At 39.7% G+C, this 57671-nt stretch carries 59 protein-coding genes and 3 pseudogenes (1 of these 62 only partly in view); 18 read left to right on the forward strand and 44 right to left on the reverse strand.

Annotated elements, in window-relative coordinates; genetic code table 11:
• Together betA and betB are read right to left on the reverse strand one after the other, a co-directional pair.
• On the reverse strand, positions 1 to 900 hold the 5' portion of the coding sequence (betA, locus tag B9Y89_RS17215) for a choline dehydrogenase (protein WP_085524413.1). The gene continues 786 nt to the left of window position 1, outside the view; the window shows 900 of its 1686 coding nt (coding positions 1-900); the start codon lies at positions 898 to 900; the stop codon falls past the left edge of the window.
• Between the two features lie 25 nt (positions 901 to 925).
• Entirely contained in the window at positions 926 to 2383 is a 1458-nt protein-coding gene (betB, locus tag B9Y89_RS17220; protein ID WP_085524792.1) for a betaine-aldehyde dehydrogenase, read from the reverse strand.
• A 296-nt stretch (positions 2384 to 2679) separates the two neighbouring features.
• Here betB and cudC point away from each other — a divergent pair, with 296 nt between their 5' ends.
• Both cudC and B9Y89_RS17230 read left to right on the forward strand, forming a co-directional pair.
• Positions 2680 to 3243: a choline uptake/conversion transcriptional regulator CudC gene (gene cudC / locus B9Y89_RS17225; protein WP_085524414.1), complete on the forward strand. Its 564-nt coding sequence runs from the start codon at positions 2680 to 2682 to the stop codon at positions 3241 to 3243.
• Positions 3244 to 3295: 52 nt separating this feature from the next.
• On the forward strand, positions 3296 to 4225 hold the full coding sequence (locus tag B9Y89_RS17230; RefSeq protein WP_085524415.1) for a glycine betaine ABC transporter substrate-binding protein: 930 nt from the start codon (positions 3296 to 3298) through the stop codon (positions 4223 to 4225).
• A gap of 125 nt (positions 4226 to 4350) precedes the next feature.
• Here B9Y89_RS17230 and B9Y89_RS17235 read toward each other — a convergent pair whose 3' ends face one another.
• Entirely contained in the window at positions 4351 to 4500 is a 150-nt protein-coding gene (locus B9Y89_RS17235; protein WP_441351496.1) for a phosphatase PAP2 family protein, read from the reverse strand.
• A gap of 97 nt (positions 4501 to 4597) precedes the next feature.
• Entirely contained in the window at positions 4598 to 5446 is an 849-nt protein-coding gene (locus tag B9Y89_RS17240) for a DUF421 domain-containing protein (protein WP_085524417.1), read from the reverse strand.
• Between the two features lie 92 nt (positions 5447 to 5538).
• On the opposite strand from B9Y89_RS17240, the gene B9Y89_RS17245 reads away from it, so the two are divergent.
• The 3 genes from B9Y89_RS17245 to B9Y89_RS17255 all read left to right on the forward strand — a co-directional run bounded on the left by B9Y89_RS17245 (position 5539) and on the right by B9Y89_RS17255 (position 7146).
• Complete coding sequence (locus tag B9Y89_RS17245) at positions 5539 to 5877, forward strand: DUF4363 family protein (protein ID WP_085524418.1); 339 nt, start codon at positions 5539 to 5541, stop codon at positions 5875 to 5877.
• Positions 5878 to 6095: 218 nt separating this feature from the next.
• Positions 6096 to 6689 carry a cupin domain-containing protein gene (locus tag B9Y89_RS17250; protein WP_085524419.1) on the forward strand — a complete coding sequence of 198 codons (594 nt, stop codon included), beginning with the start codon at positions 6096 to 6098 and terminating at the stop codon, positions 6687 to 6689.
• Positions 6673 to 7146: a ferritin gene (locus B9Y89_RS17255; RefSeq protein ID WP_085524420.1), complete on the forward strand. Its 474-nt coding sequence runs from the start codon at positions 6673 to 6675 to the stop codon at positions 7144 to 7146. Before B9Y89_RS17250 ends, B9Y89_RS17255 begins: the two co-directional genes overlap by 17 nt.
• A 336-nt stretch (positions 7147 to 7482) precedes the next feature.
• Here B9Y89_RS17255 and B9Y89_RS17260 read toward each other — a convergent pair whose 3' ends face one another.
• The 8 genes from B9Y89_RS17260 to B9Y89_RS17295 all read right to left on the reverse strand — a co-directional run bounded on the left by B9Y89_RS17260 (position 7483) and on the right by B9Y89_RS17295 (position 14930).
• Positions 7483 to 8133 carry an SIMPL domain-containing protein gene (locus B9Y89_RS17260; protein WP_085524421.1) on the reverse strand — a complete coding sequence of 217 codons (651 nt, stop codon included), beginning with the start codon at positions 8131 to 8133 and terminating at the stop codon, positions 7483 to 7485.
• A gap of 250 nt (positions 8134 to 8383) precedes the next feature.
• Entirely contained in the window at positions 8384 to 9043 is a 660-nt protein-coding gene (phoU, locus tag B9Y89_RS17265) for a phosphate signaling complex protein PhoU (RefSeq protein WP_085524422.1), read from the reverse strand.
• Between the two features lie 33 nt (positions 9044 to 9076).
• On the reverse strand, positions 9077 to 9853 hold the full coding sequence (pstB, locus tag B9Y89_RS17270; RefSeq protein WP_254901283.1) for a phosphate ABC transporter ATP-binding protein PstB: 777 nt from the start codon (positions 9851 to 9853) through the stop codon (positions 9077 to 9079).
• A gap of 17 nt (positions 9854 to 9870) precedes the next feature.
• A complete protein-coding gene (gene pstB / locus B9Y89_RS17275; protein ID WP_085524424.1) occupies positions 9871 to 10680 on the reverse strand; it encodes a phosphate ABC transporter ATP-binding protein PstB in 810 nt (269 codons plus the stop codon).
• A gap of 63 nt (positions 10681 to 10743) precedes the next feature.
• Positions 10744 to 11628 carry a phosphate ABC transporter permease PstA gene (gene pstA, locus B9Y89_RS17280; protein WP_085524425.1) on the reverse strand — a complete coding sequence of 295 codons (885 nt, stop codon included), beginning with the start codon at positions 11626 to 11628 and terminating at the stop codon, positions 10744 to 10746.
• Positions 11629 to 12576 (reverse strand): phosphate ABC transporter permease subunit PstC, encoded by a 948-nt coding sequence (gene pstC / locus B9Y89_RS17285; protein ID WP_085524793.1) that lies wholly within the window; start codon positions 12574 to 12576, stop codon positions 11629 to 11631.
• A 118-nt stretch (positions 12577 to 12694) separates the two neighbouring features.
• Complete coding sequence (locus B9Y89_RS17290; protein WP_085524426.1) at positions 12695 to 13621, reverse strand: phosphate ABC transporter substrate-binding protein; 927 nt, start codon at positions 13619 to 13621, stop codon at positions 12695 to 12697.
• Between the two features lie 574 nt (positions 13622 to 14195).
• Entirely contained in the window at positions 14196 to 14930 is a 735-nt protein-coding gene (locus B9Y89_RS17295) for a GntR family transcriptional regulator (RefSeq protein ID WP_085524427.1), read from the reverse strand.
• A gap of 291 nt (positions 14931 to 15221) precedes the next feature.
• Between B9Y89_RS17295 and B9Y89_RS17300 the strand changes: the two genes are divergently transcribed.
• From B9Y89_RS17300 to B9Y89_RS17320, 5 genes are all read left to right on the forward strand, one after another.
• Positions 15222 to 16205 (forward strand): SIS domain-containing protein, encoded by a 984-nt coding sequence (locus B9Y89_RS17300; RefSeq protein ID WP_085524428.1) that lies wholly within the window; start codon positions 15222 to 15224, stop codon positions 16203 to 16205.
• A gap of 105 nt (positions 16206 to 16310) precedes the next feature.
• Positions 16311 to 17627, forward strand: coding sequence for an ABC transporter substrate-binding protein (locus tag B9Y89_RS17305; protein WP_085524429.1), 1317 nt, complete (start codon positions 16311 to 16313; stop codon positions 17625 to 17627).
• 190 nt (positions 17628 to 17817) lie between these two features.
• Positions 17818 to 18699, forward strand: coding sequence for a carbohydrate ABC transporter permease (locus B9Y89_RS17310; protein WP_085524430.1), 882 nt, complete (start codon positions 17818 to 17820; stop codon positions 18697 to 18699).
• Positions 18700 to 18702: 3 nt separating this feature from the next.
• Positions 18703 to 19608 (forward strand): carbohydrate ABC transporter permease, encoded by a 906-nt coding sequence (locus B9Y89_RS17315; protein ID WP_085524431.1) that lies wholly within the window; start codon positions 18703 to 18705, stop codon positions 19606 to 19608.
• Positions 19609 to 19626: 18 nt separating this feature from the next.
• Positions 19627 to 20466 carry a PfkB family carbohydrate kinase gene (locus B9Y89_RS17320; protein WP_085524432.1) on the forward strand — a complete coding sequence of 280 codons (840 nt, stop codon included), beginning with the start codon at positions 19627 to 19629 and terminating at the stop codon, positions 20464 to 20466.
• A gap of 274 nt (positions 20467 to 20740) precedes the next feature.
• Here the strand turns inward: B9Y89_RS17320 and B9Y89_RS17325 are convergent, their stop codons facing one another.
• The 9 genes from B9Y89_RS17325 to B9Y89_RS17365 form a co-directional block, all read right to left on the reverse strand.
• A complete protein-coding gene (locus B9Y89_RS17325; protein ID WP_085524433.1) occupies positions 20741 to 21451 on the reverse strand; it encodes a copper homeostasis protein CutC in 711 nt (236 codons plus the stop codon).
• A gap of 32 nt (positions 21452 to 21483) precedes the next feature.
• Positions 21484 to 23166, reverse strand: coding sequence for an alpha-L-fucosidase (locus B9Y89_RS17330; protein ID WP_176222274.1), 1683 nt, complete (start codon positions 23164 to 23166; stop codon positions 21484 to 21486).
• Positions 23167 to 23266: 100 nt separating this feature from the next.
• On the reverse strand, positions 23267 to 24733 hold the full coding sequence (locus tag B9Y89_RS17335) for a M81 family metallopeptidase (protein WP_085524435.1): 1467 nt from the start codon (positions 24731 to 24733) through the stop codon (positions 23267 to 23269).
• A 72-nt stretch (positions 24734 to 24805) separates the two neighbouring features.
• Positions 24806 to 25774 (reverse strand): ABC transporter ATP-binding protein, encoded by a 969-nt coding sequence (locus B9Y89_RS17340; RefSeq protein WP_254901284.1) that lies wholly within the window; start codon positions 25772 to 25774, stop codon positions 24806 to 24808.
• Positions 25764 to 26777: an ABC transporter ATP-binding protein gene (locus tag B9Y89_RS17345; RefSeq protein ID WP_303393587.1), complete on the reverse strand. Its 1014-nt coding sequence runs from the start codon at positions 26775 to 26777 to the stop codon at positions 25764 to 25766. The genes B9Y89_RS17340 and B9Y89_RS17345 overlap by 11 nt, the downstream gene beginning before the upstream one ends.
• Positions 26778 to 26788: 11 nt before the next feature.
• Complete coding sequence (locus tag B9Y89_RS17350; RefSeq protein ID WP_085524438.1) at positions 26789 to 27682, reverse strand: ABC transporter permease; 894 nt, start codon at positions 27680 to 27682, stop codon at positions 26789 to 26791.
• 49 nt (positions 27683 to 27731) lie between these two features.
• Positions 27732 to 28652, reverse strand: a complete 921-nt coding sequence (locus B9Y89_RS17355) for an ABC transporter permease subunit (RefSeq protein WP_085524439.1) — start codon at positions 28650 to 28652, stop codon at positions 27732 to 27734.
• 146 nt (positions 28653 to 28798) lie between these two features.
• A complete protein-coding gene (locus B9Y89_RS17360; protein WP_085524440.1) occupies positions 28799 to 30373 on the reverse strand; it encodes an ABC transporter substrate-binding protein in 1575 nt (524 codons plus the stop codon).
• Positions 30374 to 30497: 124 nt separating this feature from the next.
• Entirely contained in the window at positions 30498 to 31670 is a 1173-nt protein-coding gene (locus B9Y89_RS17365; protein WP_085524441.1) for an ROK family transcriptional regulator, read from the reverse strand.
• A 434-nt stretch (positions 31671 to 32104) separates the two neighbouring features.
• Here B9Y89_RS17365 and B9Y89_RS17370 point away from each other — a divergent pair, with 434 nt between their 5' ends.
• Positions 32105 to 32560 (forward strand): hypothetical protein, encoded by a 456-nt coding sequence (locus B9Y89_RS17370; protein WP_085524442.1) that lies wholly within the window; start codon positions 32105 to 32107, stop codon positions 32558 to 32560.
• Between the two features lie 300 nt (positions 32561 to 32860).
• Here B9Y89_RS17370 and B9Y89_RS19160 read toward each other — a convergent pair whose 3' ends face one another.
• The 18 genes and pseudogenes from B9Y89_RS19160 to B9Y89_RS17450 form a co-directional block, all read right to left on the reverse strand.
• Complete coding sequence (locus B9Y89_RS19160) at positions 32861 to 33037, reverse strand: hypothetical protein (protein WP_176222275.1); 177 nt, start codon at positions 33035 to 33037, stop codon at positions 32861 to 32863.
• A 150-nt stretch (positions 33038 to 33187) separates the two neighbouring features.
• Entirely contained in the window at positions 33188 to 33664 is a 477-nt protein-coding gene (locus tag B9Y89_RS17380) for a BCCT family transporter (RefSeq protein WP_085524444.1), read from the reverse strand.
• The gene (locus tag B9Y89_RS19165; RefSeq protein ID WP_176222159.1) at positions 33595 to 33774 is read right to left on the reverse strand and encodes a hypothetical protein; all 180 of its coding nucleotides are present in this window, start codon (positions 33772 to 33774) and stop codon (positions 33595 to 33597) included. Before B9Y89_RS19165 ends, B9Y89_RS17380 begins: the two co-directional genes overlap by 70 nt.
• A 595-nt stretch (positions 33775 to 34369) precedes the next feature.
• Positions 34370 to 35695 carry a GntP family permease gene (locus B9Y89_RS17385; protein ID WP_085524445.1) on the reverse strand — a complete coding sequence of 442 codons (1326 nt, stop codon included), beginning with the start codon at positions 35693 to 35695 and terminating at the stop codon, positions 34370 to 34372.
• 89 nt (positions 35696 to 35784) lie between these two features.
• Positions 35785 to 36498, reverse strand: a complete 714-nt coding sequence (locus tag B9Y89_RS17390) for a GntR family transcriptional regulator (RefSeq protein ID WP_085524446.1) — start codon at positions 36496 to 36498, stop codon at positions 35785 to 35787.
• Between the two features lie 10 nt (positions 36499 to 36508).
• Positions 36509 to 37525, reverse strand: a complete 1017-nt coding sequence (locus B9Y89_RS17395; protein ID WP_085524447.1) for a sugar kinase — start codon at positions 37523 to 37525, stop codon at positions 36509 to 36511.
• Positions 37518 to 38273 (reverse strand): 2-dehydro-3-deoxy-phosphogluconate aldolase, encoded by a 756-nt coding sequence (gene dagF / locus B9Y89_RS17400; protein WP_085524448.1) that lies wholly within the window; start codon positions 38271 to 38273, stop codon positions 37518 to 37520. The genes B9Y89_RS17395 and dagF overlap by 8 nt, the downstream gene beginning before the upstream one ends.
• Position 38274: 1 nt before the next feature.
• Complete coding sequence (locus B9Y89_RS17405; RefSeq protein ID WP_085524449.1) at positions 38275 to 39378, reverse strand: DgaE family pyridoxal phosphate-dependent ammonia lyase; 1104 nt, start codon at positions 39376 to 39378, stop codon at positions 38275 to 38277.
• On the reverse strand, positions 39356 to 40456 hold the full coding sequence (locus B9Y89_RS17410; RefSeq protein WP_085524450.1) for an amidohydrolase/deacetylase family metallohydrolase: 1101 nt from the start codon (positions 40454 to 40456) through the stop codon (positions 39356 to 39358). The genes B9Y89_RS17405 and B9Y89_RS17410 overlap by 23 nt, the downstream gene beginning before the upstream one ends.
• 196 nt (positions 40457 to 40652) lie before the next feature.
• Positions 40653 to 40831 (reverse strand): annotated as a pseudogene (locus tag B9Y89_RS19450) (hypothetical protein); the annotation flags it as partial.
• Positions 40832 to 40934: 103 nt separating this feature from the next.
• Positions 40935 to 41564 (reverse strand): hypothetical protein, encoded by a 630-nt coding sequence (locus tag B9Y89_RS17415; RefSeq protein WP_254901285.1) that lies wholly within the window; start codon positions 41562 to 41564, stop codon positions 40935 to 40937.
• Between the two features lie 45 nt (positions 41565 to 41609).
• Positions 41610 to 42344: a gamma-glutamyl-gamma-aminobutyrate hydrolase family protein gene (locus B9Y89_RS17420; RefSeq protein ID WP_085524452.1), complete on the reverse strand. Its 735-nt coding sequence runs from the start codon at positions 42342 to 42344 to the stop codon at positions 41610 to 41612.
• Positions 42345 to 42890: 546 nt separating this feature from the next.
• Positions 42891 to 43217, reverse strand: a complete 327-nt coding sequence (locus B9Y89_RS17425; RefSeq protein WP_085524794.1) for an ArsR/SmtB family transcription factor — start codon at positions 43215 to 43217, stop codon at positions 42891 to 42893.
• A gap of 1 nt (position 43218) precedes the next feature.
• Positions 43219 to 43650 (reverse strand): SRPBCC domain-containing protein, encoded by a 432-nt coding sequence (locus B9Y89_RS17430; protein ID WP_085524453.1) that lies wholly within the window; start codon positions 43648 to 43650, stop codon positions 43219 to 43221.
• 567 nt (positions 43651 to 44217) lie between these two features.
• On the reverse strand, positions 44218 to 44724 hold the full coding sequence (locus B9Y89_RS17435) for a DinB family protein (RefSeq protein ID WP_085524454.1): 507 nt from the start codon (positions 44722 to 44724) through the stop codon (positions 44218 to 44220).
• A gap of 372 nt (positions 44725 to 45096) precedes the next feature.
• Positions 45097 to 45912 carry an NAD(P)-dependent oxidoreductase gene (locus B9Y89_RS17440; protein WP_085524455.1) on the reverse strand — a complete coding sequence of 272 codons (816 nt, stop codon included), beginning with the start codon at positions 45910 to 45912 and terminating at the stop codon, positions 45097 to 45099.
• Positions 45913 to 45982: 70 nt separating this feature from the next.
• The gene (locus tag B9Y89_RS17445) at positions 45983 to 46366 is read right to left on the reverse strand and encodes a MerR family transcriptional regulator (protein ID WP_254901286.1); all 384 of its coding nucleotides are present in this window, start codon (positions 46364 to 46366) and stop codon (positions 45983 to 45985) included.
• Positions 46367 to 46493: 127 nt separating this feature from the next.
• Positions 46494 to 46857 (reverse strand): annotated as a pseudogene (locus tag B9Y89_RS17450) (VOC family protein).
• Between B9Y89_RS17450 and B9Y89_RS19495 the strand changes: the two are divergent.
• Together B9Y89_RS19495 and B9Y89_RS19635 are read left to right on the forward strand one after the other, a co-directional pair.
• Positions 46840 to 47100, forward strand: a complete 261-nt coding sequence (locus tag B9Y89_RS19495; RefSeq protein WP_303393584.1) for a helix-turn-helix domain-containing protein — start codon at positions 46840 to 46842, stop codon at positions 47098 to 47100. The pseudogene B9Y89_RS17450 and the gene B9Y89_RS19495 sit on opposite strands and share 18 nt — an antisense overlap.
• 208 nt (positions 47101 to 47308) lie before the next feature.
• Positions 47309 to 47704 (forward strand): UPF0715 family protein, encoded by a 396-nt coding sequence (locus B9Y89_RS19635; RefSeq protein ID WP_085524458.1) that lies wholly within the window; start codon positions 47309 to 47311, stop codon positions 47702 to 47704.
• A 28-nt stretch (positions 47705 to 47732) separates the two neighbouring features.
• Here the strand turns inward: B9Y89_RS19635 and B9Y89_RS17465 are convergent, their stop codons facing one another.
• A complete protein-coding gene (locus tag B9Y89_RS17465) occupies positions 47733 to 49166 on the reverse strand; it encodes a DUF3238 domain-containing protein (protein ID WP_085524459.1) in 1434 nt (477 codons plus the stop codon).
• A 410-nt stretch (positions 49167 to 49576) separates the two neighbouring features.
• On the opposite strand from B9Y89_RS17465, the gene B9Y89_RS17470 reads away from it, so the two are divergent.
• The 3 genes from B9Y89_RS17470 to nhaC all read left to right on the forward strand — a co-directional run bounded on the left by B9Y89_RS17470 (position 49577) and on the right by nhaC (position 52941).
• Entirely contained in the window at positions 49577 to 50086 is a 510-nt protein-coding gene (locus B9Y89_RS17470; RefSeq protein WP_441351509.1) for an AAA-type ATPase lid domain-containing protein, read from the forward strand.
• Positions 50087 to 50301: 215 nt separating this feature from the next.
• The gene (gene iadA, locus B9Y89_RS17475; RefSeq protein WP_085524461.1) at positions 50302 to 51453 is read left to right on the forward strand and encodes a beta-aspartyl-peptidase; all 1152 of its coding nucleotides are present in this window, start codon (positions 50302 to 50304) and stop codon (positions 51451 to 51453) included.
• Between the two features lie 42 nt (positions 51454 to 51495).
• Positions 51496 to 52941, forward strand: a complete 1446-nt coding sequence (gene nhaC, locus B9Y89_RS17480) for a Na+/H+ antiporter NhaC (RefSeq protein WP_085524462.1) — start codon at positions 51496 to 51498, stop codon at positions 52939 to 52941.
• Between the two features lie 49 nt (positions 52942 to 52990).
• Here the strand turns inward: nhaC and B9Y89_RS17485 are convergent, their stop codons facing one another.
• From B9Y89_RS17485 to B9Y89_RS17495, 3 genes are read right to left on the reverse strand one after another with little or no spacing between them, the layout of a single operon-like run.
• Positions 52991 to 53494: a competence protein ComK gene (locus tag B9Y89_RS17485; protein WP_085524463.1), complete on the reverse strand. Its 504-nt coding sequence runs from the start codon at positions 53492 to 53494 to the stop codon at positions 52991 to 52993.
• A gap of 36 nt (positions 53495 to 53530) precedes the next feature.
• Complete coding sequence (locus tag B9Y89_RS17490) at positions 53531 to 54400, reverse strand: ATP-binding protein (RefSeq protein ID WP_085524464.1); 870 nt, start codon at positions 54398 to 54400, stop codon at positions 53531 to 53533.
• Complete coding sequence (locus B9Y89_RS17495) at positions 54333 to 55190, reverse strand: DnaD domain protein (RefSeq protein WP_085524465.1); 858 nt, start codon at positions 55188 to 55190, stop codon at positions 54333 to 54335. The genes B9Y89_RS17490 and B9Y89_RS17495 overlap by 68 nt, the downstream gene beginning before the upstream one ends.
• Before the next feature lie 585 nt (positions 55191 to 55775).
• Between B9Y89_RS17495 and B9Y89_RS17500 the strand changes: the two genes are divergently transcribed.
• Together B9Y89_RS17500 and B9Y89_RS17505 are read left to right on the forward strand one after the other, a co-directional pair.
• On the forward strand, positions 55776 to 56117 hold the full coding sequence (locus tag B9Y89_RS17500; RefSeq protein WP_085524466.1) for a helix-turn-helix domain-containing protein: 342 nt from the start codon (positions 55776 to 55778) through the stop codon (positions 56115 to 56117).
• 236 nt (positions 56118 to 56353) lie between these two features.
• The gene (locus B9Y89_RS17505; RefSeq protein ID WP_085524467.1) at positions 56354 to 56854 is read left to right on the forward strand and encodes a hypothetical protein; all 501 of its coding nucleotides are present in this window, start codon (positions 56354 to 56356) and stop codon (positions 56852 to 56854) included.
• A 349-nt stretch (positions 56855 to 57203) separates the two neighbouring features.
• Here the strand turns inward: B9Y89_RS17505 and B9Y89_RS19170 are convergent.
• Positions 57204 to 57400: pseudogene (locus B9Y89_RS19170) on the reverse strand (hypothetical protein); the annotation flags it as partial.
• Between the last annotated feature and the right edge of the window lie 271 nt (positions 57401 to 57671).

The following is a 57671-nucleotide window of genomic DNA, read 5'->3' on the forward strand; positions in this document are numbered from 1 at the left end:
TTCAAGATGATCCTCAAGATTTTCCCCTACACCCGGTAGGTCAACTACTGGTTGAATACCAAGCGAACGTAAGTGATCAGCGTCTCCCACACCGGACAGCTGAAGGAGCTGTGGTGTGTTAAATGCACCACCGGAAAGGATCACCTCTCCCGCATTAACCTTATAAGTCTTTCCATTCTTTTTGTATGTCACCCCATTTGCCCGGGTACCATCAAAATCGATACTGGTAACAAAAGCACGCGTCTTCACTGTAAGGTTTTTGCGTCGCATCGCCGGACGTAAATAGGCACGTGAAGCTGACACACGTCTGCCGTTATGCACATGACTATCGAATGGCCCGAATCCTTCCTGACGAAAACCATTGACATCGGGGGTTTTAGAGTAACCAGCCTCAACACCTGCATCGAAAAAGGCTTGAAATAAAGGGTTCGTGGCAGGTCCGCGCTTTAATTTAAGTGGACCGTTGTGGCCGCGGTACTCATCAGATGGATCGGCTCCAAAGGCCGTTTCCAGTCGTTTAAAATATGGCAGACAATGGGCATAGTCCCAAGTTTCCATACCCGGGGCAGATCCCCACCGTTCATAGTCCATCGGATTGCCACGCTGATAAATCATGCCGTTGATGGAACTCGATCCCCCAAGGACTTTTCCCCGGGCATGCGCGACACGCCGTCCATTCATATAAGGCTCAGAGTCAGTCGAGTAGATCCAGTCATAGAAGCGATTGCCTGACGGGAACATCAAAGCTGCTGGCATTTGAATAAATAGATCCCATGGATAATCGCTACGCCCTGCTTCCAAGACCAATACACTGCACGATTCATCTTTACTTAGACGGTTGCCCAGTACCGAACCCGCACTACCGCCACCAACGATGACATAGTCGTATGTTTGATTCATCTGTAAAACCTCCTTAATGAAAAGATTATTTGAACCACTGAACAGGTTCTGGTTGTTTATTGCGGTAAATGTGTTTGACCTCTGTGTATTCATCCATGCCTTCGCGGCCAAGCTCGCGACCAATACCAGATTGCTTATAACCGCCCCATGGCGCTTGTGCGAAATAAGGATGGAAATCATTGATCCAAACGGTACCTAGTCTGAGCCGTGAGGCAACAAATTCAGCTTTATCCAAATCCTGAGTCCATACGGCACCGGCTAATCCGTAAATCGTATCGTTCGCGAATTGTACGGCTTCTTCTTTGGACGTGAACGTTTCTACGGTTAATACCGGGCCAAAGACCTCTTCCTGAACGATGCGCATGTCACTTGTACAATTAGTAAAAATCGTTGGTAAATAAAAGAAACCATTTTGTAGTTCGGCCGCTTCAGGACGCTGGCCACCCACTGCGAGTGTTGCTCCCTCTTCTTTACCAATCTCGACGTACTTTTCAACTTTGGCACGGTGTTCAGCGGAAATCAGTGGACCGCTTTGTGTATCTTTATCAAAGCCGTTGCCCAACTTAATTCTTTTTGCCCGTTCAACTAGGGCTTCCACAAACTGATCATGAATACTTTCTTCAACTAATAGTCTTGCACCCGCTGAGCAAACTTGCCCGGCATGAAAAAATACTGCATTCAAAGCTTGATCAACTGCTGTTTCAAAATCAGCATCAGCAAAAACCACATTCGGATTCTTACCGCCAAGCTCAAGCGCAATTTTTTTCACATTATGGCTAGCGGATTGCATGATCGACTTTCCAGTTTCGATACCGCCCGTAAATGAAATGAGATCAACGTCGGTATTCGTAGATAATTCAGCACCAGCGGATTTCCCAGGGCCAAGCACTAAATTGGCGACGCCTTTTGGCACACCAGCTTCTTCGATAAGTTCAAAGACTTTAACCGTTGTTAGCGGTGTAATTTCACTCGGCTTCATAATAATTGTGTTACCAGCGGCTAAGGCCGGTGCAATTTTCCATGCGGCCTGTAGTAGTGGATAGTTCCATGGCGTAATTTGCCCACAGACACCGACAGGCTCACGGACGACTTTACTTTCAGAGTTCGGAATCGGAGACTCAATCACTTCACCGCCATCTTTATCAGCTAAACCGCCGAAATAAAGAAAAACATTGGCGATGTCACTCATATCGGCACGGCTTTCTTCGACCGTTTTACCCGTATCCCATGTCTCTAGTTCAGCAAGTTCTTCAAGATCCCGGCGAATCAATGTACCTATTTGATAGACAAGTTCACCGCGTTCATTAGCGGGCAACGTTCTCCAATCACCTTCGTCAAATGCGGTTCTTGCCGCTTGAATCGCTGCTTGGGCGTCCTTCTCGTTACCTTCCGCAGCCGTTGCAACGACTTCTTGATTGTAAGGATTAATGATCTCCCGCGTCTCTCCGGACAGGGCTTGAACCCATTCGCCATTTATATACATTCTTTTTAAAGTCAAACCACCACTCCTTTATGTCATTTGTTTAATCAGTTTAATCAATTAAATTTATTAAATATTTATTTAACGTTTTTAACAATATAAATCTACCATTCCCCTATTAATCTGTCAAACCTCTAAAAAAATTTGAAATGATCATCAGTCGTTGATACGACAACGTTGAGTTTATCATCAAAATAAATTTAACTTTTGACATATTAGAATCATTCGTTAACATAAGGACTGTATCAAAAATATTTAACATATTAAATTTTTTTAATACCAACGAAGGGGGGACGAATATGGACAAAACTTATACTAGTGATGCTGACCAAGCTATTTCTGAAGCAAAGTCACTGGTCATTGACGCCCTTGCCGAAACGATGGACTTATACGGGGTCACACGAAGCGTTGGTACGCTATACGGAACCATGTATCTTGAAAATGACATGACGTTAGATGAGATGCGTGAAGATCTCGGTATGAGTAAACCAAGCATGAGCACAGGGGTTAAACGACTTCAGGAATTCAACATCGTCAAAAAAACTTTTCAAAAAGGAACAAGAAAAAACACCTATATTGCTGAGAAAGATTTCTTCCGTTTCTTTGAAAACTTTTTCACTAAGAAATGGGAACGTGAAGCCCAACTTAACTTAGAGGCTATTTCACATGCTCAAGTACGACTACAGGACGTGATTGATTCGAAAGAGACGCCTGATCCATTCAAACAAGAGGCACAGGATATGCTTGAGCAGTTCGAGGATTCGAAACCCTATTATTATTGGTTAAAAAAACTCGTTCACTCGATTGAAACCGGCGAGTTATTTAAGTATATTCCCTTTGATGACCATAAGCCTGATGATTAACGTTCAGCTGAGCGTTGATATATTCTAAAATTCACTAGGAGGAATTGTAAGTATGACAAGAAAAATGTCCATTTCCAGTCTTACTATGATTATTATACTTTCGATGGTTTTGTCGGCATGCGGCAGCAATGGAAGTTCCGCTAGCAACGGGAATGACAGCGGTAAAAGCGATGTCAACCTTGGGCAAAAAGAAGTGACGCTTGCTTATGTTTCGTGGGAGTCCGCCGTGGCTAGTAACAACGTTATGAAACAGGTTCTTGAAAATGTAGGCTATAACGTGACAATAAAACAGGTGAGCACCGGAACCATGTATGCCGGGGTTGCGGATGGATCAGTGGATGCAACGATCTCTTCATGGTTGCCAACCACCGATAAAAGTTACTGGAACCGGTACAAAGATCAATTGAACGACATCGGCACCAGCCTGAAAAAAGCACCACAAGGACTCTACGTTCCCGACTATATGGATATCGATTCAGTTAAAGATTTAGCCAACAACAAAAACAATGTTGGTCAAAAGACTGGATGGACCGTCACTGGCATTGATGCTGGAGCCGGGGAAATGCAGATTATAAAAGACAAAATGTTCCCGGCATATGGGTTAAACGATAAATGGGATTTAAAAGCCAGTTCTAGTCCAGCCATGCTTGCCACAGTAAAAAAGGCCATTGATGACCATAAGCCAATCGTCGCTGTTCTATGGCAGCCACATTGGGCCGTTAGTCAATGGGATATGAAGCTATTGAAAGATTCAAAGGATGTGTTCAAAAAGCCGGATGATATTCATACGCTTGCCCGTAAAGGTTTCAAGGCAGACGCTCCAGCAGCTTATCAAATTCTCAATCAATTCCACTGGGAAAAGAAAGATATGGAAAAAGTTATGACCATGATCCACAATGACATGGAACCCAAAGCAGCCGCCAAAAAATGGATTAAGAACAACCAAGATCTTGTCTCTGAATGGACCAAAGATCTTAAATAAACGACAACCATTCAAATTTAAAAACCCGGTTCAATATGTCTATACAGACATGTCTTGAATCGGGTTTTCTTAACTTGATTTTGGCTTCATTTTTACCACCCTTTTTTGATAAACCAGTCAACGTCCTATTCTATGTCTCTCACATCACTAGGATAATGAACACCAAGATATATTCGACTCACTCCGATAAGCAGAACAAGAATAACCATCGATACAGCAGCTATCCACTTTCGCACATGTGATTGGATGAATAAAAAAAGAAAACATCCTAACATTCCGTAAAAAATTATTGCATTCGTCGAGTGACCGCACGGGAAACTATAGCCTGTTTCTTCAATTAATCGTCTAATCTCCGGTCGCCAAACTACACAGTCATTTTATATAGGGGATCATGTTCAGAATTGTATTCTGAAGGGATACAGCCTGTTCTCTAGCTCCAGAATTATTTGTCTGTTTTGAATAGCTTTCAAGGTCTGCATAGACCTTTTCAAGAGCATCAACTAATAAAGACCCTTTATGAATCACAGGAGTCGTAGTTTTCTCATCATATAGGTCAACATAGACATTTCCTTTTGAATCAATTTGTGCCAGAAAAACATCTCCAAAGTCCAGAGCTCCATACTTTTTTATCTCTCCTAAGAGCCATTCTTTTGAATAACCTAACGCCAATAATCCCTTCTCCAAAAGAGTCCCATCCATAATGACAATGGTTGGACCATGTTCCCTATCTACCGTCATACCTAATGTCGTTGGCGTCACAGACTGTTGTTCTGTTTTCTTCATAACACTTAGTTGACCGTTCGTTTCTAAAACAGCCATTTCAATATCCGACAATTTAAATATATTTTTCTCTCTCAGTAAAAGCATAAGCTCATCTATCGCCATTTGGTTCTTCTTCAGATTCCTTTCTTTCACTTCCCCGTTTTCGATCACAATAGAAGGCTTCCCGTCCGTTAGCCGTAGAAATGTTTTGGATTTTAGACCTGCAAAAGCTAATATTATAGGAAAAAGTCCCCATATTATCAGTGCCATCAGTCCGTTTGAAATTTTTATGTTTTGATCAACAGACATACTGGCAGCAATAGATCCAATTGTAATTCCTACGCAGTAATCAAAAAAAGTGACTTGGGATAATTGTTTCTTGCCCATAACCCTGGCCATGAACAACAGCAGAATAAAAGCACCAATAGAACGAATTAAGGTGAGTAGAAATTCTGGCACTCAAAACTCCTCCAATTAGCAAATGAACTATGATATGTATGCTTTATTATTGGACAACCTAAAACTATCCATTCAATAAGGAGGTATTAAATATGTTGAAAAGAGTGATCTTTCTATCCTTTTTATTAATAACCGTTACAGGGTGTACAAATCGGATAGGAGGAGATATATTTTTCAATCAAATCGATGAGCTACAATATTCTTTAAATCATTCGGAGTGGGAGCAATTCACAAATGAGGCGAATGAATTAAAGCGTTTATATGAAGAGGATAAATGGGTCCTACAATTACTGGGGGATGAGGGAGAGTATGAAGCATTACATGAAAACATTAACCAACTCATCGCTGCTACCAAAGAAAAGGATAGAACACAAACGCGTGTTTCTTTAGCTTCCATCAGAACGTTATTACAAAATATATATACCATGTGAGTGGGATCATCTATCTTTGCTCTGTTATGACATCATTGTAGAAAGAGAAAAGTTATTAAAGGGAACACTTTTCCTTGACAACAAAATAATTAATTCAGGACAATGCTCACCCCCCCATTTGTGTTACAAATATTAGGTCCATTAGATTAATTTCAAACACACATTACCTTTACAAGTGCATAGGCTAATTTATATATTTAGTGAAAGGATGGAGAAACATGTACTATAATCCTTATATATATCCATGGCAATATCAATATCCTTACTATGCAAATGTACCAATGAATCATTATGGAAGACAGCCGATTTACGGGGGCTCTCCTAATGAAGGAGGATATGCAAACGGATTTAATGGTTCTCGATCTTCCAATGGTAATGGTCATATTTCTTTAACAGACTATGGACCAAATCCATTTGTGGTAAATATTAATGAAGCATCAAAGCAAAACGATACGTTTCGTACCGCGTTGTGGACAGGAGAGCATTTACAAGTTACTTTAATGAGTATCGCCGTTAGGGAAGATATTGGCTTGGAGATTCATCCTAATGTTGATCAATTCATACGTATTGAACAAGGTCAGGGAATTGTTCAAATGGGTAAAAATAAAGATAATTTAAACTTTAAAAGCAATGTCTATGATGATTCTGCAATCATCATACCTGCAGGAACGTGGCATAATGTAACCAATACAGGTAATACTCCGTTAAAACTATACTCGATCTACGCTCCACCTAATCATCCATTCGGTACTGTACATGTTACCAAACAAGATGCAATGACTGAAGAAGAAGGTCATGACAACGAAAATTGAGCATATTTCTACAAATTTATATTTAGCTATGTCAGCTTATATGGATCGTAAAAATTATACAGGCATGGCAAAGTGGCTCAGGCTTCAATCAGAAGAGGAGCGCACACATATGTTAACCTTAATTGATTATTTATCTGGGAAAGATGGGGTTGTAAAACTTAGTGAGGTTCCAGCACAATCTACCAATTTTGGAACACCTCTTGAAACTTTTCAATCAGTTTTGAAGCATGAGCAGTATGTGACAAATTCGTATCGTCAAGCTTATGATTATATTAAACAAGTAGATCCACAAACAACGGTCATTATTCAGGATTTTCTAAGAGAACAAATTGATGAGGAAGCACAATCATTAACCATAGTGGAACGTCTTAAATTAGCGGGGGATAATCCTTCAGCATTATTACTTCTTGATCAAGAACTTGGTCAAAGACAGAACAGTGTAGCTCCTGCTGGTTAATATCTACAATAATGTTATTCCTTCAGATAAAAACTCTGATTCATCGTCACTTTTTGTGAAATGCCAGGTCAGATGATTTTGTTTTTAGTTGTGAATCAATTTCATCATTTAAAACTAAAACAGAAAATCCAAACATTTTTAAGTGTGCCTAGCCTGTTGATTTCCACTCTAGGCGGACGCTTTCCGCGGGCATGGCTTGAGCCTCCTCATGCTTCGCATTGCGGGGTCTCAAGACTCATGCTATTCCCGCAGGAGTCGCCGCCTGCCGTTCCAATCAACGATGTTAACGCGCTGAATGGACAAACATTAATACATTAGACCGTTCGAGTGTTCGAATCAATAACGAAATTGTGCCTCTACTTTAGCCCGAATAATAATCTGCCCAGGTTCAATAGGGGTTGACATACTATCTTCCATCGCAGCAAATGTTTGAAAGGTTTGCGGTGTTTCGATCGTCTCTTCTATGATTTTAAGTGGAATAGAATCAAAATTAACATTTAAAGTTTCAGCAATCGTCTGTGCCTTTGCAAAAGCATTCTTTAAAGCATTATTCAGCGCTCGCTGATAGTATTGTTGTTGATTTTCAATCGTGAATTGGATATTGGACACTCGATTCACACCGTTTTTAACAGCAAGATCAATCATCCGTCCGGCTTGATCGATGTTTTTCATTTTAAGGGTGATTATATTTGTCACCTGGTACCCTCTGAACACTTGTTTCCCATCTACATAATCATAACTAGGATTGATGTTATAAGCAGATGTTTTTATATTTTCTCTTGAAATGCCCTCCTGTACAAGAGCTTCGATAACTTGATTCATTATATGCGTATTTTCCTGTTGAGCTTGATTGAGTCGTTCGCTCTTGGTAACAACCTCTAACTGTATACTGACAGTGTCCGGTTCAACCGAGAAGCTTGCATCACCATTAACAGTCATAATGCGGGAAGCATCCTGTCTATATAGTTCTCCATAAGGATAATACACAATTATCCCACCTTTCAGATTGCCTTTTTTCTAATATATGCGCATAAATATCATAATAGTAATGTTTTTGATTCTTAATGTTCCTGTGGAGTGCTAAACACGCCGTTCATTTTCCCACCTTTTTTGGTAATAGCTAAGTCACCCTGTACAGGGTGACTTTTATAGGTTCGCTCTATAAATTACAATAATATTGCGAAATTAAATATAGTACAACCATTCCAAATCATTGAACGACAAACCTGCTATTAATTTAATCATTTAATTCATAACGTTTCCCCTTGACAAGAAAAATGATGCTTTCCGCAATATTCGTTACATGATCGGCAATCCGTTCGATATAGCGGCAAACAAACGCCAGCTGTGTGATTTGCGCCATATTTTCCGGCTGTTTTGAAGCCAATTCAAGTAGTTCCTGAATTAACTCTCCATAAAGTTTGTCAACCTTGTCATCCGTTTCCGCTAACGTTCTTGCCAGAGCAACGTCTTCCTCATCATACGCCTTTAAACCGTCCGCCAACATCTTTAAGGCGATTTCCGCCATCTTTGGGATATCCTCCAGCGGTTTAATCAATGAAGAATTTCCGATGCGAATCGTTGATTTGGCAATGTTAACGGCAAAATCACCTACCCTTTCGATATCCGTGGAAATTTTGACAGCCGCCATAATTCGTCTTAGATCAGAGGCAACAGGCTGTTGTTTAGCGATCATTAAAATCACCTGGTCATTGATGTCTTCTTCCAGTTCATTGATCTTATAATCGTCGTCAATGATTTGTAATGACGTTTCAATATCCTGACCTTTTAATGCTTCAACAGCTTGTTGTGCCGCCGATTCACTTAGACGCCCTAACGAAAGAAGGCTGGTTTTTAATTCATCAAGTTCCGCCTTGAAATTCCCTCGAACGACCATCTTGATCACTCCCGTTTTAGAATTGACTCCCTTCTATCCAAAGCGACCGGAAATATAGTCTTCCGTCCGTTTGTCTGAAGGATTTGAAAACAGCTTATTGGTTTCCGATTGTTCAATGACCTCCCCGTTCAGAAAAAATGCGGTTTGATCGGAGATTCGCGCGGCTTGCTGCATATTATGAGTGACAATGACGATACTGATATCTTTCTTCAATTCTTGAATGAGTTCCTCTATTTTTAAGGTTGAAATGGGATCTAAGGCCGAGGTCGGCTCATCCATTAATATGACATCCGGATCAACCGCTAAACAACGGGCAATACAAAGGCGTTGCTGCTGTCCACCTGACAGGCCGTAAGCATTGGTGTTGAGACGTTCCTTAACCTCATCCCATATAGCTGCACCCTTTAGACTTTTTTCAACGATTTCCTTCAGTTTCTTCTTATTTTTTATTCCTTTAAGCCTTGGCCCGTAGGCCACATTATCAAAAATCGATTTTGGAAACGGATTTGGCTTTTGGAACACCATACCGACGCGGTTTCGCAATGCTTCCACATGATATTTAGAATCGAAAATATTGCTGTCTCGATATAAAATTTCTCCGGCGACTTTAACATTCGGGGTCATTTCTACCATACGGTTCAACGTTTTAATAAATGTTGACTTCCCACATCCGGATGGTCCGATAATCGCTGTCACTTGATTTTCCTGAATATCAAACTGAATGTTTTGTAATGCGTGATGATCACCATACCATAGATTAAGATCTTGAATGTTGTAAACAGCGGTATTGATTTTTTCAACAGTTTGCATGGTTAATCTCTCCATTGTTAGCCAAATTGACCTGAAATATAGGCCTCGGTTCTTTCTTCCGATGGATTTGTAAAAATCTTAGATGTGTCGTCATACTCGATTAATTCACCTTGATAGAAAAATGCTGTTTGATCAGCAATCCTCGATGCCTGCTGCATGTTGTGTGTGACGATCACAATTGTATAATGTTCTTTTAACCTTAAAATCAGATCTTCAATTTTGGCATTAGAGATCGGATCTAATGCCGATGCCGGTTCGTCCAATAAAAGTACCTTCGGCTGTAATGCAAGCGTTCTTGCGACACAGAGTCGCTGTTGCTGACCGCCGGAAAGCGACAATGCTGATTTGTCAAGGCGATCTTTGACTTCCTCCCATAATGCCGCATCCTTTAAACTTTGTTCAACCGTCTCATCTAACACTTTTTTCTTCCGGATACCATAAAACTTTAAAGCATGGGCGATATTGTCGTAAATCGATTTCGGAAACGGGTTAGCTTTCTGAAAGACCATGCCGATTTCTTTGCGAAGCGCAACAACATCAATATCATGATCAAGTACATTCACGTCTTCGTATAAAATATCACCTTCACATCGGGCCACTGGTATAAGATCATTCATACGGTTGATCGTTCGTAAAAACGTCGACTTTCCACAACCAGACGGTCCAATTAATGCGGTAATGGCTTTTTCCTTGATTCGCATCGAAACGTCCTTAACGGCATGATTATCCCCGTAATAGATATTTAAATTTTGAACGGTTAAGCTGAGTTTGCTTTCTTCACTTTCTATATTGTCCAGGGCAGCTGCGCTTTCTTGTACATGTAGCATAGGGCGATTCTCCTTCAGATTTGTTATACGGCGGGTTTCGCTTGCCAACTCGACAACAGTGCTTTACTTACCTGACATTCGTTTATGAATACGGCTTCCCATCAAACGAGCAAATAGATTAAATACTAATATTGCAATCACCAAAACAGCGGAAGAACCATTCGCTACAGCATGTACGTCCGGGATAATACCGACTGAATTAACAGACCAAATATGAACCGATAACGTCTCCGCTGAGCGAAATAGATTCAATGGGGAATCCGGTGAGGCGGGATTCCAATTGGTAAAATCGAGATTTGGTGTCGATAATCCAGCGGTAAACAACAATGCCGCTGATTCACCAAAAACCCGGCCTGCTGATAAAATCACACCTGTTAAAATCCCCGGAAAGGCTGCCGGGAGTAAAACCGTTTTAATAGTATGCCAATGTGTAACACCGAGAGCCAAACTCGCCTCTTTTTGTTCAGCAGGAACGGAACGAAGGGCATCTTCGCTAACCCTTACGATAACGGGAAGATTAAAAACGGTTAGGGCTAAAGCCCCCGATAAAATCGAATACTGCCAGCCAAAATAGTTAACAAAAACAAGTAAGCCGAACATCCCGACGACAATGGACGGTAAAGACGCTAAAACTTCCACACAGGAACGTATAAAAGCCGTGATTTTATTGGGTTTGGCGTATTCGGCAAGGTAAATCCCGCCTGCTACACCAAGAGGCACAGTTAGTAACATTGTAATGAATAAAAGATAAAATGAATTCCAAAGCTGATTTTTAATACCGCCGCCTGCCTGAAACGAACTAGAATTAGATGTCAGGAAATCAATGGTGATATAGCTAAGTCCGTTATACAATATATAACCAAGTAAAGCGACCAGGGTACCGACCATTATAACCGCACAAAAGACAATTAAAGATGTCGCCACGCGATCCACAGTTCTGCTGTTCATTTATACTTGCCTCCTCCGTGACAAAAAGCGAATAATCATGATGAATACATAAGACATGACTAGTAAAACCAGACCGAGCGTCCAAAGCGCATGATTAAGTGTACTCCCGTACGTCGTGTGGCCCATGCTAAGTGTGATAATTGTTGTTAAAGTCGCTGCCGGTTCAACCAGGGAATCCGGTAATGTCTTAGTGTTACCGATGACCATTTGTACAGCTAACGCTTCTCCGAATGCCCTTGCCATGCCCAAAACAACAGCCGTCAATAGTGAAGGTAAAACAGCAGGAATCACTACTTTATAAATGGTCTGCCATCTTGTTGCTCCAAGTGCGTAAGAAGCATTTTTCAAATCCTCAGGAACAGACTTAAGCGTATCTACCGAAATACTAGTGACCGTCGGCAAGACCATGATTCCAACGACGATGGTTCCTGCAAGCAGGCCAAAACCTGTCCCTCCGAAATACGAACGAATGACCGGGACGATGACCAACAAACCGACAAGCCCATAGACGACAGAGGGAATGCCGACAAGAATTTCAATAACTGGCTGTAAGATTTTCTGTCCCCACTTTTTTGTAATTTCCGTCATAAAGAGGGCACTGCCTATTCCTAGTGGCGCCGCAACAATCGCGGATAGAAAAGTCACCGCGAACGAGCCGAAAATAAATGGAAATGCTCCGTACGTAGGAGCGTTCCCTTTCGGATACCATTCCATGCCGGTCATAAAATCAACCACATTTAAACCATCTATTACAAAAGATTGAAGGCCCTTTATCGTTAGAAACAATGTAATAGCAACGGTCGCCGCCAAAATAAAAAAAGCACTGGAGAAAATAATAATCTTTCCTCTAAATTCCCCATTTTTATTCGATTTATTTTTCGATAACAATCTCTCGCTAGCAGGTGTGACATTGACTGACTGTTGCCCGCTTTCCTTATGGCTATTCATGGCCATATTCGACTCCTTTTCGACATGTTCAAACCGATATTTTCAAACATGGTAAACGAGGTAAATACATGCTAGGTATTCACCCCTATTTTTACCATATACTGTTGCTAGCGTGACTCTATTTTTTTGTCGTTTCACCTTTAGCGTTCCGCTTTACTTGCATTTTCGTAGCTGAGATGTAGCCTTGAGCTGGTACAAGTTTGCCCTGCACGGTCTCACTCATCATATAGTCAAGAAAGGCTTGCTCATTTTTATTAGGCTCACCTTTTGTATACATGTGCTCATAAGCCCATACTGGGAATTTACCGGATTGAACGTTTTCAGCCGTTGCTTCTACGCCGTCAATGCTCAATTTGACAATCGAATCTTCTTCAGAAAAATACGAGAATGACTCATATCCAATTCCCCCAGGGGTTTCGGCAACAATCCGTTTAACAGTATTAGAAGAATCTTGAGTAATCCCTTTAGCAGGGGTTTGTCCATTTAAGGCAAATTTCACGAAAGTGGCACGAGTACCTGAACCATCAGGACGATTGACAAGCGTAATATCAACATCGTTTCCGCCTACTTGTGACCAATTCGTGACCTCGCCTGTGAACACTTTAATAAGCTCCTCTTGCGAAAGGTTATTGACACCGGCTTTTGGATTGACTGCGGCGGTCATCCCGACAACAGCAACTTTATGATCGGTCAGCTTGGTCGGATCGATACCGGATTTCGCTTCTGCAAAGATGTCAGAATTGCCGATATCGAAGTTTCCCGAAGCCACTTCACTAAGACCGGTACCGCTTCCGCCGCCTTGAACCTGAATTTTGATGCTAGGCTTTTCTTGCATAAATTGTTTTGCGGCAGCTGCAGCCAACGGTTGAAGTGCACTTGAACCACCCACAATAAGCTTGCCTGATAATTTTTCATTTGATCCTTTTGTGTTTCCTGCTTCGCTTGTCCCATCAGTATTTCCGGATTTTCCACCATTTCCGCACGCGGAAGCAAATACTATCACCGCTGCCAACACCATAAAAAGCATCCCATTTCTTATTTTCACAATAATCCCCCTCACAAATGTAATATCTCCTTACTAGTTCTATAGTAATAGATGTTTGTTAATGGTGTATAAATTAAGTGTTAAGATATCGTAAAGATGTATCGTCCCTAAACAAAACGGGGAGATTGTTTCTAATTGATCCATTAGTCTAAAATACAAACAAATGCGGCAACAGATGTTGTCGTGTTATGCTTTCTTCACTTAATTTAGTTTTCGGTAATGAATGCCTTAACGGGAGTTGGAACAGATTGAGGGGCTTCACCCCACTGACTCCTATTAAAATAGCTGGTAGTTCCCCGTTTAAAGGGTATTACCAGCTTTTTCGATTTCGTCGTTTTGATATTTTAAGCACTTAGTTTCGCTGCTTTGTTTGGCGATATTGTTTCATACCTTTTTACCGCCCAACATGTCTTGAACCGGATTTTCTATATGATCCTTTGTGTATCTAATATCATCTTCATCTATCAAGTATTAAGCTTTCGTTCAAATTCACCCATTCGTTGTTTTTAAGAAAGGATATTGATTCTATCATACAAAAACACTCCAGATTATAGGATGGTTGTCTCTCATTAAATTAAAATGAGGGGTCATCATTTACTGTAAATGTCGCCCTCTTTCCTACCACATAAAATACTGATGTATGGACCGGTTTCTTCTCTGAATCATAGGCAACTTTATCAAATTTATATAAGGGCTCCCCAGCTTCGCAATTTAAAAGCATGGCCTCTTCGTTTGTAGCTAACACGATATTAAGCAACTTTTTACTAGTAGAAGGATACACATTGTAAATATTTTTAAGTATTTCATAGGTTGATCTTGAGTCCTTAATGTATTGGATTAAATTTGGAAACCGATTCATGGGATAGTGAGCAATATCAAGCACAAACGCCTCAGATTCAATGTATAGTAACCGGACAAGCTTTAATAATTCTACATTGATAGGAGTATTTAATTTTTTTGATAATTCAGATGTCGCCTCAACCAATTCCTTCGATATCACTTTGGAATGAGGATTACTTCCCTTGGAAGAAACAAATTCTGAAAAACCGTCAACAGACAATAGTTCACGAGTGATGGAATGTGATTTAATGAACGTCCCCTTTCCTTGTTGACGATACAAAATATCCTCTTTCACTAGATCGCTTACTGCTCGTCTTGCAGTGATTCTGCTTACTCCATAAATCTTGCATAAATCGGTTTCTGTAGGAATCTTGTCTCCATATTTATAAACGCCTTTTGAAATTTCCCCTTTTAAAATGCCTTTAAGTTGTTCATATAAAGGCCGAACGCTGTCAGTGTTGAGTTCCATTTTCACACCTACTTCCCCGTTTTATTATTGCTATATAATAATATAATACAAATTTTCTAACACAGCCAATTTTAGTGTATGTCAAGAAAATGGACAATGTCTCGCTTCTATACAATCCCCCCTTAATTCCATGCAATCAGAACCCAGGGAAACAAAATTTTCTGAAAAGGGTTGACATTCGTTGACCGAGATTCTAATATAATGTTATATAACATTATATAATTGACTGAAAAAGGAGGCGAGTGAGACACCGATTGTTTCATGAATTCTAAATCTTTAGGAGGCTAAACGGTGACAACACAATTAACTGCGAACGAACAAATTCAAGAGGTATTAGGTGCTCTAAAATCAAAAACAATTAAAAATGTATTTTTCGTCGCTTGCGGCGGCTCATCCGCTCTTATGTATCCCAGTAAATATCTAATGGATCATGAAGCTCAAAGCATTGAGTCAGATCTTTATTCTTCGAATGAATTTATTCACAGAAATCCTGCAAAACTTGGGAAAGACTCATTGGTCATTCTTTGTTCACATGAAGGAAAAACGCCGGAAACTGTTGAATCAGTGCAGTTTGCCAAAAGTAAAGGTGCAACTACTATTGCCTTGACTTACAACCCTAACTCACCCTTAACAACAGACGCTGATTTTGTTCTGCGCTATGCAGATCGTGGTGATAATGATGCCTTTAATACCAATTATGGCGTTATGTATCAATTAGTAACAGGGCTTCTCTACAATCAAGAGGAAAATAATATCTATCAAGATATGCTGAATAGCTTAGGTCATCTACAGTCTGTATATGATCGGACCCGTGAGCAGGTTAAGCAAAATGCCGAGCAATTTGGGAAAGATTATAAAGATGAAGAGGTCATCTATACCATGGGAAGCGGCGCAAACTATGGAATCGCCTACTCCTTTGCTATTTGTATCCTAATGGAGATGCAGTGGATTCACTCTCACGCTATTCATGCAGGAGAATATTTTCACGGACCATTTGAAATTTTAGATAAAGATGTCCCATTTATTATTTTACTTGGTTTAGATGAGACACGCCCGTTAGAAGAAAGGGCACTCAAGTTCTCTAAACGCTTTGGAGAAAAACTTGTTGTGTTAGATGCTAAAGATTTTGATTTAAATGGGGTTGATGAATCCGTAAAGAAATATATTGCTCCACTTATTTTGAATTATGTGCTTAGACTTTATGCAGAAAAATTAGCGGATGAAAGAGAACATCCGCTATCCAAAAGAAGATACATGTGGAAACTTGAGTACTAAGTCCATTTATTGGAATTAAGGAGCTGCTACTCCTTAATTCCTTTCTTTATAACTCTTATTCTAAGGTAAATTGGAATAACTTTAAAGATTAAGGAGGCATTTCAATTGAAGAAAAGTTTATTTATAGTGACAATTTCCATTGCAATCGCTTTCACTCTTTCCGGTTGCTCGGGATTCACGGGTTCTTCCGGTTCTTCCAACAATTCGGAAGACAGCGGTCAAATCACTCTGAAATTTATGCATCGATGGCCTAAAGAACCTGAAAAATCATTTTTTGAAGATGTTGTAAAAGAATTTGAGAAGAAGAATCCCAAAATTAATATTGAGACTCAAGCCGTATTAAACAATGCCTACAAGCAAAAAATTAAAGTTCTTCTAGGATCAAACGATCAGCCTGATATTTTCTTCGCTTGGAGTGGAGAGTATGCTCACAATATCGTTCGTAGCAATAAAGCATTGGATTTAACCTCTTATTATAAAAAAGACCAAAACTGGTCTGGCCAATTAGTGCAATCTGCAGTGGAACCCTATAACTTTAATAAGAAGATGTATGGTGTTCCTTGGGACTTAGATGCAAAATTGTTCTTTTATAATAAGGATATTTTTAATCAATTAAATTTGAATCCTCCTAAAACCTTTGATCAATTACTAAAGGTTTCTAAGGAGTTAAAAAGCAACGGTTATATCCCCATTGCTGAGGGGGATAAAGACAAGTGGCCTGCTGGACACTATATTGGCACATTAAATCGCCGGGTCGTTCCCGATAATGTCATAGAAGAGGATCGAATTCGCAGTCAAGGTACCTTCGAAAATCCACTATATGTTGAGGCTTTAAGGAAATTAAATAAGATTAATAAGGTTGCCTTTAATGAAAACATTAATGCGTATAAGCATGATAAGGCAAGAAAGTTCTTCTCCAATGGCAAAGCAGCTATGGCTTTCTTAGAAATTCTTGAAATTGGGTTATATCAGCCTAATGCAGATTTTGAATCAGGAACATTCAATTTTCCCGCTATTGAAGATGGAAATGATAAAGGGAATCCTAGTATTATATCGGGAGCTCCTGAAGGATTTATGATTTCATCGAAAACCGAACACCCAGATGCCGCAATGAAATTTCTCAAATTTTTGACCAATAAGAGCAATGGAAAAAAACTAGTGAATGATTTAGGCTACTTTAGTGCAGTTAAAGGTACATTGACGAAAGATAATTCTACACCCCTTATGCGTAATGCCTATGAAACTCTAATGGGGGCCAAACATCTAGCACCTTGGATTGATACAGGACTAGATATTAAAGTAGCCAATACGTATTTGAGTGACATACAAACCATGTTTAATGGGGAAATGACATCTCAACAAGTTATGAAGGATGTCCAGGAAGCGGCTACAAAAGTAAGGAACGAAGCAAAGTCAAACTAATAAAAAAGGGGGCGTTCCGTCCTCCTCCCCTTTTATTAAAATATGATTAGCTTCAGTACAATTCCTCTGGAGTAATCGGGCGCAACCGTCAATCCCATTTCCCCGAAGGTTTGTTTAATGACTAGGTAGAATTTTGGATTCCTCGTATACGCACTGAGGGCTCGTAAACTTATTTAGGAGGAGAGGTAAGATGGCTCGGAAAAACAAATGGCTCCCTTTTATATATTTAACACCTGCTTTGTTCATAATGGCTCTCTTTGTTTATTACCCTATCGTTTCCAATTTGTATTACAGCCTTTTTGAATGGGGGACCTTTTCAAAAGGGATGGATTTTGTGGGGATCGGAAATTTCACCCATCTATTTCATGATCCAGTATTCTTTACAGCTCTAAAAAATAATATTTTTTACGCCGTTATATCGGGGATTGTACAGGTCGGAGGTGGTCTCGTTCTTGCAGCAATATTGGAAGATACATTAATAAGACGATTTTCTACCTTCTTAAGAACGATATATTTTATTCCGGTTCTCGTTTCAATAACTGTAATCGCTTTACTTTTTCAGTTTATTTATAATCCCCAAACTGGATTGTTAAATCAGTTCCTAGAATTGATAGGACTTGATAGTTGGACAAAAGCATGGTTAGGCGATGGAGACACTGCCATTTTCTCAGTTATTGCAATGTCCCAATGGCAAAGCCTAGGCTATATAACATTATTGTTTGTTATTTCTATTCAGAAAATTCCTGCTGATTTATATGAGGCTGCAAAAATAGACGGTGCAGGAAAAATAAAACGTTTTTTTCATATCACTGTTCCGCAAGTTAAAGAAATGGCTTTTGTCGCAACCATTGTGACACTCACACAGGCTTTTACGGTCTTTAATGAGCCCTATATTTTAACTGGTGGCGGACCAGGGCATGCTTCTGAAGTATTAACCACATACTTGTATCAAGCCGCCTTTGTAAATGACTCAATGGGATATGCCTCAACTATTGCTACAGTTCTTTTAGCTGTTACACTAGCCATTTCAGTCGTTCAATTAAAGATCTTCAGATCGGGAGAGGAGGATTAGCCTATGGGTAACGAACAGTATGAATTAAATCGTTTAAACCATATACCTGCAAAACAACCGAAGACACAAAATTCATATTGGAATAAATGGTTTGGATATGCTGGAAGAATCCTTGTTTATGCCATTTTAATTGTTTTGTTTCTTATTATTGCTTATCCTCTTTTTTGGATGGTCATCAATTCATTAAGGGACTCTGATGCGATCCTTAGTAACAGTTGGGGCCTTCCCAATGAGTTAATGTTCCAAAATTATGTGACCGCATGGCATACCGGCATTGCTCGTTACTTTGTAAATAGTGTTATTGTTACTGGATTCACATGTTTTCTCACTGTGTTCATTAGTTCCTTAGCTGCGTATGCCTTTTCTAGATTTAGATTTAAAGGAAAAAATGTCTTATTAATCTTTTGTATCAGCGGATTAATGCTAGCCCCCCAAGTTAGTTTGGTTCCATTGTATCAGTTGATGCAATCCTTAAACCTTTATGACACATATTGGGCGTTGATTTTTCCCTATGTGGCTTATCGAATTCCGTTTATTTTATTATTAATAAGATCTCACTTTCTTAGCATTCCAAATGAAATGGTTGAATCTGCTGTGTTGGATGGGTGTACTAACTTTAAAGTATTTACCAAGATATTCATTCCTTTAAGTAAACCAGTATTAATGTCAGCGACAATTTTGACGGGGTATTTTGCTTGGAATGAGTTTATGTTCGGTATCGTTTTTATGAGTAGTAATGAATTGAAAACCGTTCCAGCAGGGCTCATGCAATTTCAATCAGCGTTACAAACGGATTGGGGAACTCTATTAGCAGGGTTAACCATTTCTGCTCTACCAATTATATTGTTGTTTCTTTTTGCACAAAAGTACTTTATTCGTGGTATCGGTGAAGGAAGTCTGAAAGGATAAAAGAAAGGAGATTATTTAATGAAACTAGTTGGAGTTGGAGACAATGTCGTGGATTACTATACAAATCAGAATACGATTTATCCAGGTGGAAATGCGTTGAATGTTGCAGTACTTAGCAAACAAAATGGAGCCGAGCAATCTGGATATGTAGGAATACTAGGTAATGATACGGCATCAACCCATATTATTGAAACACTTAAAAAGGAAAAGATTGATATTAGTCATACTCGAAGAGCTCATGGTGAAAACGGCATGGCCAAAGTTAAATTGAATCCGGATGGAGATAGAGTTTTTGTTGGATCTAACAAAGGAGGCGTTCAAAGTAGACTAAAACTTGGTTTTGCTAATGAGGATATTGATTATATTAATTCCTTCGATCTATTGCATACAAGTGTTTTTAGCAATATTGAATCCGAACTATATCAATTAAAAGACTACATTTATATTTCCTTTGATTTTTCCAGTCATTTAGATAATGATTATCTTAAAGCTGTCTGTCCATATATTACGTATGCGTTTTTCTCAGGAAGCCATCTGACTGAAGATGAGTGCAAAGATCTTGCGCTAAAGGTTTATCAATACGGCGTAAGGACAATCGGTATTACTCGGGGATCAAAGGGCGCCTTATTCTTCGACGAAAAAGGTAGATGCTTTAAGCAGCCGGTCATCCAAACTCATGTAATTGATACACTTGGGGCAGGTGATACCTTCATAGCAGTATTTTTAACTAGCTATTTTAATGGAACTCCTATGGAGAAAGCACTATACGAAGCTGCAGTTTCTGCAGCTCATACTTGTACCTATTTTGGTGCATTTGGCTATGGCCAAGTTTATAAACAGCCATCCTCGAATATTTAAGGCTTCTTTTTGACCCTGCTTGTTCCTAGCTAGCCACTCACCCTCATGAATTGAAGGTGGGTGGCTTTTTCTTACACATGGGAGTTTCACACTCTTCGCTGAGGACGCGGCAGAACAAAAAGCCCATTTCTTCTGGAATGGGCTTTTTTCTATGTAGAATTTCTTACCGCTCAATGTAGTAAATGAATTGGCTTATATTATTTCAACCAAAACCAAAAAGACTGTTGGGGTCTAGCCAGCACTTTTGACAGAATCACCCAAGGACTTCAATGCGTTAATGCTTCTTAAAAGCATTAGAATCAACAAAGCTGACTATTTGTTTGACTTTCTTTAATTTTTCAGGGTCAATCCCTTTCTCGGAATTACCGTAGCGCACACCCTTTCCCATATGTATCTCATGTACCCCGGTTTGTTCGATGAATGCTTGTAAATTCGACAGGTTCAACCCACTACCCGCCATAATCGCGATGCCCGTTCCCTCTGCATGTTCAACAAGCTTCTTGAAATGATGGATGGCCTTCGGGGCAGCGACCGCGCCCCCAGAAGTAAGTATTCGTTTGATTTGGGGAAACTGTAGCAGTCGTCTCAGTGAGGCGATTTGATCAGCCACCTCATCAAACGCTCTATGAAATGTCACATCAAGGCCTTGAACCTCTCTCAATAGACTTAGCATATTTTCTTCATCAATATGCTTTTCTTCTGTCAAAGCACCTATGACAATCCCATTCCCATTTAACTGTTTAACCCTTTTCATATCCCGATTCATCGTTTCAAAATCATTTGGATCGTACCGAAATGAAAGGGGGTGAGGTCTTATCATGACATTAACGGGGATATTCACAGCCTGAATGACTTCCTCAATCAATTCCGGTCTGGGCGTCACCCCTCCGACTTCCATACAATCAATCAGTTCAATCCGGTCTGCACCATTTTGCGCCGCAACACGTGCTTCATCCACATTCGTTGCAATGACCTCAAGTAACATAACGCTACCTCCAAAAATACTTTAGAAAATGATTAATAGTTGTCTTTTTTAAAGTATAAATTCGCAAGCTCGAAACTAAAATCCAAAGGTTCACCCGCAAATGATGACTTCGCTAATCTTACAGTGAATGGCGTGACGACGTTTTCCTTGATCTTAAGTGGCCCAATTTGAAAGGAATTGAGTTCTTTTCCTTTTATTGTATAAAACGTCTCACCCCACTGAATGCAGTACGTTTTATCGAGTGCAGCATTTCCAAACAATTCAACAAAAACATTCCCACGTTGTATTCCGAGTAAATAAGCCGTATCACGGACGACTGTCTGGTGCATACTGTTATAATTACCTTGATCACGATAGCCGTAGCCTTGATACAAATCGTTCGTTGTCAGTTGCTGTTGACCCTCTTCCAATATCACCGTCTTTTTGGGGAAGACTTCAATGCATTGATTCAATTGCACCTCAATAACGGGTAAAACAGGTTCTGTCAATACTGAAGGAAGCATGATTGACAGCGTATCCCCCTCTTGGTGCCATATCATCCCATTTGTAGTCCCTTCTTCAACTACATCTGACACATTAGCCAGTAAGCCATGGAGCAAAATTCTATTCTCCGGTCGTCTCGTCACTATGAGATACAACTTGTTATTATGAATTTTAATTTGACCCCAGGGGTGTTGATCAAACTGGGTTTCAGATGCTTCAAGAATAAATGGATGCCGCCGGATCCACTGTCCAACTTGCCGTAATACCTCCGCTTCAAATTCAACAACCGATCCGTCTCCACGCGGACCAATATTCAACAAATAGTTCCCACCACCGACGAAACCCTTAAGCAGCTCTTTAACCTTTTCATCCAAATAGTCACGCGTTTGCCATTTTCGATAACCCCAGGTCTCTTGGTACACAGAAGCGGGTGTTTGCCATGCGCCTTCTATATTGACGGACGGAACCTCGTTATCACCCAAAGTACGAAAGTCACCCATATTATTCCATACACGACTATTGATGACAGCTTCTGGCTGATATTCACGTACAATTCGAATGAATTCCTGACTTTGATCCGGCGTAGGGGATGACATATCAAACCAAATTTCACAAATCGGTCCGTAATTTGTCATCAATTCTTTAAGTTGCTTTTTTATTACACCTTCTATCGATGACGGAATCAAGTTGTTATTGTCCACATCAAACAAGTGACCCTGATGCCAATCTACCAATGAGAAATAAACCCCAAATTCCAAGCCATGACGTCGACATGCTTCCGACAATAACTTCAAAGGGTCCTTACCATAGAGCGTTTGTTTGACAACATTATAGTCTGTGGTATCTGTATCAAACATACAAAACCCATCATGATGCTTACTTGTCATGATGATATAATTCATCCCCGCTTCTTTTGCAAGTAAACAAATCTCATCCGGGTCAAAGTATTCCCCTGTAAATGATTTCGCTACATTGACATATTCCGATTCTGGGATATTCGCCCACATTTGAATTTGCTCGCTATACCCATCCTTTACAGGCTCGCCGTTCCAAACTCCACCAATTTGCGAGTACAATCCCCAATGAATGATCATGCCGTATTTTAAATTCTTCCAATAAGCCATCCTTTGGTCCTGAACCGGACTCACAATGCCGGGAATCCCTTTCATATGCTTATCATTTACAATATGATCTCGTATCCTTTGATCCGTATAATAATTACTGTCTTCCATCACATACACTCCAATCATATAAGAAAAACGCTTTGCGTCTTTCCAGAGGTCAGAGAGCCCAACAAAACACCTTCGATCTTCCGGACAATCTAAAACTTTTCTATTCCTCTACACGATAATCCAACTCATCGTACGGAAACATAGGGCGCATAATTCTTTTGTAAGAACGAACTTGTTCCATTTCTTGATCTGTTGGTCCGTTCGTCAATGACATGATACAAAACGGTGAAATCTCTTTGAAATCAGGTGAGATATACCCTTGTTTGACAACAAAAAGGTCATAATCATCGACATCCAGATTGGAATCTTTGAATTGATGTAAGTCTGTATAGCTCAATGATTCGCCCTCTACCACCAAGCTGATGGGTTTTCCGTCGATTTTTACGGTAATGGCTTCTGCCATATGAGAATTAATTTCAAATCTATTATTCACCACACCTCTGGCAACAATTTCTCCCGTCAGGTGAATGGGTTTATTTAATTCATCTAGACCCATACCAAAATGAAAATCAACCCGGTCTCCTACTTTTTTATCATAAAGCTTGTGATAACTATATTTATCTACGACACCCGCAACCAAGATGCTTTTATCATAATAATCATCTTTTTCCATCAGTTGTCTCAAAATATAGTTGCTATAGCCATCTCCACCAGCACCGCAATTATCACCTGAATCTGTCAGAAATACTGGACGACCATCATATTGCAGCGCACGATCTAAAGCTTCATTAGGATAATCGACAATCCCATGATAATGAAATTGGAATCGACGAGCCAATACAAAATCATACAAGCTGTCAGCCACTTCATTCGCATATGCAGCATATTTGTCATCATTGGGTACAACAATCGCAGAACAACCACATTTATCTCCATCATGTTCCAAATATCCTACATGAAACGAAGCAGACAATATACGAGGATCAGATTCGAGCTCATCTAGGTATTGATTGATCGATGCAACAGGCTCATCTGTCGAAACTGATCTTTCTCCTCCGATCATGATAGGAATCTTGCGATACACCGGTGTTATCTTCCGTCTATTTTGTAGCAGGTCAACCAACATTTCCGCAACCCGTCGACGTGTCTCGACTGTATCTGTATGTGGAGAATGACGATAAGTTCGAATAATGGTCGCGTTATCGGCAAAGTCTTGCGACAGGTTGCCGTGCGGATCCATACAAATGGCAATTGGCATATAAGGTCCCGTGATTTTGCGAATTTCAAATAGAATGTTGTGTTCTGCAGAATCACCTTCCAAATCCACTACTTTGCTCGCACCATGTAAATACAAATAAATCCCATCAATTTCTGCAAGATGTTCTTTCACTTTTTTCGTGAACCGTTTCAGAATAAAATCAAAAGCATCTTTTTTGATGAGACCCCCCGGATGTCCATTGGCATAAAGGCTTGGTACAACTTCGATGTCTTGATCTTCAAAAATATCACGCACGTTCATGACATCAAGACACTCTTCACCATGTTTGAAAACAAAATTTTCAAACGCCATATTTTGATAAGACCATTCATTGGATTCTGAATTAAAATGTCCGATAAGCACTTTCATGATGATGCCCCCTATCTATTTTTTCATTATTCATCTCTTGAATTTCCTAGTTTATAAAAATTATGTCAACTTTTAATACAAATGACATGCTACCTGTGAACCATCTTCTAAGGTCTGCATTTGAGGTTGAATCTTTTTGCAAATATCCATGGCCATTGGACAACGCGTATGAAACTTACAACCACTTGGTGGTTCCGCTGCATTAGGAATTTCACCTTGAAGCACAATTCGTTCCCTTTGTTTCTTTGGATGCGTCTGTGGGATAGATGAAAGTAATGCCTTTGTATACGGATGCTTTGGATCGTGAAAAAGTGTTTGCTTATCTGCAATTTCTACAATACTACCGAGATACATCACTGTGATTGTGTCGCTAATATGTTCAACGACACTTAAATCGTGTGAGATAAACAAATATGTCAAATCAAATTTTTCTTGCAAGTCTCTCAACAAATTTAAAATTTGGGCTTGTACCGATACATCGAGTGCAGAGACTGCTTCATCTAAAATCATCAATTCGGGATGTAACACTAATGCACGTGAAATCCCTATTCGCTGGCGTTGACCTCCACTGAATTGATGAGGATGTTTGTTAAGATGATGACGGCCAATCCCACATATATCCAAAGTCTCTTCTACTAACTTAAGTTGTTCCGCCTTTGACATTGTTGGATAATGAACTTTTAATGGTTCACCTACTAAATCTTTCACTTTTATCTTCGGACTAAGAGACGCATAAGGGTCCTGAAAAATCATCTGCATTGGTTGTCGATAAGAGCGCCACACATTTTCATTCTCATGTGTAAGATCTTTATCTTTGAACACAATTTTCCCCTCATCCGCTTCAATTAATCCATTCACTAACCTTGCCAAAGTGGATTTTCCGCAGCCTGATTCTCCGACGATACTCGCTGTTTCTCCTTTTTGAATTGAAAAAGAAACATCATCTATGGCTTTGACATGTGCCTTTTTGGAAAAGATTCCTTTTGATATCGGAAAATACTTTTTTAAATTTGAGATCTCTAATACCGTATCAGACGTCAACCTTCTCACTCTCCTTGCCATCCTGATTTCCCTCTCCTTGGAACAACCAACATCTATGTTGTCTGGAATCTACATCTGTCACTAATGATGGTTCCTTTTCTCTGCAAATATCCATCACATGTGGACAACGCGGAGCAAACTTACACCCCCTCGGCATCTGAGCAGGGTCCGGCACTTGTCCAGGGATCGCATAAAGTCTCGATTGATTCTCACCAATTTTTGGCATAGATTGGATTAGTCCTTCTGTATATGGATGTTTCGGATCATTGAATACTTGTGTGGTTTCTCCTTCTTCAATCACAGTACCAGCATACATCACGATAATACGATCACAGATTTCTGAGACAACCGCCAAATCATGGGTAATCATTAAAATCGTCGTATCATTCTCATCACGCAATTGTTTCATAAGTTCTAGAATTTGTGCTTGGATCGTGACATCAAGGGCTGTTGTTGGCTCATCTGCTATCAGTAATTCTGGCTTACAAGACATAGCCATAGCAATCATAACCCTTTGACACATTCCACCAGATAGTTGATGAGGATATTCATTCATGATGCTTTCGGCCCTGGGGATGCCGACTGATTTCAGCATCTCAATGGCATATTCCTTTGCTTGACTTTTACTATAATTCAAATGTAACTTGATCCCTTGAGTTAACTGCTTACCTATCTTTAGAACTGGATTCAGAGAAGTCATGGGATCCTGGAAAATCATTGACACGTTATTCCCACGAATATGACACATTTCTTTTTCCGTAAGATGCAGCAAATCTCGATCGTGGAACCATACTTCACCTTCTTGGATTTTTCCAGATGTGCCTTTTAAAAGACGCATCGCTGAAAGGGAAGTAACGCTTTTTCCGCACCCGGATTCACCTACAATTCCTACAATCTCACCTTTATTAACTTCAAGGCTCACCCCGCGCACAACTTGTGTCGTATGACTATCTGAAGTAAAGCCAACTTTGAGATTTTTAACTTTTAACAAATCTGACATGATTATCTTCCCCTTTAATCCCTTGTTTTTGGATCTAACGCATCACGTAATCCATCCCCGAACAAGTTCAACGCTAAGACTGTGATAAACACAGCAAAACCTGGAAAAAAGATAAGATGAAATGCATCTCCAATGTAATCTCTTGATGCACTGATCATCGCTCCCCATTCAGGAGAAGATGCCGGGGCTCCCAACCCAAGGAAGCTTAAACTCGCTGTGGAGATAATTGCACCACCGACATTCATGGTGATATATACAATAATGGTGGAGACCGTCTGTGGAAAGATGTGCTTAAACATGATTCTTCCCTTTTTCACACCGATGGATCTCTCAGCTTCGACAAATAATCGCTCCTTGATTTCCAATGTCTCACCACGAACAATACGAGCAAATGAAGGCGTTGAGAAAAAGGCAATAGCAATAATCACATTTCTCAAACCAGGACCCAAAATCGCAACCATACCAATTGCAAGAACCAGATCGGGAAACGCAAACAAGATATCACATGCTCTCATAATGATACGATCAACCCATTTTCCCATGAAGCCACTTAGCAAACCAAAAAAAGTTCCGGCAAGTGCTCCTAACAATACGGATGCCACACCGACGCCAAGCGAGATCCTTGCCCCATAAATCAATCTACTCAAAACATCTTTCCCAAATTGATCCGTCCCGGCTAAATGGCTCCATGAAGGACCTTCTGAGAGATGATTATAATTTACGGTTTGTGGGTCATAAGGTGCAATCCACGGACCAAAAATGACAACGAGCAACAGAAAACAGAGAAAGAAAAATGAGTATAAAGCTAAATTATTTTTTTTAAATGAATGATAAATTCTCCGAAAACTTGAATCTTTTTTCTTATTCAGATCTTGTGTATCGTTTGCTGTCAGTTCTACTTCTGACATTGTTGTCCCCCCTTAATTTGTGAGTTAAGTATGTCGTAAACACAAATCATTATTTGTAGCGAATTTTTGGGTTCAAAAAGCCATATAAGATATCAACAAGAAAATTAACAAGTATAAATTCCAAAGAAAAAATTAATAAAAGTGATTGCACCACGGGATAATCCCGAAACTGTATCGAATCAATCAACAATCTCCCCATACCAGGAAAACTAAACACAGATTCTACAACAATAGACCCGCCTAAAAGATATCCAAATTGAAGTCCTGCAATGGTGAGAACCGTTATCAAAGAATTTTTGAGGGCATGACCAAAAACGACTGTTTTTTCATTCATCCCTCTCGAGCGAGCAGTACGAATAAAATCTTCTTGTAATGTTTGTACAAGAGATGACCTTGTAAATCGAGTAATCATTGCCATAATCCCCGCACCCAAGGCAATAGACGGTAAAATATAGCCGGTCCAAGATTCAATGCCACCAGCTGGCAGAACTCCTAATACAACAGCAAATAGCTGAATCATGACTAATCCCAGCCAAAAGTTCGGAACAGATATACCTGATATCGCTGTCACCGTTCCAAAATAATCTGGCCATTTTCCTCTAAATACGGCAGAAACCACTCCCATTAATACCCCACAAACAACTGCCCATCCTATACTCAATAATGATAGAATCATTGAAGGGATAAACCGTTCACCAAATAATTGAGTGACGGATACATCTGATCTTAATGAATGGCCCAAATCACCGTGTAAAAGATCGTTCATATACATCAAATATTGTTGTAACAAAGGTTTATCCAGCCCAAGTTCTACACGAATAGCTTGAACCTCATTCAAGGTTGCATCTTTGCCAGCCATCAATCGAGCAGGATCACCAGGGATCAAATGAACGAATAAGAATATCAGAAATGAAACAGCAATGAGAAGAGGAATCAGCCCTAACAATCTTTTGATGATATATTTGCCCATAGTTTCTCCCCCCTTTTATGTACTTACGATAAGGCAACCTACCCTGCCCCATCAGTTGGTAGACTCATATAATGTCGTATGCTTAAGGCCACATGGATCAGAGGCGCGCCAGATATTTCGCTAGCGCACCTTCAGATCATCGATTCTTACTTCCAGGCAACATTTTTAATATACAAGTTCCCGTCTGCAGACCTCCATGCGCCCGTCAAGTTTTCATTCATTGCAATTTGTTGTACATCAGTTGCTAAAAACAACCATGGCGCATCATCCCAAATTATCTTTTGTACCTTATCATATTTCTTTTGTTTTTCTTCTTTTGTTTTCGCATGAAGTGCCCCTTTAATCAGCTTATCAACTTGTGGATTACTGTAGTATGCCGTATTGGCACCATTTGCTGGGAATGCACTCGTGCTAAACAGTGGATTGAGTGCATTATCTGTATTCCTGGGTGTCGATGACCAACCCACATACCACATTTGCACTTTAGAGTCTTCCGGGCTTTTAGGTTTATTAATTTTTTCTGATAAGGTACCCCGTTCGAATTGTTTGATCGTGACGTCAATATTAATTTGTTTCAACTGCTGTTTGATAAATTGCATACCTTTTTTATCTTTACTAGAATTACTCCCCCAAATTGTAGCGGAAAATCCATCTGCATATCCTGCTTCTTTCATTAACTGTTTTGCTTTTTCAAGGTTATACGCATATGGTTCTTGAGCCGTAAAATTCACATTGGTCTTTGGAAGCGGTGATGATACCTTCTTGGCAAAGCCATTTTTGACAACCTTACTATATGCCTCTTTATTGATCGCATAATTCATGGCTTTTCTCACTTTTTTACTACTGAATAGCTCTTTGCTTGTATTAATTGTTGTATAGTTCACGTAGGTAGATTCATATAAATCTACCTTGATCCCATCAGCTTTTTGCAGCTCTTTTACATTGTTAACAGGGACAGGGAAAATCACATCCAATTCGCCTGTCTTAAGCATAGCTACACGAGAACCGTTTTCCGGAATAGGCTTAAAAGTAATTTTATCAACCTTCGGATTCCCATTTTTCCAATAATTCTCATTCTTTACGACAACGACTGAAGTGCCATGATTCCATTTTTTCAACTTGAAGGGTCCTGTTCCAGTTGAAGTCTTGGCATAATTGGCACTATCAAGGGTTTTGGGATTTGCTATAGGTTTCGTACCAATTTTGCTTAAAAATTGACTATTCAATTCTTTTAAAGTGATCTTAATCTCATGATCACCCGTCACCTTCACATTTTTGATTCCACTTAAGTCTTTATAAGCATTCAACGATCCATCTGAATCCAAAATACGTTCGATATTCGCTTTCACAGCTTTTGCATTAAATGTTGTACCGTCGGTGAACTTGACCCCTTTTCTTAGTTCAAACGTATATGTCAAACCGTCATCACTAGTTTTATAATCCGTTGCTAAAAGCGGTTCCAATTCACCATCTTGATTCGGCGTAAGCAATGACTCATACATGCTATTTAACACACTAATATCAATACCAGAACTCGCATCATGAGGATCTAAGGTTTGGACATTTTCATGATACCCCACTGTGACACCATCGTGATCTTGATTTTCTGTATTACTGCTATTTCCAGTATCAGTCGTAGCTGACTTATCCCCACTTGTACAGGCAGACAACATCATCATGACAAGAACAAAAGCACTGAAACTTGCAATGAATTTTCTCATAGAATGAATCCCTCCCGTTTTACAAATTGATTCTCTTTTTTGCGACCACGTAAAATCCTGAAAAACCTCCCTCTACCAATCTTACTACTTGACTTCTAATGTCTTGGAAATCGGCATTATTTCATTAAACCAACTCCTTTTCGATACTTAAATGATTGATATATTCCCTTTGCGAATACATACTAGCGCCCAAAACAACGCCTTGTTCTCCAAGTTGCGATATTTCAATACTCGTTGAATCGCTTAATGGCGCCCATATTTTATTTCTTGACTCTTGCAAAATGCGATCGCGTATATGTGGGAATTGTTCAATCATTTTTCCTGTTAAAATCACCCGATCAGGATTGTTCATGCAAACACAACTATTCACTGTTATTGCGGCATAAGTAATCGCACGATTCAAAATATTCATCGCCCACTTATGCCCTTTTTCAGCAGCAGAACTAATTTCATGCAAACTTTGTACATTAGATTTTTTTGACGCTTCCTGAACCAAAAAACTTTCCGCAATACAGGTTTGTAAACACCCAAAGTTACCACAAGTGCATAAAATTCCATTTGGATCAACAATTGTATGACCAATTTCTCCGGCGGAATTCAATTTCCCACGGTAAATTTGATCTCCTATCATCAAAGCCGATCCAACACCACTTCCAAATCCAATCACGACCATGGAATGACTGGTTTTATTCTTGATAAATAACCGTTCAGCGTAAGCTCTAAGATTTAGCTCATTATCTATTAATACAGGAAATTCCAATTGTTCTTCTAATATTCGGAGTAACGGAACATTCTCCCATACCAGCTGCGCGGATTTGATAACGTTTCCATCTTTATGATTAACAAGACCTGGAAGCCCTACGCAAACGCCTGTGATTTTATTCTTGTCGATCTGATTTTCTTGTATTAATCGGGTAATCACTTCATTCAACTTCATCACCAAAGATTCAGGAGCTTCGCCAAGTTCTTTTCCTGTTTCTTCTGTCACGATAGCTTTTCCCAAAAAATCAAAGATACCATAGCGAACATGTCTTTCATCCAGCTCTACACCAATTGACATTAAGGAGTCAGGATTCAGTGCAAGATAAGTGGCTTTCCTCCCTACACCTGTTGTATATTGATTGGTTTCCTTGATTAAGCCTTCCTCAATTAAAAAGGACACAATCCGCGAAACTGTTGTCGGACTCATATCCGCCAACCTAGCTAATTTCGGCCGTGTAATCAAATCATAATTTTGGATCAATTCCAAAATAAGATTTTGATTTTCCTTTTTAATAAAACTTTGATTTTTTTTCATAATAACTAACAAACTCCTTCTTTAATTTCATGACTGGATGAATTAACAGTAAAAATTACATAAAATTGATATTATATACCCATTAAAAAAGATGAATACGACTTTATTTCTCCAGTGATATTATTAAATAGTTTAATAATAATATGATACGATGTCAAGTCGTTTATTGAATTTTTAATAATTTAATGGGCTGTAGTTGTGCCGCTCATTCTTCGGTCTTCTGCGGGCGCCTTTATGTGATTAATAATTTATTTTCGAAAGGTGACTTATCTAGGTTATTTCATGAATTGAGAGTTGAGATAACATAAGCCATAAGTATTAAGGCGTCTTTCTCATATAGAAATGACTTATGACCATCATGTTAATTGTTTATTTTACTAATTTAATAAGTCACACTAAGATAGGATTGAAGAAATATAAAAGGAGGTTTTTTTATGAAAAAATCCAAATTGTGGCTTCTAGCAGCATTTTTAACCACAGCTGTTATGCTTTCCGCCTGTGCGTCGGGAGGAAATGAAGGTAAACAGTCAAAAGAGGATACTAAGCAAAATCAAGGAACCGAGCAAAAGACAGAAAAAACATCATTGACAAAGGGGATCGATAAGGTCTTAACGTCCCTTCAAACATTAAACAGCACAGCTGAGTCTTCAACCAATGATGTTAAAAAAATAAATAAAAACGGTAAAGCCCTCTCAGAAAGTTGGGAGCCTATCGAGAAAAAGGTCGAAAAACACAATGCTAAAGCCTATGAAAATATTGAAAAAAGCCTTTATCCACTCATCGCGGAAGCAAAAAAAGATCATCCGGATGCCAATAAAGTGAAACAATTGATTGAAGAAACCACCAAGCAACTCAAGTCATTTAAGCAAAAGCTATCTTCATCTTCTTAGGAAGCCTTAAATAGAGACATCTGTAAAGAGGAGCAATTAGGAGGTGGTGATTACCCCCGTTCTCTCTCACCACTGTATGTACGGTTCCGTATACGGCGGTTCAATAGTTTGAGTATGCTTCTCGAGAAGTTGGTTTAAGTCCTTAAAACCAACTTTCTCGAGAATTTCATTTTTAATGGTTCTATGTGGTATATAGCTACATGCGATATGCCAATATCCTCTTAGTGTGTTAGCCCATTCCCAGTCCTTTGAAGGGCCTGTAGGAAGATCGATGCCAATCCGACCATCCTCCACTTATATTTATCGTTGTTCCAGTGCATCAACGGAATCCCCAGTGTATAGTAATTCCTTCACTTTTTTTATGCCAATTACCCAGTCATTAACAGCATTGACTTTAGGTCGATTCAACGTAATGATAGCGGTAGTATCTTTTACTTCATAAACAATGGTATCATACGGTTTTGTTATTTTAATCATCCCATACCCTCTCCTCTATATACTTTTACTTTTGGGTGTTTTTAGCTCTCGCTCATCATCTTTTTCTATTGATGCACTGTCTTTCTTGGCGGATTCCTTTTCTTCTCCCACCGTGAAAATTTCCTTTTTAAGTTCTTTAATAAATGAAAATCACATTAGTAAAATGACAACAGAAAACGGTAATGCAACCGAGACTGATGCCGACTGTAAAGGAAGTAATCCACCACTGATTAGTAGAACAATAGAAACTGCGGATATTATAATACCCCACGTTATTTTTGTTTTATTGGATGGATCTATATTTCCTTGTTCACTAAACATACCCAACACAAATGTTGCGGAGTCTGCTGATGTAATAAAAAACGTAAACAAAAGAATGACATTCATTATACTGATGATCGAACTTAAAGGAAAATATTGATAGAAAGAAAACAAAGCTGCAGCAACATCTGTTGTAACGACCTCTGACAAAGCGGTGTTTCCTAAGTTTTGAATAAAATGCAGTGCTGATCCTCCAAATACGGAAAACCAGAATACCGATCCAATCGATGGAATAATTAATGCTCCAATAATAAATTCTTTAATTGTTCGCCCTTTTGAAATCCTTGCGATGAACAGACACGGCATGCAAAACGATAATTTGCGCCAACAATTGCAACAGATTGAACGGGACGTAACAATACTTCAAGGTCACTCCCTTTCATTTGTGCAAGCTGCTGAATCAATTTAAGGGACATTGGGGCAAGAGCTCATCCCCTCTGTCTCTTTTCCTTCCCCCGGTCATACACCGGAATTGTTCAGACAGAATGAAACTATGAATTTGAATGGAATGTTTTTTGCTCATTGTCTGAACTATTGGCTCCAGCTTCTTTTTTATAGAAGATTGCACTCCCGATTAGGTCAGCGCTGATCCTCCATTTGCGTAATATCAATAATATCAAGGTAAGGGCCTAGCACCGGGTAAGTCTTTTCCCATGTTGGATGAGATTCGTTCCAATCCTCTCGATCAGCATATTTTTTAATACATTTTGATCATAACATGGATTGGTAACATCATAGCTACTCTATCCTATCCTTTGGTGAGTCAAAGGCAGCTATGATGAGCTCATTGCAAAAGGTGGATTTTATGCCGACCTTTATCACAGTCAGTTTACGAATGAAATGCCCTTAAAAGAGTTCGCATAAATTGCATCCATTTGGACAATTTAGTCTATCCTGAGCTCTTATTGAGGTGACAAAAAAGACCTGATGATATAGATAGAGAGCTCTTTTCTTGTAAAAGTTTTTAGAAAAGAACTCTCTAAAATTTATTGCATTGTGCCGTAAAATGTTTTAAACGAACGTGTTGGTGAGTAGAACAATCCCAAAAGCGATAAATGCAAGTAATGTCTCCAAAACTGTCCATGTTTTAAACGTTTCCTTCACGGTTAACCCTAAGTATTCTTTGACTAACCAGAAACCTGCATCGTTGACGTGTGATAACATTAGAGACCCTGCACCGGTCGCGATAACGAGCAACTCCAAGTTCACACCTGACATGTGAGCAATAACTGGTGATACAATACCCGCTGCTGTTGTTAATGCAACTGTCGCTGAACCTGTGGCGACCCGAATAAGTCCGGCTACTACAAATGCTAAAACAATCGGTGATAGGGATAATTGCTCTGACATTTGCGCAATGGAATCACCCACACCACTTTCAATAAGGATTTGTTTAAATGCACCACCTGCTCCAATGATTAAAATAATCGAACCAACGGGGAGTATACTTTCGTCTACTAGCTTTTTAATAATCTCTTTATCCATCCCTTGACGGAATCCAAGGAGGTAGAATGCTACGAAACAAGAGATTAGAAGAGCAACGACAGGACTACCAATAAATAAGAAAAACTCCGTTACACTGTTAGGCAGTGATATATAAGGTGCCACAACAGATAATAAAATTAGTATAATAGGTAATAAGATGACGAAAAAAGAAATACCCGTGCTTGGTAAATTATAGGATATGTTACTCGGCCGGATCAGGTCCGGTTCTCTATTTGGAATCACGCGTTTATGCACCCATTTTGCAAATATTGGGCCTGCAATGATTGCCGTCGGCAGCGCAATGATGAGTGCGTATATAAGGACGCGCCCTATATTGGCATTATAAATACTTATCGCAGTCATCGCCCCTGGGTGTGGCGGAACAATACCATGGACAATGGATAATCCCGCAAGGACAGGTAACGCAATTAATAAAATGTTTTGTTTTGTTGTTTTACGAATCGAAATCACTAGAGGTAATAAAATCACAACCCCTACCTCAAAGAATACAGGGATTCCAATAATGAAACCTGAGAGTAACATTGCCCATGGCAATTTCTTTGTACCAAAAAGTCGTACGAAGAAATCGGCCACTTGTATGCCAGCACCTGAGTCTGACATTAGCTTTCCTAAAATCGTACCTAATGCTAAAATGCCCACCAAATGCCCTAGAACATTGCCAACTCCGGTTTCATATGCACCAGCTATTTTATCCATTGATAATCCAGACATAACCCCTAAGAATAAACACGCAACGGTTATACTAATAAATGCATGCCATTTCCACCATGATACGCCTAAAATGACAATCACAATCGCTAGAAAAGTAACCGTTAATAAATAAATATCCATATTTGTTTTCTCCCCCTGTTATTATATAGCAAGCGCTTTCAAAGAATTCACGAAAAGAGTGCACTGAACTCCATCACTCTCTCGTTGTTTTATACATCATAATTCACCACATAATGTTGCATTTCCGTGTTATAGTGTCCTTCACTAAATTCAATCACATTTCCCATTTCATCATAAGAATACCGTAATCGCTTCAATAATGGCACTCCCTTTTTCACACCTAATCTATCTTCTACATGAGAGGGCGCCATAGAAACAGCAAACTGATCTCGAAACTTCTCCAAGGAAATATCTTGTTCTTCAATCAATTCATACATGGATTGGACATTAAACTCCGAGCGTTCAATATCCTCCATTTGCGGCGTTAAATAGTGCGTAAAATGGATATAGGGTACATCATCAAGGTGATAAAGACGTTCTATTTTAAGACAATGTGAACCAAATAATTGATACAATTCTGCCCCCTCTTGATGCCATACAACTTCTACTTTTAACAATTGTTTTTGAATGCTATGGCCTTCTTCTACTAAAACTTCAGTAAAACGTTTCCCTCTGGAAAGCCTTGAGGTAGACGTATGTCGGATAACTTTTGTCCCCTTGCCGCTCCTAGTTTCGAGATAACCTTCTTGGACAAGTTCTTTGATGGCATTACGAACCGTTATCTTACTGACCTCAAATTCACTTTCCAATTGCGGTTCTGATGGGATATTCGTGTCAATAGCATACACACCATGTAAAATTCGATCTTTTAAGATGTTCTTCACTTGCAAATATAAAGGTCCTTTTTTGCGCGAAATATCCATTACCTCATCACTACCTTTCTACATCATTCACCGATTCTTGCATCGCTATGATTATGTCACTTTCCGATGACATAGGGGTATCACCTACAACGGTGTGTGCAAGCATGCCAGCCGCTGTGGCAAACGCGACTGTTTTTTCTGGTAGAAATCCTTCTATTTCGCCATGAACAATACCACTTGTATAGGCATCTCCTGCACCGATGCGATCAAGGACAGTAAACGTCCTTAGTTTTGAGAAAGTAAATGACTGATTTTTATACATAAATCCACGTAACGAATGCGTATTATCATTGTTAATAGATCTGTGCGTTCCTGCTATAACAGAGATATTGTAGTTACTTGCCACATTTGGAATAAGATCCTTAAGTTGTTCGGCTTGTTCTGCCTTGTCTGTCTTCATACCAAGGACAAATTTGGCGTCCTTTTCGTTCATCATGACAATATCAGCAAGATGCAACATGTCTTCGTAATGGGGCTTTGCCTTCTCATACCCGTCTTCACCCCAAAGTGAGGGACGGTAATTGCAGTCAAAGACAACTGTCCCGCCACGGTCTTTAACAACTTTCGCAAAGGATTTCATTTGATCGCGAACAGTATCATTCATCGCAAGGGTTATGCCACAGAAATGAACCACGTCAATCCTCTTAGCAATCTTTTCAAAATTGTACGTTTCTACAGGCGCTGTATTAAAGCTGCTTGCTTGACGATTAGAATAGGTCACGCGACTGGGACGCGTACCAAATCCACTCTCTAGAAAGTACATGCCAATATTGTTCCCATCCCGGTTAATGAATGCTGGATTAATGCCTAACTTTTGTATGAAGGATTGTGAGGCATGACCAACTGGATTCGTAGGTAATGTTGATACAAGATATCCTGTATGCCCCAAGTACGATAATGCAGCAGTTATATTCACACCTGTACCTGTAAAGGAATAATTTAATGTGCTTGATTGTGATAAGAGTTCATAACCTGGTACTTCCAGGCGCATCATGACTTCCCCAAATGCTGCAATACCTCTAGCCATGTTGATCAACCCGCTTCTTCGTTACTTCAAGTAATTCACGGACATCATCTACATTCGTTTTTCCTGTATCTTTGTCGATGATCGATGAATAGATGTGAGGAATGATTTTTGGCACTTGAGCTTCTAAGGCGATATCTAGGATCGTTTCGAAATTCTCTTTATTAATGCCACCTGTTGGCTCTAATGCAAATCCCTCTTCTCCGCACGCCTCGGCCACTGCTCGGAACTCATCCTCACAACTTAATCCTTTCATTGGGAAGTACTTTAATGCATTGCCACCCATATCACGTACAAGAGCAATCGCTGTTTTAATCGGTACAATTGCCTGTTCGTTCTGCGCAGCACTTAAGGGTCCCGTTGAAATATTGACATACCCTACCTGGCCCGTCGGGGATACTAAGCTGTTAATCCAGCTATCTTGTTCACCAAGGTTGGCTCGTGTGGCACCAACGGAAGGAAATACCTGATTAATATGACTCCCCGGGTAATGTTTCGCAATGTCTGTGACAACGGCAGCTTGACGATTATCACCAGCGCCTAATCCAATCGACACGGCATCATCAATTTCTTTTCCGTATGCTTTCATTGCCGCCACGGCATCATCTACCGTTGGATAATTTTTTGAAAGCACACCCACTAGAATATGGCCTTCTGCCGCTTCAAAAATGGCTTTAGCATTCTCTATACTATTGGCCAATCCATTTAATGCGACGCGACCTTTATAAAATCGCTTTGTAATATCTGACATGCTATTTCCCCCCTACGGATTCTCGTATCTTAGATTCAATGATGTTGATATCATCACCTTGAAGTGGCCGTGGATCAATGTCGAAATGACCTTGTCTCACACCATAATCACGTGTGTAAATCGCGATATCACCTTCACGTAGTTTGTCAACGACTTCTTTTGCTGTCGTATTGATATTTTGTGAATCAATTTGTATACGCGCGCGGTATATGGCCCGACCCGCTTCGTCCTGAACAATGGTGACATTAACACCTTCAATATCATTGAGTGACATTAAAGCTTGTAAGGACGCTTTTTCCTGTTCACTTTTATCTTCTTTGCTACCGTATTCATCAAGGGCTTGGAGTAAGCCGAAGGTTGTCTCTTTCCCCACCTTCATACTTCGTCCAATACAATGTAATTGGACTTTGACCCATTCAATGTAGTTTCGTTTACCAGCAACAATCCCTGAGGTTGGGCCTTCAATAGCCTTTGATCCACTGTAGATGGCTAGATCTGAGTACTTGACATACTTTTGAAGGTCCTCTTCGGCTGCTGCATCCACAATAAGTGGAACGCTATTACGCTGAGCAACGTCCCATGCTTCCTCGATTGAAATCATATTTTTTTGAACGGCGTGGTGAGATTTCACATAAAGAATAGCGGCTGTATGGTCACCAATGGCTTCTTCTATATGTTCAGCTTTGCCTTCATTAGCATAACCTGCCTCAACAAGCTCTCCACCGCCTAAATAAATCATTGTTTCAACCGGTGCTCCGTATTGGACATTGTGACCTTTCAGCATGACAACTTCATTTTTAGCAATCGTTTCCTGATGAAGGCGTTCGCTCTTACGCCGATTCCCTTGGGTCACAAGCGCTGCAATTGATAACGCAATCCCACTGGATGCGGAATTCACAACAACGGCTCCCTCTGAACCAAGCTTGTTTGCGATGTAGTCACCGGACTTATCAACTAGATCGGCAATTTCCACATAATTTTGTCCGCCATACTTCATCGCATCCATGACCGTATCCGATGGAGCTGATACTCCCAGAATACTCATTCGACCACTTGCGTTAATGACACGTTTAAGACCATATTTAGCATTTAATGAACTCGCCATTGATCACCACTCCCTTTGTTTCTATCGTTCTCTCTGCCACCCGCTGATCCCCTTCAGAATCAACGAGTGCTGCTCGGGCATTTTGAACATTAAATAGAGTTAAATTCGCTACATCCCCAACCTTAATTCGGCCGAGTTCCGGTTTATTAAGCCAACTTGCTGCATGAGTTGTGACTGCAGCGATCACTTCATCTAATGAGTATCCTAGGTATAAGAATTTGGATAACACATTCGCCATACTATAGACCGGACCGTTTAAACGATTTCCATGATATATGTCTGTGCTAATTGTATCTAAGCCAATATGATGTTGTTTTGCTGATTCCGCAACATCAAATGAAAAACTTGCCGTGCCATGCCCCACATCTAGATGAACCCCTCGTTCTATGGCGTCAGTTAACACTTGAAGAGGCTGTCCTTCATTGTCGAAAAGATTGTTCGATTTACCATTAAGATAATGAGTAATCACATCATGTTCTTCTAAAAGTGAAACAACCTCTTCAATATCCGGAGGCGCAGAGCCAATATGGACCATTAAAGGAAGTGACGTTTTACTTGACAGATCTCGCGCAATGTGGAGGGGTTCAATACCACGATCACCAACCACACTGTGACTCATCCGGGCCTTGAATCCTACTATGGCTTCCTTATGTTCATTGATGGCCTGAACAGCTTTATCTTTATCTATCCAGTGGGTATTGGATAACTCATCCACCCTTTGTAAGCCAATCCGTGAGATATTCAAAAAGGCAAACAAATTGGTTTTGTTTTGTTCTCTACTGGCCATTAAATCGTCAATTCGATCGGCCCCGCAGCTTCCAGCATCCACAATCGTTGTAACACCCTGTTTGACTCCGATTTCATCGATTTCATCACCATATGGATCAAACTCTGGAAACGCATGGACATGTAAATCAATCCAACCGCTCGATACATACATCCCCGAGCAATCATATACCTGTTGCCCCCATCCACTTCCAGACTCTGTTAAATCACGAATTTTACCGTCTTCAATCACGATATCGATTGTCTCTCCAGTCACACGTTTGACATTATGTAATACGAATCGTTCTTTCATTGACTTCACCTTTTTTCTAACTCTATTAATACGCTTACATAACATAGTTACCTTTTTTACGCATTAAGAATAGCACATCAAAATTCATAAAGTCAATATAACGTTATAATGTTTAATTAAATAAACGATTATAATCTATCAAAATAAAAGAACTACCGGTGAATCCCCAGCAGTTCGGTCATGCACTTTATTTTTATTATTGAAACGAAGATTTGCTATTTTCAAATTGAGGCAATCGTCTTGATGAGCCTCAAGCATCTCATCAAGGATTTGTTTAGCAACTGTATCCGATGGCACAAGCGGATTGATGGCCTTAGCCAGCATCGCTATATGGTAATCACCTATAACAGCAGCCTCAGCAGTGAGGCGCTCAAAACCGATCTCGCACGGAGGTCACCACACACAAAAGCTACAATAATAAATATAGTATTACCCTCTAGTTCATTCCGACAATATAGAAGAACCATGTGCCTTCTATTTATTTAATTAACTGTTCAATATCACTCTTTCTGTAATAACCAGCTACTCCTGGTTTTGAGCTGATATAATCGATAATTTCTTTATTTTTCAGCCCTAATGTCGATTTTAAACCGTTAATAATCATACCTAGATATTCTTTCGACGGTTGGTTAAATGGAACGTCTAAATCCCAATCAGCTGTAAAAGTTAAGACGGGATATCCACCCTCATCACCTAAATATAAAATCGTTCCATACCATGAATCTTTTATTGTTTTATACCCCTGATCCATAATTTCATGTAAATCGATATCCAATGCAACACCGTTATTTTCTTGTTTAATGACGTCCATAAACTGCTCTACTGTTATTAAATACATTCGACTATAAGTGCGGTGCTTATTATCCTGTTTTAACCCTATAAATCCTACACCTTGTTGTTGCCAACGGTCAGATTCCATGGCAAAATATAAAGGATAATGCATGATATAGGTTGCCTCCTCAATAGGAAGCGTTGGGTCTTCACATCCTACCTCCACTTTTTCAGAGCCCTCAGGTTTTCCTCCTTTTATGTAACATAAAAATCGGTCTCTATTTAAATTAGAACCATAACTTGCATACCATACATAGTTCACCTTTTCTAATTCCATCATCATCACATCCTCAACAACTTAAGTATTTCTTTCAGCAATAAACTACTGTGTCTGATTTGTACACTCAGATACAAACTCTTTAAATAGTTGATCCATACTTGAATCTTCACTGGCCATTTCTTCAGGATGCCATTGAATTCCCCACAAAAGTGAGATTTCGTTAACTCCCTCGACGGCTTCAATGACACCATCTGGAGCGACGGCTACTGGTTTAAGATTAGGGGCAAGTTGGTCAATGGCCTGGTGATGCATGCTGTTAACTCGAATCTTTGAACGATTGAAGATTTGATATAACCGACTCTGATTATCAATTTGGATTTCATGCGTAGGCTCAGGTCTTGCCGCCTGTTGATAATGATTGATTGCATTAGAATTATTCGTTTCAATGTCTTGTATTACCGTTCCTCCTAAGGCAGCGTTTAACATAGTAATGCCTCTGCAAATGGCCAAGATCGGTTTGGTCTGTTTCTGTGCATTCCTCACTAGTTCAATTTCTAATTGGTCACGCTTTCCATTGGTTTTTCGTATCATTGGATCGGGTTCTGCTTGGTATGAATTCGGATCAACATCTTCCCCACTGCTTAAAATTATTCCACTACATATGGAAATCCACACTTCTGCCATCCCGGCTTTTGTCCCCGTTGGAATGACAACAGGGATCCCCCCTGCTTCGATCACAGAGCGAATATACTTCTCGTGTAGATTAAGGCTCGGAATGTTATTGTGAATAACCGTCGAACCAGTAATCCCGATTACAGGTTTAGTTAACTGTTTCATTTAATCATCTCCTTCCTACGCTTACCCAGTATCAAAATATCCTAATATCAACTTTTAAAGCATAAAAAATTGTTACCCAACCTTAGTAATCAGCTGCTTTTTATTTTGGTAGAACCGTATGGAAAATATACTTAATCTTTTTAATAAGGAAGGAATTAGTATAAAATAGGGGAGTTTATGCAATTAAATAAATAACAACAAATATAAGAAACGAATAAATCTGTTTCCTTTCCTTACTATTCATGGGAATATGCAAATTTGTTCGTTTCTCCCGCTTAACGCCTTTAAATCGGTTTTAATATTTTTATGATGTATTTTCCATTTAATAGACTTCTTTCGGATAGCGGATATTTGCAATAGAATCCTATACCATTTGGCTGGATCGTTGGGTGTAGGTTTAACGGACTCAATGGTAGCCATTGCGCCCTTTTCTTAAATAAATGGATGTAAATTAACTGTATTGAAAAAAAGATTCCCTCGTTTCAAGGAAATCCTTTTTAGTTTATTGGACAGCTTGATCAAAACTTGTCTTTTAACTTTCATTTATTAATCTTCTGCTATGCACTTAATCCATTCTAACTTTCTATCCCAATCCGCAGCTAAATTTGTCATCCACTCTACTGTTGAAGACAGTTGCTGTGGACACAGCTTATATCTTACCTCCCGCCCAACACGATTACTGGATACAAGCCTAGCCTCTTTTAAGATTGTTAGATGTTTAACAACTGCCTGACGAGATACAGTTACCGTTGTTGCTAATGTTGTTGCTGTAGCTTGTCCTCTTAAAGCGATTAGATCAAGTAACTCTCGACGTGTGGGGTCTGCTAAGGCGATCAAGACATTTTCGAGATTACTACTATCTGTCGTTGCCATTTTATTGCTCAGCACGCTTTTGTAGTACTTCCATTTGCATCTCCCAGCCATGGACATTCTCTTTAAAGAACTTTCTTCGCTCTTGTTCGGATACTGCAAGGTGTGAAAAGCCACTTTCAACTACTCCAAGTAAAGTTCCCCCATCTTTTGAAGTCAACTTGAACTCAACTAGCGTAGAGTTTTTTCCTTTTGGTTCCTCTCCGGGAAATGAACTTGCCCACCGACATGCAAGGTAGTTTGGCGGTTCTGATTGTTCAATCAACACTGGGAATTGTCCATACTTCGTGTCCGCCACCACACGTGATCCATCTACCTGCACCTTGTCCGGACCAGGTGCATCACCCACCCACCATGCCGGATCGCTGATTAACTCCCATACCGTTTGGATAGGTGCGTTAATAAAAATTTCTCTTTTAATTTGATCATTATCCATTACTACTCCTCCTTTTCATAAATGCAACCAAAGTATAGCCCATATTAATGCCTAGGCGCAACCATAGTGTTGCACATTAGAGAATGAAGTATTTGAAAAAATATAAAGAAAGAGCAAAATTCTATTACTACAGAATTTTGCCCGTTTGTTTAAAACTGAAAAAAGTGTAAAATTGGTACATTACCTATTGAATAAGGCGCCATCTTTGTTGAAGAATGGCGCCTCCACCTATAATATAATTACAGTTTACCTGTTGGTTCAAAAAGAGGTGAAAGACACCTTGCAATATTGGGGTTATTCTCGCCACCATTTGTGTTATTATTCGATAGTATCTTATAGCTAAAAATGGCACATCGTAAGCTTTGGCAAGTTGTGCTGCAGAGGCACTTTCCAAAAAGTAGCTACAATAAAAGATACACTTGCCAAGATTAGGCTAATGGTAAGCAGATAAAACTAAGTTTATCAAGAAAAAATATGCAAATTCTTATTCAACAAAATCATCCCTTTAATTGATTAAGGAACAAAAATGGACTGATTAACAGTCCATCGTTGTTCAACTTTTGCACCCTATTGTTTTAAATATAGGTAAAGACCATAATCTGTTGGTACAGAAGCATAACCCATTTGTCTTAACATAGCTGTGATATTACCACGATGATATGTTCCATGGTTAACAACATGGGGGACTTGTTCAAACACACTGGTTTCCATAATGTCGCCATTCGGATTCTCAATTTTGAGGGGCTTATCTAAACCTTCCAATTGGCTAAAGAACAACTTATATCTTTCTGATAGTTTAAGAAATTTCGCTTCCATCTCCTCCAATCCTTTTGACTCCATTTCCCCTTTTAGTTGCTCTTGTAACGTCAAAGCATGCTCCATGTTTTTACCGGAGAAAACCTCAATCCAACCAAGGTCAGAAAGATAAACATGGGCCAAAACACGGGATATCGAGGAAAATACACTTTGAATGTCTTTACCATAAACATCCTTTGGAAGCTCTTTTAGCCGGTTAAAAATTTGTCCATTTGCCCATTCGTTATAGTCATACAACTGTAATTCAAGTCGTTCCATTTGAGGCTTCTTCCCTTCATGTTTAATTTAGCGCCAACCCAGTTATACAATACCATTTTTATTATTAGTGACATCAAAAAGGCTCTATCCTTTTTCCATTTCAACTTGACTTCTACATAAGAATCAGTGAGCGCATTAAGTTGTCTTGTTAGATGGCGCAGGTTGAAAATCTGAACACTCTTTTTCTTAAAAAGGATCTAAATCTTCCCTTGTAGTACAACTCACATAAATGAGCGGCATCCACCACATCCGTTAACCTTTTTCATGCCCGTTTGCTTGGCTCCCCTCTGGCTACCCCGATTAAACCATTAAAAATGGTCAATAATGCGATGGCGCCCTTTAACGGCACAATATTTTGAAGTCTGGTCAAGCTTAGTTCAAATCGGTACTTAAGAGATCATGCAAAAAATTTGAAATAGGTGTAGGGGACTCCGCTTGTTGGGCGGTCTTTTTCAGTAGATCAACATCCTTTAGCGGTATCTCACTCTCGCCGAAGGGTTCGGATTTCTCGGCAATCATCCTACCATAACTTTGATAGATCGGTGCGGGGAATAACGTTTGTGTGAGCATGTCCACAATAGCTTGAGGATCAACACCGTTTTTCTCCGCCATTGATAGTGCTTCTCTCATGGAATATCCTGCTGAAACAATCAGGAAATTCCCAACTAGTTTGACAATCGTTGCCGCGCCGACCTCTTCCCCAAAATCGAAGATACCTTGTCCTCCCATTGCTTTTAGTAGGGGTTGAACTCGTTCTTTAGCTTGCTGTGACCCTGTATAAGGAATCCAGAGCTTTTTGGTAGCCGCTGCTTCTGGCCTCCCAAAAATGGGTGCCTCAACATAGGTACTGCCATGTTGTTCGTGAATGGCTGCAAGTTTTCTTGCTGTTTCGGGCAACACAGTGCCCATCGAAATATGGATCCCATTTGGTCCTAATTGTTCTAAAAATCCTGAACTGGTCACAATGTTTTCTAGAGCCGCACCATCCCACAAAAGGGTAACGACAATTCCACCGGTCGTCACAGCATCAGCTGGTTGTGTCACTTGTTGTGCCCCCTTAGCAACCAACGGTTCCGCTTTGCTTGCCGTCCGGTTGTACACCTGGAGAGTATACCCGGCATCGATAAGATTGGTCGCCACAGGGAGCCCCAAATTGCCAAGTCCAATAAATCCGATTTTTTCACTCATTTGTATCTATCCTCCTGAATAAATTGGTGTTAAAAACATGACGTTAACGTCATGTTTTGGGTAAAAAAAACTAGTGGTGTTCACCCCTTTCCCCTAACCAACGCTCAAAGCGCTCAATATGGGCCTGCAACTCCGTACGAAACTGCTGGTATCCTGTAATCTTCTGGTCTACTTCATCAAGATGTTGGCGCAGGATGGTTAGCACCTTCTGTTTTGCTTGTACTACGTCACTTGGGTCAATGAAATATAGGTCAATCACGTCACCTATTTCATCTAAGCTCAATCCAAGGTTCTTTAACTGATCTATTTTCCTAAGGCGGGCAACAGTCTCTTCTGTGTAATAGTGCTGTCCCTGGCCTTCGCGTTCACCCTCAGGAATAAGTCCAATGCTTTCATAATACCGTACGGTTCGCGGAGTTACCCCGGCTCTTTCCGTTAATTCACCTATGCGCATGCGGTTATTCATCATCTATCCTCCAAAAGTTACGTTAACGTCATGTTTTTAAAATATCAAATGAACGAGACACTGTCAATAATCTTACTTTTTTCTTAAAAATATGGCCCGTTGTAACCTTCAATAGTTATTTGATTTTCTCAGCCAATTCCAAAATAATTCCCTCTGGTCCACGAACATAGCATAACTTATAACTTTCTTCATATTGCCTTATCTCACTAAATATTTTCGCACCCTTCTTTTTCAATTGGGCAACAATGGCTTCAATATCTTCAACAGCAAATGCAATATGTCGGATACCCAGCGTATTTGCAAAGGGTTTCTGAATATCTTGTTCATCTGACGGCGTATAAAATTTGACTAGCTCTATCCATGCCTGACCGTCTGGCGTTCGCAATCCTACACATGCTGGTTTAACGTTTAGTAAGCCCAACTACCTGACTCAACCACTCTCCTTCCATTTCCCATTCCCCTTGCACTTCAAGTCCCAAATTGAGAAAAAACGATTTAGTGGCTTAGCACAATTTAAACGGGATATTATCTCCGAACGGACCAAATCAGGCTTAGAAAGTGCCAGAGCCAGAGGAAGGCAAGGTGGCCGACCAAAGAAAGACCAATCCAAGCTGGATATGGCCTTTAAGATGTATGATAGTAAACAATACATTATTAATGAGATATTGGATGCTGCTGGGATGAGCCGTGCAACGTTTTACCGTTATTTAGATAATAGATGATGGAAAGGTTTTTGTTAAAATGTATTTCTTCTCGAAAAAAAACAGCATGTCTTTTTTATAAAAATTCATTATCATACTAAAGGGATAGTTAAATTGTATTCAATCATAATTTAGTCCTTAATTCTCTTGAACCTAGACTTAATTCGTTGTATTCTTCTTATTATTAATTTATAAAATCTTGTTGTAATATTTATTGCGGAGGGTCGTTTTGCTAAAAATACGTTTAAAATTAATATTTTTCGCTGGATTTACCATGTCAATAATTTACTTATTGGTAGAAAATCAATCCTTTGATTTTTCATTTTCGGTAATATACATATTTCTTTTTTATGGAATCGTATATACTTTGTTTTATGGTGTATTCGCTTTACCAATTCAAGTATTGTTAAATAAATATTCTGATAGACGAAAGATTAATATCAAATATTTAGTGGTATATTTGTTAGCTTCTTTTATAATACATCTAATAATTTATCGCTTTTTTAACAGCTATGAACCTTTTTTCTCTAATTCACAGGTTTATCTTCATATCTTTGTTACTTCCATTACTTTCTGGATTTGGGATTCAATTGTTATGTATAAACATAGGGATGAGTTAATTTAAACTCATCCCTATGTTTTTATTTATCTAATTACATTGATATATTAAAATATTCCTGTGGTGCAGTAGGTGTTAAGTAGAAAAAGTCCCATGTACTCCCCACTGAATATGTGTGAAGAGGTATTACTACATCGCTATTCTGAACGGCCATAAAAAATTCATGATTCGGTGCTTTATCGTGAGCACCCTCTATTGTTAGCGAAGGTGTCGATGTCAAGGTTGCAGAATAATAGTAATTAATGTTGGGATATTCCCATCCAAAAGGGATCCCCACATCATGTTTTACTCTCCATTGCAATTTGTTGCTGGAAATTGTATCTTTTATCACTTCAATACCACTTTCACTTGCTGTATCTCTTTCTATGACTTGTGAACAATCTGGATCTTCACATCTTACCGATTGTTGGATGTCCTTATTATAAGTGATGTTTGGTGCATTTACGCCAAGCCACGATGCTGAATTGAAATATGTCCATACATCAGTTCTTGTTCTATAGTCATTTGCAAAAAAGTCAAAGCTGTTTCGGTCGTCACCTTTTAGATAAGTTCCATTAAAGGGCTTAGGATCTTCTACAGACTCAAAAGGGATAAACGTTGTATATCGAAAAATATAGTTTCTCCATTGAGAGGTGCCTGGAAAAGCCAGTGTTGATATTTTATTTGATTGTTCTTTTTTAAGTTTGTTCATTTGTTCCCTATTAAGCAGTGAACCCTTTTTATTTAAGTATGTTTCACTGATAACTGGCGTTTTTACCTTATTAGAAACTGTTCCTCTAATTGTGAATAATTCCTTTTTTTGTTCTTGGGTTAGTTCAAATCTACTTTGCTCTAATTGGCTATTAAGTTTGCGTTTTCTGTCATCTGAAACTGTAGATTCAGCCACAATTTTATATCTATATTCGTTGCCGCTTTTTGCGGATGTATCAAGGTACCGTGTCTCTTTCGTTCGGGCAATTTTTTCTCCATCCCTGTAAACTTCAAAATAACCGTCTTTATCAGGAAGTTCACTCCATTGTAAATATACCTTAGTGTGTGTTGCAGCGACCTCTAAAGTATTAGCTTTTACCCTTTGTTCCATATTTTGTTCTTTTGGGTCTCTTTCGTTTGTGTTTTCTTGTAACAAAAAGGATTGTTTTTTCTTTGTCGGTTTTCTAATGTCACCGTTTCCAACTTTAACTTTAACGATATCAACAAGTTTATTTTCCTTGTACACTCCAATTTTATATTTCTGTGAACTATCATTTAATTCATCTGTCCAATTGGCTGATTTACCTTTATGTTGAATTTTACCCTTTTGATAAAATTTATAATAGTCCCCTTGAACATTAATGTGAAAACTGACTTTTCCATCTCCCTTTTGAATTTTAGCTGGTTTGTTGTTGCTTTTGGCATTAGCTTGGGATCCAAGAAACATCATTCCCAAGAAAAGCAAAGTTAAGCTAAATAACAATGTTAATTTTTTCATAGTTTTGCTCCTCTTCTCTTTGAAATTTTTGTTAATACATTAATAGTGTTACATATATATTTCTTGATTTTCAATATAAATTCACATATTTTCCAAAATTAGTTCTCAAGTCACAAGCCTATAGATAATAAAAAGGTACTAGGATTGTCATTTTAATAGATTAAAAAAACAATCAGTCTTTCTACACCTTAACCCTTGTAACTGCTAAACTAAAGTTAACAGTTTCCGCCAGATAGAATTGAACACTTTTTCTCCCAAACACACCTCAAATTAGCTACTATATAAGATGGAAATATCGTTGTTGATTTGGGGGAATGAAAAGGTGGAAAAGTTAAAATTGTATATGGAAATACATCAGTTAAAAAAACAGGGGATGAAAACGGGCCTTTTGTTGCGGTGAACCACTGGAAATCCCATCGTTACGAGAACGTACAGAGGATATCCCCGCCTTAATCGACTATTTTTTGGAGCAAAAACATATTCAAATGAGATTTTCCCCTGAAATTGTTGAAAAGCTCTCCTTATACAGCTGGCCCGGCAATGTGAGGGAATTGGAGGGCCTGATTACGTATCTCTCAGTTATCGTGAATGGGACGGAGCCAACTTTACACGACCTGCCTAACAAGTTTAATAAGGAGAATTACGAAGATGTAGATGTAGAGAGGATTGTGAAATTGCTAGAACATGCGGGTGACGTAAAGGTGTTTAAGGAAATTTTACAGTGCCTATCCCTCAATCGAAGCCAATATTCGGGTATCGGACGTACGACGTTAAAATCGATGATGACTATCTCGATTTCTGAAAATCAATTGCGTACGAGACTTGAGGTGCTAAAAAGTTGCGGATTAATTCATGCGGGGGTCAAAAAGCAAGGGACAAAAATCACCTGTTTAGGGATAAGTATGTTGGAGCACCTTTAGAATATAGGGTATGTTATTGGATTTTATCCCACCCATAACACATCCTAAATTTCCGCAGTGTAACGTAAAACATTCTCAAAACAGCCCTAAAAAACTGGCATGATTTTTGCATAATATTTATCAAGGTGTACTGGAGGTGATGAAAGAATACACTTGATTTTTTGAATTAATTTTTCGAAAATAATTAATGTTCATTGAATGGAGGTCAAAACAGCATGATTACAATTATTAAAAATGGAGAGATTTATGCACCCGAACCACTAGGAAAAACATCGATTTTACTCATCGATCAAAAGATTGCAAAGATAGGGAATATCAATGAGCAAGCCGTAAAGAATTTGGGCGTCGAATATGAGGTGATAGATGCAGAAGGATCAATAGTAGTTCCAGGATTCATTGATCCTCATGTTCATTTAATTGGTGGCGGTGGTGAAGGTGGTTTCGCAACTCGTACACCGGAAATTCAACTCAGTGACATGGTCAAATCAGGTATTACCACAGTAGTTGGCCTCTTAGGTACGGATGGCACGACCCGTCATATGACGTCACTGCTAGCCAAAGCCCGAGGACTAGAGGAAGAAGGAATGACGACCTTTATCTATACAGGAAACTATGCTGTTCCAACTCCTACGATTACATCAAATGTGAAGGATGATGTCATTTTAATTAATAAAGTCATTGGGGCCGGAGAAATTGCTATATCTGATTCTCGTTCAGGACAGCCTTCTTTGCATGAATTGGCCAAACTAGTTGCCGAGGCTCGGGTCGGTGGGATGTTAAGTGGAAAAGCGGGGATAACCCATTTTCACACCGGTCCCGGCAAAGACTATTTATCACTTTTACATCAACTATTAAAAGATTATGAGATTCCTTCATCCCAACTTTATGCTACACACGTTACCCGTAGTCGAGCGTTGTTCGACGACGCTATTAATTTAGCAAATAAAGGGGGTTACGTGGATATTACAGCAAGTCACAATACTGGTGAGTGGATTACGTACTACAAAGAAAACGGCGGAGATATGCGGCATCTGACATTGTCTTCAGACGGAAATGGAAGTCTGCCAAAGTTTGATGAAGAGGGAAATCTAACAGGCTTTGGCGTAGCTAGTACCCAAACACTGTATCAGCAGGTGGTTTCAGCTGTGAAGGATCACGGTATGCCTTTAGAAGAAGTCTTGCCACTTGTGACAACGAATACATCAACTGTATTAAAGCTTACTAACAAAGGAAGCGTTCAAGAATCAAATGATGCCGATGTATTAATTTTGGATAAAGACTCCCTTACCATTCAGCATGTGTTTGCCAAGGGACATCACATGCTGAAGAATAAGGAACTTCTTATAAAAGGGACATTTGAAAATTAAGTATCTAGTTTCTAAAAAATATGAGAACTTAGGAGGAAAACGATGAAAAGACAGCCGAACTTATTTGAAGCTTTTTCACCGATTGTAGTAATGCTGCTTTTGTTAGCCATTGGTTACGGGGTATACGGCTTTAATCCCGAACCCTTACTGATTCTGGCTTCTGTTTACGCCGGAATCATTGCCCTTTGCTTAGGATTAAAATGGGAAGACATGATGACAGGTATCCAAGAAAAAATTAAACAAGCGATGCCTGCCATACTTATCCTGATTTCCATTGGCATTCTGATTGGAACCTGGATGATTTCCGGGACCATTCCGATGATGATCTATTACGGGTTAAAAATGATCGATCCGACCTTTATTGTGCTCATTGCCTTTGTGGTTTCTGCCATAATCTCTATTGTCACGGGAACCTCTTGGGGATCTGCAGGTACTGTTGGGGTTGCGCTAATGGGGATTGCGACAGGACTTGACGCTAATTTGCCGGCAACTGCCGGGGCGATTGTGGCCGGTTCCTACTTTGGGGATAAGTTGTCTCCGCTTTCAGATACGACCAACCTTGCACCCATTGCTGCTGGAAGTGAATTGTACGAGCATATCCGTCATATGCTTTGGACTACCATTCCTGCAGCGATTGTGAGTATTCTCGTATATTTGTTTGTAGGCTTTAACTTATCTGCAGATCGTGTTTCCACTCCAGAGACGATGAATATTATGCTTCAGACATTAACGGAAATGTTTGATTGGAGTATTTGGTTGTTGCTTCCCCCTGCTATCATTTTATATGGGTCCATTCGAAAAAAGCCAACACTGCCGACGATTATCCTTTCATCCTTTATTGCTGCGGTTTTAGGGAAATTTATGCAAGGATTTAGCGCTACCGACATTTTTGCCTCCACGGTTTCTGGATTTGATGTATCCATGGTCAATCGGGAAGGCTTTGATTCAGACAGTGTCGTACACGAGGTGACAAGACTTGTGAACCAAGGCGGTATGCAATCCATGACAGGGGTCGTTTTGATAGCCTTTAGTGCCTTTATTTTTGCTGGAATTATAACAAAATCCGGCTCACTTGAAGTCATTATTCAAAATCTCATGAAAATCGTTAAACGGACAGGGGATTTAATTTTGACGGCTGTACTCTCATGTATAACAATGGCGCTCGTTACCGGGAATTCCTATCTTTCTATTATCGTACCCGGGGAAATTTATAAGGACACGTTTCAGAAATATAAATTACATGCGAAGAACCTCTCAAGAACCCTGGAAGACTCCGGTACTGTAGTTGTGCCGCTCATCCCTTGGTCTTCTGCGGGTGTCTTTATGGCAGGAACGCTCGGGGTTTCTACCCTCAGCTACGCACCATGGGCGATTTTGTGTTACGTTGGTTTCATTTTCGCTATCATTTGTGGTTACACAGGGATTGGCATTACGAAAGGTCCTGAAACAGAAAATGTTAATGAGTCAGAGGATAAAACGATTGTTTGATTGATTTAAGGGGGCGGCTACATTGACCGTCCCCTTTTTTAATTTCTATCTAATCATCGCCTCCATCCCTCTTACTTTCAAAAACTCCTGCCCCTCTCCTCTCACCCGAAAACCGAGTTATACAATAAGCGGTGCGCTGCATCTGTTTTTCTAATATGTAGTAGGATACAGGAACCCGTAGCTGCTTGCCGTTATAAAACGTGATTACAGAAGTGTCATTGGCTGGAGCAATCCTGCGGACATGGTTATAAAAAATCCAGTAACAATTAAAGTTCGTTGGTGCATGCGTGGGAAAAGCATAGATGCTCTGATTCGGTTGCAGCGGCAGCGGGATTTTTTGTGTGATACCAAGATGATGCGCGACAGCCTTCCTGCGACCATCATACGTTGCTCCACCTTCCAGACAAGCTCGCTTGATCAGTTTCATCAGCGGCTGCTTAACATAATAGTCACCCTCCGTTTCCAACACCTTGGCACGATGCTGTTCGTGTGCTTCGGGAATGACTGCCATTGTACCTCTATTGACCTCATAATTAGTGATTGTCTTAATCATCTTATTTCCTCCTAAATTTTTGATTTTTAAAATAGCCTAGCTATTCGTCCGTTCAACATTTCCCTGCCCAACCATTCTTTCCATCGCCTCCAAGGCCCGGTAGTTCGACGCTGAGTTATGAATACAATTCATATTGCCAATGACCCGCCACCAGAGCCGACCTTTATCATCAAAACGATACGGTGTTTGGGGGTGCTCGAATTCAGCGGGGGTTAAGTTAGCGGTGGCCCATATCGGCTTCCCGATGCGCTCACGGCCATTTACAATCTGAAACATCCAATCTCTCTCTTCATTCGACAAGTGCTGACTGCTGCAAAAATCATCCCAGACAAGTAAGTCTGCCTCGATATAAGCATTCATGATCTCTTGAAATGATGTCTTATTAGAAAAACGTTTGGTCGCGTTCAAGCGACTGAACAAATCTTTTTCCGTCAATAAAACCACTGAATAGCCTTGCTCTATGCATGCATTAGCACCGGCTGCGGTAAGATGAGTCTTCCCATTACCGGTGTCACCAAATATCAACAGCCCGAGCTTCTCTCTCTGTTCGAAATGAGTTACAGCATCTTTGACCTCGTGATACGCCGTCTCCGCCCCAGGTCTCATCTCAAAGTTCGCAAACGTCATCTGCCGCAAACTTTGATTCACACTGCTTAGTTTCAAAGCTTTTTCAATCCGCTTTTGCTTGACCCGACGCTTTTGTTCGGCGCGCCTGCCTTCAATCCGCTTAATATCGCATGCACAGGCATGAACAACCCAGCGCTTGCCAACGAGCGGCATCTCCATCAACTCCTGATGCTTCTCCTTGCCGCAATACGGGCAGAAAACGGGGTCGGGCTTATCTGTAGAGTTTGACACGGGCAGGGATGTCAGAGTTTGTCCAACCGCTTCCCCCAGATTCCTCATGGTGGGTCCCTCCTTTCTTTATAGATCCCGTTACGCCACGACGCTGAGCAACCGTGAAGGCTTGACTATCTTTTTTGGCTGCATCAAGCGTACGAATTCCTTTTTTGACCCAGTTATTCAGAATGGCCTTTGCGTACTGAAACGTCTTGCCGCGTTCACCGCTAAGGCTCAATGCGTGACAAACAAGATTGACCTCAAAGCCTTGCTGCTCAACATACGATTGCAGAGTATTTAGTTGTTTCGTTGTCGCTCTTTTTGAAAAATTATCGCTAAAACTGTTTTGCAATGTATCAATCAGCATGTCACTAGGTTTTGTTTTATCTTGTTTAATTAATGTGGAACGATTGTTGGAACGATTGTTGGAACGGTTGGTGGAACGGTTGGTGGAATCACTATTGGAATGTCCGTCTGCCAGATCATGGGGTGAAGAACTGTTGTCGGAACGTTTGCTGGCATTTAGGTTGGAAGGTTTGCTGGAAGCATTATTGGAATCATGTTCAAAGTTAGGTTCAGACAACCGTCTGATCTGATATTGTCCAGACTGACTACCTCTTCGCGGCTGAAAATCAATAAATCCCTTCTCATTCAGTTCACTCCGTGCTTTACTTACCATCCGTTGCGACAATCCAGATTTGCCACTTAGAACGGATAAAGATACGGTAAACTGCTCCCGCCAGCCCGCGTTGTTATTGATGTGCATCAAAGCATGCCACAAGGCAATGGCCGAAGTCGATAGTTCCATCGTTTCCATCCGGTTATAAAAGGCATTCAATTCTCGTAAATAGTTCATAGATGATGCTCCTTTCAAGTTTAAGATTTTAATAGATTATCTACGAAAGACTTGCTATGGTGATACGTTTTAGGTATCATAAGGCTAAACAATGTACGCTCTTCCGCGTACATTTTCCAACTATCAGGAAAACACGAAACCAACTATAAAGCTTGACCAACCAAACGTTAACCTCCTCTCTTATTACTTAACAGTTTAGATGTGATCACGACAACGAGATACCAGCATTCATGAAGATGACGTTTGATGACACCCGGAATAAACAATTTGTTTACCCTATCATCATTTTGTTTATAAGCTCTTGAAGTTAATCAATATAGGGAAGGACAGATGAAGATGTCATTAGATACTGTCATTGAAGGTCTTCGAGGTGTATGATGAGATGACATCAAAGTAGGGCATTCATGGTGGAATATTCTGCTTATTTACTATTATAATCAACATTTGGTTTATGTCAATATATTTGGAAAACAATATGTGTAAAAATTTTAAAAGCAAATCATTTATCTGGACCCTTTTAAGTAACCATCTGTTAAATGGAAATGAATACTAAAACTATCACAATCAATCAAAGGAGGCGTGATCATGTTCCCGGTCATTCTTCAGCAGCTAAGGACAGAGAAAGGTTTAACAAGGCAAGATGTTGCCGACTATCTCGGCAAAACACCGCAGGCCTATGGCTACTATGAAAAAGGCAAACGAGAACCGAACTATGATACCTTGATAAGTTTAGCCGACTTATTTGATGTATCCATCGATTATCTCCTTGGTCGTAACTACCAGCATCTAGTTGGCGATGACGAACATCTCTTTTTTATAGATACGAGTGAACTTACGGATGAGGCTGTCGAAGATGTTAAGAAGCATGTTGAGTATATGCGATACAAGTCACAGGGCGATCATTCTAGTGAAAAGTTGCGGAGCTAGGTCATAATGGTCTGAACATCAATCGGGATTGATCGCTTAGCCTGTTTGGTCACGAAACCGTAATCATATTATCTAAAAAAATTCTCGTTATTTTGACAAAATTTTCACCTAAGTGGTATACATTTCATATTTTATTGTATATAATTGGCTTATTGGAAGTCATAGCCAATGACAATCTCCCACGAACCTCTTCATGGTCCATGATTTTCACTCATTCTATTAATTAAGGTGATGTCATGAAGACAATCTTTTCACACATTGAGTCAACCGTCTCACAGTTTTATATGAACCATCATATCTATCAACCTATTGATATGGCTATTGATGACATAAGTGCCATACTGGATATTCAGCTTACATTCAATAATGGCCCTTCGCTCATCTATACACACGCAACTTTTATATCGATCAATATTGACCCACAATTGACGCAACCAAAACAACGTGCTGCTTTTTTCAAAGGCATTGCGCAGACCCTTTGTTTTACAGATCTATTAACCCATCACCCATTCACACCACTTATTCCAAACATCTACGACCATGTGAATGAATTCATCCAAAGTTTAGCCCTGCCCTATCATATGTTGGTGTCATATGACTTTGCGGATCCGTTATTACCTGAGCAGCTGAGTAAAGATTTTGACTTACCGTTGCTGCTTTGTCGGAAACGGATGCAGGTGGTTCAAGTGATCGAATTTGATAAAGTGGATTTTCCTTCTTTCCTTGAACCTACGTAGTCATGTGAAAATGCTATCCCTGAAGATCCTAATTCAAGAGATCTCATTAACAATGGGACAACAGTTGAATCCAAAGGCATTGCTTACCCCCAAACTTTTCTCATGTGAACTTTCATAAGAAGCAAGGTGCTCAGCGATAGCTTTTCCCTGACCACGATTGGCACCTGTGATAAGGATTACGTGGTTTTTTTAGTCAGGCATACGCTCTCTCCTTAGTTATTTTTTAAGTTGACGGGACTCTTAAGAGCAGACAGTTTAGTTCTGGCTGAATCTTATATCAAGTTTCATTCCCAAACCTCTGCCTCATGACAAGGCCTGCCTCAAAAGAACATGCAGATGTTTCAACGCTTTACTTGTGAATGTTACGACTCATAATTTTTCTCATCAACCTACCTCGTAACCGGATGATCAAAGTCTTCCTTTTTCCAAAGGTGACAGGCCAAAATGCATAATTTCCAATGGCTCTTGTGATAGCTGGAACCAGTAATGGCCGAACAATAAAGGTTGAACAATAAAGGTATCTAATAAAACCCCTATGGCTGTTACATATAAGTTATCCCGCGTTTTAAACATTTTTATTTTTTATCTCCAAAAAAATGGCCCACTCCTCAGAAGGAACATGAGCCTGATCAGATCACAATATTTTATGCAGGGTGATTAAGTCAATATATTGTGTGATTGTTACAAAGCAATTGACGCCCGGTCTGTGCCGATTCTTTGGCTGCCAAACCTGAAAAAATCCAGTAGAATTAGTACCTTCTATAAATTTTCGGGTATTATAACTTTTTTGTTGATTATAAAATAACGGATAGTGTTA

It is taken from the genome of Tuberibacillus sp. Marseille-P3662 (genome assembly GCF_900178005.1).
Classification (GTDB): domain Bacteria; phylum Bacillota; class Bacilli; order Bacillales; family Sporolactobacillaceae; genus Marseille-P3662.

What these genes read in the sequence shown, in the direction of transcription:
- B9Y89_RS19160 (WP_176222275.1), bottom strand. Translation starts at nt 33,037, where the DNA reads ATGATTAAAATAACAAAACCGTATGATACCATTGTTTATGAAGTAAAA.
- B9Y89_RS17350 (WP_085524438.1), bottom strand. Translation starts at nt 27,682, where the DNA reads ATGTCAGAAGTAGAACTGACAGCAAACGATACACAAGATCTGAATAAG.
- B9Y89_RS17370 (WP_085524442.1), top strand. Translation starts at nt 32,105, where the DNA reads ATGAAAAAATCCAAATTGTGGCTTCTAGCAGCATTTTTAACCACAGCT.
- B9Y89_RS17365 (WP_085524441.1), bottom strand. Translation starts at nt 31,670, where the DNA reads ATGAAAAAAAATCAAAGTTTTATTAAAAAGGAAAATCAAAATCTTATT.
- B9Y89_RS17320 (WP_085524432.1), top strand. Translation starts at nt 19,627, where the DNA reads ATGAAACTAGTTGGAGTTGGAGACAATGTCGTGGATTACTATACAAAT.
- B9Y89_RS17255 (WP_085524420.1), top strand. Translation starts at nt 6,673, where the DNA reads ATGACAACGAAAATTGAGCATATTTCTACAAATTTATATTTAGCTATG.
- B9Y89_RS17325 (WP_085524433.1), bottom strand. Translation starts at nt 21,451, where the DNA reads ATGTTACTTGAGGTCATTGCAACGAATGTGGATGAAGCACGTGTTGCG.
- B9Y89_RS17380 (WP_085524444.1), bottom strand. Translation starts at nt 33,664, where the DNA reads ATGCCGTGTCTGTTCATCGCAAGGATTTCAAAAGGGCGAACAATTAAA.
- cudC (WP_085524414.1), top strand. Translation starts at nt 2,680, where the DNA reads ATGGACAAAACTTATACTAGTGATGCTGACCAAGCTATTTCTGAAGCA.
- B9Y89_RS17405 (WP_085524449.1), bottom strand. Translation starts at nt 39,378, where the DNA reads ATGGCGAGTTCATTAAATGCTAAATATGGTCTTAAACGTGTCATTAAC.
- B9Y89_RS17230 (WP_085524415.1), top strand. Translation starts at nt 3,296, where the DNA reads ATGACAAGAAAAATGTCCATTTCCAGTCTTACTATGATTATTATACTT.
- B9Y89_RS17490 (WP_085524464.1), bottom strand. Translation starts at nt 54,400, where the DNA reads ATGAGGAATCTGGGGGAAGCGGTTGGACAAACTCTGACATCCCTGCCC.
- B9Y89_RS17245 (WP_085524418.1), top strand. Translation starts at nt 5,539, where the DNA reads ATGTTGAAAAGAGTGATCTTTCTATCCTTTTTATTAATAACCGTTACA.
- B9Y89_RS17440 (WP_085524455.1), bottom strand. Translation starts at nt 45,912, where the DNA reads ATGAGTGAAAAAATCGGATTTATTGGACTTGGCAATTTGGGGCTCCCT.
- B9Y89_RS17500 (WP_085524466.1), top strand. Translation starts at nt 55,776, where the DNA reads ATGTTCCCGGTCATTCTTCAGCAGCTAAGGACAGAGAAAGGTTTAACA.
- B9Y89_RS17435 (WP_085524454.1), bottom strand. Translation starts at nt 44,724, where the DNA reads ATGGAACGACTTGAATTACAGTTGTATGACTATAACGAATGGGCAAAT.
- pstA (WP_085524425.1), bottom strand. Translation starts at nt 11,628, where the DNA reads ATGAACAGCAGAACTGTGGATCGCGTGGCGACATCTTTAATTGTCTTT.
- B9Y89_RS17330 (WP_176222274.1), bottom strand. Translation starts at nt 23,166, where the DNA reads ATGGAAGACAGTAATTATTATACGGATCAAAGGATACGAGATCATATT.
- B9Y89_RS17355 (WP_085524439.1), bottom strand. Translation starts at nt 28,652, where the DNA reads ATGGGCAAATATATCATCAAAAGATTGTTAGGGCTGATTCCTCTTCTC.
- B9Y89_RS17505 (WP_085524467.1), top strand. Translation starts at nt 56,354, where the DNA reads ATGAAGACAATCTTTTCACACATTGAGTCAACCGTCTCACAGTTTTAT.
- betB (WP_085524792.1), bottom strand. Translation starts at nt 2,383, where the DNA reads ATGTATATAAATGGCGAATGGGTTCAAGCCCTGTCCGGAGAGACGCGG.
- B9Y89_RS17235 (WP_441351496.1), bottom strand. Translation starts at nt 4,500, where the DNA reads ATGTTAGGATGTTTTCTTTTTTTATTCATCCAATCACATGTGCGAAAG.
- pstB (WP_085524424.1), bottom strand. Translation starts at nt 10,680, where the DNA reads ATGCTACATGTACAAGAAAGCGCAGCTGCCCTGGACAATATAGAAAGT.
- pstC (WP_085524793.1), bottom strand. Translation starts at nt 12,576, where the DNA reads ATGAATAGCCATAAGGAAAGCGGGCAACAGTCAGTCAATGTCACACCT.
- B9Y89_RS17495 (WP_085524465.1), bottom strand. Translation starts at nt 55,190, where the DNA reads ATGAACTATTTACGAGAATTGAATGCCTTTTATAACCGGATGGAAACG.
- B9Y89_RS17390 (WP_085524446.1), bottom strand. Translation starts at nt 36,498, where the DNA reads ATGGATATTTCGCGCAAAAAAGGACCTTTATATTTGCAAGTGAAGAAC.
- B9Y89_RS17485 (WP_085524463.1), bottom strand. Translation starts at nt 53,494, where the DNA reads ATGATTAAGACAATCACTAATTATGAGGTCAATAGAGGTACAATGGCA.
- B9Y89_RS17385 (WP_085524445.1), bottom strand. Translation starts at nt 35,695, where the DNA reads ATGGATATTTATTTATTAACGGTTACTTTTCTAGCGATTGTGATTGTC.
- B9Y89_RS17410 (WP_085524450.1), bottom strand. Translation starts at nt 40,456, where the DNA reads ATGAAAGAACGATTCGTATTACATAATGTCAAACGTGTGACTGGAGAG.
- B9Y89_RS17425 (WP_085524794.1), bottom strand. Translation starts at nt 43,217, where the DNA reads ATGGCAACGACAGATAGTAGTAATCTCGAAAATGTCTTGATCGCCTTA.
- B9Y89_RS17465 (WP_085524459.1), bottom strand. Translation starts at nt 49,166, where the DNA reads ATGAAAAAATTAACATTGTTATTTAGCTTAACTTTGCTTTTCTTGGGA.
- B9Y89_RS17295 (WP_085524427.1), bottom strand. Translation starts at nt 14,930, where the DNA reads ATGGAACTCAACACTGACAGCGTTCGGCCTTTATATGAACAACTTAAA.
- B9Y89_RS17420 (WP_085524452.1), bottom strand. Translation starts at nt 42,344, where the DNA reads ATGAAACAGTTAACTAAACCTGTAATCGGGATTACTGGTTCGACGGTT.
- B9Y89_RS17250 (WP_085524419.1), top strand. Translation starts at nt 6,096, where the DNA reads ATGTACTATAATCCTTATATATATCCATGGCAATATCAATATCCTTAC.
- B9Y89_RS17335 (WP_085524435.1), bottom strand. Translation starts at nt 24,733, where the DNA reads ATGAAAGTGCTTATCGGACATTTTAATTCAGAATCCAATGAATGGTCT.
- nhaC (WP_085524462.1), top strand. Translation starts at nt 51,496, where the DNA reads ATGAAAAGACAGCCGAACTTATTTGAAGCTTTTTCACCGATTGTAGTA.
- B9Y89_RS19165 (WP_176222159.1), bottom strand. Translation starts at nt 33,774, where the DNA reads ATGTCCCTTAAATTGATTCAGCAGCTTGCACAAATGAAAGGGAGTGAC.
- iadA (WP_085524461.1), top strand. Translation starts at nt 50,302, where the DNA reads ATGATTACAATTATTAAAAATGGAGAGATTTATGCACCCGAACCACTA.
- dagF (WP_085524448.1), bottom strand. Translation starts at nt 38,273, where the DNA reads ATGTCAGATATTACAAAGCGATTTTATAAAGGTCGCGTCGCATTAAAT.
- B9Y89_RS17395 (WP_085524447.1), bottom strand. Translation starts at nt 37,525, where the DNA reads ATGGCTAGAGGTATTGCAGCATTTGGGGAAGTCATGATGCGCCTGGAA.
- phoU (WP_085524422.1), bottom strand. Translation starts at nt 9,043, where the DNA reads ATGGTCGTTCGAGGGAATTTCAAGGCGGAACTTGATGAATTAAAAACC.
- B9Y89_RS17415 (WP_254901285.1), bottom strand. Translation starts at nt 41,564, where the DNA reads ATGGAATTAGAAAAGGTGAACTATGTATGGTATGCAAGTTATGGTTCT.
- B9Y89_RS17445 (WP_254901286.1), bottom strand. Translation starts at nt 46,366, where the DNA reads ATGCGCATAGGTGAATTAACGGAAAGAGCCGGGGTAACTCCGCGAACC.
- B9Y89_RS17360 (WP_085524440.1), bottom strand. Translation starts at nt 30,373, where the DNA reads ATGAGAAAATTCATTGCAAGTTTCAGTGCTTTTGTTCTTGTCATGATG.
- B9Y89_RS17430 (WP_085524453.1), bottom strand. Translation starts at nt 43,650, where the DNA reads ATGGATAATGATCAAATTAAAAGAGAAATTTTTATTAACGCACCTATC.
- B9Y89_RS17315 (WP_085524431.1), top strand. Translation starts at nt 18,703, where the DNA reads ATGGGTAACGAACAGTATGAATTAAATCGTTTAAACCATATACCTGCA.
- pstB (WP_254901283.1), bottom strand. Translation starts at nt 9,853, where the DNA reads ATGCAAACTGTTGAAAAAATCAATACCGCTGTTTACAACATTCAAGAT.
- B9Y89_RS17310 (WP_085524430.1), top strand. Translation starts at nt 17,818, where the DNA reads ATGGCTCGGAAAAACAAATGGCTCCCTTTTATATATTTAACACCTGCT.